This is a genomic window from Nocardioides maradonensis, from assembly GCF_054777115.1.
Genome location: NZ_BAAHAZ010000003.1, coordinates 164,406 through 218,816, shown reverse-complemented (window position 1 = coordinate 218,816; position 54,411 = coordinate 164,406). Strand labels below are relative to the sequence as shown.

Annotated in this window: 57 protein-coding genes, 1 tRNA gene and 1 other RNA gene (2 of these 59 running past the window's edge); 34 read left to right on the top strand and 25 right to left on the bottom strand. The window is 70.1% G+C overall.

Annotation, left to right across the window (positions count from 1 at the left end; genetic code table 11):
• The 5 genes in view from ACYVAQ_RS04645 to ACYVAQ_RS04625 are tightly spaced (at most 26 nt apart) and all read left to right on the top strand, a layout consistent with a single transcriptional unit that may run on beyond the window.
• On the top strand, positions 1-195 hold the 3' portion of the coding sequence (locus tag ACYVAQ_RS04645; protein ID WP_460787414.1) for an NAD(P)-dependent oxidoreductase. 717 nt of this gene lie to the left of the window's left edge; only the last 195 of its 912 coding nucleotides appear in the window; its start codon lies beyond the left edge, outside the window; the stop codon is at positions 193-195.
• A gap of 26 nt (positions 196-221) precedes the next feature.
• Positions 222-1,685, top strand: a complete 1,464-nt coding sequence (locus tag ACYVAQ_RS04640) for an APC family permease (RefSeq protein WP_460787302.1) — start codon at positions 222-224, stop codon at positions 1,683-1,685.
• Entirely contained in the window at positions 1,678-2,481 is an 804-nt protein-coding gene (locus ACYVAQ_RS04635; protein WP_460787301.1) for an SDR family oxidoreductase, read from the top strand. Before ACYVAQ_RS04640 ends, ACYVAQ_RS04635 begins: the two co-directional genes overlap by 8 nt.
• A gap of 11 nt (positions 2,482-2,492) precedes the next feature.
• Positions 2,493-3,248, top strand: a complete 756-nt coding sequence (locus ACYVAQ_RS04630) for a glucose 1-dehydrogenase (RefSeq protein ID WP_460787299.1) — start codon at positions 2,493-2,495, stop codon at positions 3,246-3,248.
• Positions 3,245-4,090: a fumarylacetoacetate hydrolase family protein gene (locus ACYVAQ_RS04625; protein ID WP_460787298.1), complete on the top strand. Its 846-nt coding sequence runs from the start codon at positions 3,245-3,247 to the stop codon at positions 4,088-4,090. Before ACYVAQ_RS04630 ends, ACYVAQ_RS04625 begins: the two co-directional genes overlap by 4 nt.
• A 63-nt stretch (positions 4,091-4,153) precedes the next feature.
• Here the strand turns inward: ACYVAQ_RS04625 and ACYVAQ_RS04620 are convergent, their stop codons facing one another.
• On the bottom strand, positions 4,154-4,507 hold the full coding sequence (locus ACYVAQ_RS04620; protein ID WP_460787297.1) for a cupin domain-containing protein: 354 nt from the start codon (positions 4,505-4,507) through the stop codon (positions 4,154-4,156).
• A gap of 32 nt (positions 4,508-4,539) precedes the next feature.
• A complete protein-coding gene (locus tag ACYVAQ_RS04615; protein ID WP_460787296.1) occupies positions 4,540-5,613 on the bottom strand; it encodes an alpha/beta hydrolase family protein in 1,074 nt (357 codons plus the stop codon).
• A gap of 275 nt (positions 5,614-5,888) precedes the next feature.
• On the opposite strand from ACYVAQ_RS04615, the gene ACYVAQ_RS04610 reads away from it, so the two are divergent.
• The 9 genes from ACYVAQ_RS04610 to ACYVAQ_RS04570 all read left to right on the top strand — a co-directional run bounded on the left by ACYVAQ_RS04610 (position 5,889) and on the right by ACYVAQ_RS04570 (position 14,990).
• Complete coding sequence (locus ACYVAQ_RS04610) at positions 5,889-7,070, top strand: sugar ABC transporter substrate-binding protein (protein ID WP_460787295.1); 1,182 nt, start codon at positions 5,889-5,891, stop codon at positions 7,068-7,070.
• The gene (locus tag ACYVAQ_RS04605; RefSeq protein WP_460787294.1) at positions 7,067-8,638 is read left to right on the top strand and encodes a sugar ABC transporter ATP-binding protein; all 1,572 of its coding nucleotides are present in this window, start codon (positions 7,067-7,069) and stop codon (positions 8,636-8,638) included. Before ACYVAQ_RS04610 ends, ACYVAQ_RS04605 begins: the two co-directional genes overlap by 4 nt.
• Entirely contained in the window at positions 8,635-9,675 is a 1,041-nt protein-coding gene (locus ACYVAQ_RS04600; RefSeq protein ID WP_460787293.1) for an ABC transporter permease, read from the top strand. The genes ACYVAQ_RS04605 and ACYVAQ_RS04600 overlap by 4 nt, the downstream gene beginning before the upstream one ends.
• A gap of 111 nt (positions 9,676-9,786) precedes the next feature.
• A complete protein-coding gene (locus ACYVAQ_RS04595; protein WP_460787292.1) occupies positions 9,787-10,659 on the top strand; it encodes an FAD binding domain-containing protein in 873 nt (290 codons plus the stop codon).
• A complete protein-coding gene (locus tag ACYVAQ_RS04590) occupies positions 10,656-11,159 on the top strand; it encodes a (2Fe-2S)-binding protein (RefSeq protein WP_460787291.1) in 504 nt (167 codons plus the stop codon). The genes ACYVAQ_RS04595 and ACYVAQ_RS04590 overlap by 4 nt, the downstream gene beginning before the upstream one ends.
• A gap of 1 nt (position 11,160) precedes the next feature.
• Positions 11,161-11,595 carry a pyridoxamine 5'-phosphate oxidase family protein gene (locus ACYVAQ_RS04585; protein WP_460787290.1) on the top strand — a complete coding sequence of 145 codons (435 nt, stop codon included), beginning with the start codon at positions 11,161-11,163 and terminating at the stop codon, positions 11,593-11,595.
• 555 nt (positions 11,596-12,150) lie between these two features.
• Positions 12,151-12,687, top strand: a complete 537-nt coding sequence (locus ACYVAQ_RS04580; protein WP_460787289.1) for a hypothetical protein — start codon at positions 12,151-12,153, stop codon at positions 12,685-12,687.
• A gap of 10 nt (positions 12,688-12,697) precedes the next feature.
• The gene (locus ACYVAQ_RS04575) at positions 12,698-14,617 is read left to right on the top strand and encodes a zinc-ribbon domain-containing protein (RefSeq protein WP_460787288.1); all 1,920 of its coding nucleotides are present in this window, start codon (positions 12,698-12,700) and stop codon (positions 14,615-14,617) included.
• Positions 14,610-14,990 carry a DUF5677 domain-containing protein gene (locus ACYVAQ_RS04570; RefSeq protein ID WP_460787286.1) on the top strand — a complete coding sequence of 127 codons (381 nt, stop codon included), beginning with the start codon at positions 14,610-14,612 and terminating at the stop codon, positions 14,988-14,990. The genes ACYVAQ_RS04575 and ACYVAQ_RS04570 overlap by 8 nt, the downstream gene beginning before the upstream one ends.
• On the opposite strand, the gene ACYVAQ_RS04565 is transcribed toward ACYVAQ_RS04570, so the two are convergent.
• The 7 genes from ACYVAQ_RS04565 to ACYVAQ_RS04535 are packed head-to-tail and all read right to left on the bottom strand — an operon-like array spanning position 14,991 to position 20,155.
• Positions 14,991-15,995 (bottom strand): ImmA/IrrE family metallo-endopeptidase, encoded by a 1,005-nt coding sequence (locus tag ACYVAQ_RS04565; protein ID WP_460787285.1) that lies wholly within the window; start codon positions 15,993-15,995, stop codon positions 14,991-14,993.
• Positions 15,992-16,681 (bottom strand): helix-turn-helix domain-containing protein, encoded by a 690-nt coding sequence (locus ACYVAQ_RS04560; protein WP_460787284.1) that lies wholly within the window; start codon positions 16,679-16,681, stop codon positions 15,992-15,994. The genes ACYVAQ_RS04565 and ACYVAQ_RS04560 overlap by 4 nt, the downstream gene beginning before the upstream one ends.
• Positions 16,674-17,261 (bottom strand): RNA polymerase sigma factor, encoded by a 588-nt coding sequence (locus ACYVAQ_RS04555; RefSeq protein WP_460787283.1) that lies wholly within the window; start codon positions 17,259-17,261, stop codon positions 16,674-16,676. Before ACYVAQ_RS04555 ends, ACYVAQ_RS04560 begins: the two co-directional genes overlap by 8 nt.
• Positions 17,262-17,286: 25 nt before the next feature.
• Positions 17,287-18,891: a hypothetical protein gene (locus tag ACYVAQ_RS04550; protein ID WP_460787282.1), complete on the bottom strand. Its 1,605-nt coding sequence runs from the start codon at positions 18,889-18,891 to the stop codon at positions 17,287-17,289.
• Complete coding sequence (locus ACYVAQ_RS04545) at positions 18,891-19,403, bottom strand: hypothetical protein (RefSeq protein ID WP_460787281.1); 513 nt, start codon at positions 19,401-19,403, stop codon at positions 18,891-18,893. The genes ACYVAQ_RS04550 and ACYVAQ_RS04545 overlap by 1 nt, the downstream gene beginning before the upstream one ends.
• Positions 19,396-19,815, bottom strand: a complete 420-nt coding sequence (locus tag ACYVAQ_RS04540) for a hypothetical protein (protein ID WP_460787280.1) — start codon at positions 19,813-19,815, stop codon at positions 19,396-19,398. The genes ACYVAQ_RS04545 and ACYVAQ_RS04540 overlap by 8 nt, the downstream gene beginning before the upstream one ends.
• A gap of 4 nt (positions 19,816-19,819) precedes the next feature.
• On the bottom strand, positions 19,820-20,155 hold the full coding sequence (locus tag ACYVAQ_RS04535; protein WP_460787279.1) for a ubiquitin family protein: 336 nt from the start codon (positions 20,153-20,155) through the stop codon (positions 19,820-19,822).
• A gap of 424 nt (positions 20,156-20,579) precedes the next feature.
• Here ACYVAQ_RS04535 and ACYVAQ_RS04530 point away from each other — a divergent pair, with 424 nt between their 5' ends.
• Positions 20,580-21,779 carry an IS110 family RNA-guided transposase gene (locus ACYVAQ_RS04530; protein ID WP_460787278.1) on the top strand — a complete coding sequence of 400 codons (1,200 nt, stop codon included), beginning with the start codon at positions 20,580-20,582 and terminating at the stop codon, positions 21,777-21,779.
• A 47-nt stretch (positions 21,780-21,826) separates the two neighbouring features.
• On the opposite strand, the gene ACYVAQ_RS04525 is transcribed toward ACYVAQ_RS04530, so the two are convergent.
• Positions 21,827-22,048: a helix-turn-helix domain-containing protein gene (locus ACYVAQ_RS04525; protein ID WP_460787277.1), complete on the bottom strand. Its 222-nt coding sequence runs from the start codon at positions 22,046-22,048 to the stop codon at positions 21,827-21,829.
• 30 nt (positions 22,049-22,078) lie between these two features.
• Here ACYVAQ_RS04525 and mobF point away from each other — a divergent pair, with 30 nt between their 5' ends.
• Positions 22,079-25,693 (top strand): MobF family relaxase, encoded by a 3,615-nt coding sequence (mobF, locus tag ACYVAQ_RS04520; protein ID WP_460787276.1) that lies wholly within the window; start codon positions 22,079-22,081, stop codon positions 25,691-25,693.
• Here the strand turns inward: mobF and ACYVAQ_RS04515 are convergent.
• Positions 25,617-26,570, bottom strand: a complete 954-nt coding sequence (locus ACYVAQ_RS04515; protein ID WP_460787275.1) for a hypothetical protein — start codon at positions 26,568-26,570, stop codon at positions 25,617-25,619. The genes mobF and ACYVAQ_RS04515 overlap by 77 nt on opposite strands.
• Before the next feature lie 101 nt (positions 26,571-26,671).
• On the opposite strand from ACYVAQ_RS04515, the gene ACYVAQ_RS04510 reads away from it, so the two are divergent.
• Positions 26,672-27,445 (top strand): helix-turn-helix domain-containing protein, encoded by a 774-nt coding sequence (locus ACYVAQ_RS04510; RefSeq protein WP_460787274.1) that lies wholly within the window; start codon positions 26,672-26,674, stop codon positions 27,443-27,445.
• Between the two features lie 25 nt (positions 27,446-27,470).
• A complete protein-coding gene (locus ACYVAQ_RS04505; RefSeq protein ID WP_460787273.1) occupies positions 27,471-28,187 on the top strand; it encodes an NYN domain-containing protein in 717 nt (238 codons plus the stop codon).
• A 195-nt stretch (positions 28,188-28,382) separates the two neighbouring features.
• Here the strand turns inward: ACYVAQ_RS04505 and ACYVAQ_RS04500 are convergent.
• Positions 28,383-28,467 (bottom strand) — tRNA-Ser (locus ACYVAQ_RS04500).
• Between the two features lie 40 nt (positions 28,468-28,507).
• Positions 28,508-29,431, bottom strand: coding sequence for an SDR family oxidoreductase (locus tag ACYVAQ_RS04495; protein ID WP_460787272.1), 924 nt, complete (start codon positions 29,429-29,431; stop codon positions 28,508-28,510).
• Positions 29,432-29,495: 64 nt separating this feature from the next.
• On the opposite strand from ACYVAQ_RS04495, the gene ACYVAQ_RS04490 reads away from it, so the two are divergent.
• Positions 29,496-30,047 (top strand): TetR family transcriptional regulator, encoded by a 552-nt coding sequence (locus ACYVAQ_RS04490; RefSeq protein WP_460787271.1) that lies wholly within the window; start codon positions 29,496-29,498, stop codon positions 30,045-30,047.
• A 106-nt stretch (positions 30,048-30,153) separates the two neighbouring features.
• Here the strand turns inward: ACYVAQ_RS04490 and ffs are convergent.
• Positions 30,154-30,244, bottom strand: an RNA gene (gene ffs / locus ACYVAQ_RS04485) — signal recognition particle sRNA small type.
• A 71-nt stretch (positions 30,245-30,315) separates the two neighbouring features.
• Here ffs and ACYVAQ_RS04480 point away from each other — a divergent pair.
• The 7 genes from ACYVAQ_RS04480 (at position 30,316) to ACYVAQ_RS04450 (ending at position 36,757) form a co-directional block, all read left to right on the top strand.
• A complete protein-coding gene (locus tag ACYVAQ_RS04480) occupies positions 30,316-31,488 on the top strand; it encodes a cation:proton antiporter (protein WP_460787270.1) in 1,173 nt (390 codons plus the stop codon).
• Positions 31,485-32,543, top strand: coding sequence for a DUF2252 family protein (locus ACYVAQ_RS04475; RefSeq protein ID WP_460787269.1), 1,059 nt, complete (start codon positions 31,485-31,487; stop codon positions 32,541-32,543). The genes ACYVAQ_RS04480 and ACYVAQ_RS04475 overlap by 4 nt, the downstream gene beginning before the upstream one ends.
• A gap of 34 nt (positions 32,544-32,577) precedes the next feature.
• On the top strand, positions 32,578-34,587 hold the full coding sequence (locus ACYVAQ_RS04470) for a DNA polymerase III subunit gamma and tau (RefSeq protein ID WP_460787268.1): 2,010 nt from the start codon (positions 32,578-32,580) through the stop codon (positions 34,585-34,587).
• A 15-nt stretch (positions 34,588-34,602) separates the two neighbouring features.
• Entirely contained in the window at positions 34,603-34,977 is a 375-nt protein-coding gene (locus ACYVAQ_RS04465) for a YbaB/EbfC family nucleoid-associated protein (protein ID WP_460787267.1), read from the top strand.
• Positions 34,978-34,990: 13 nt separating this feature from the next.
• Positions 34,991-35,596, top strand: a complete 606-nt coding sequence (recR, locus tag ACYVAQ_RS04460) for a recombination mediator RecR (protein WP_460787266.1) — start codon at positions 34,991-34,993, stop codon at positions 35,594-35,596.
• Complete coding sequence (locus tag ACYVAQ_RS04455) at positions 35,593-36,219, top strand: DUF5063 domain-containing protein (protein ID WP_460787265.1); 627 nt, start codon at positions 35,593-35,595, stop codon at positions 36,217-36,219. Before recR ends, ACYVAQ_RS04455 begins: the two co-directional genes overlap by 4 nt.
• 64 nt (positions 36,220-36,283) lie before the next feature.
• Complete coding sequence (locus ACYVAQ_RS04450) at positions 36,284-36,757, top strand: hypothetical protein (protein WP_460787264.1); 474 nt, start codon at positions 36,284-36,286, stop codon at positions 36,755-36,757.
• 7 nt (positions 36,758-36,764) lie between these two features.
• On the opposite strand, the gene ACYVAQ_RS04445 is transcribed toward ACYVAQ_RS04450, so the two are convergent.
• Both ACYVAQ_RS04445 and ACYVAQ_RS04440 read right to left on the bottom strand, forming a co-directional pair.
• Positions 36,765-37,373: an ankyrin repeat domain-containing protein gene (locus ACYVAQ_RS04445; RefSeq protein WP_460787263.1), complete on the bottom strand. Its 609-nt coding sequence runs from the start codon at positions 37,371-37,373 to the stop codon at positions 36,765-36,767.
• A 131-nt stretch (positions 37,374-37,504) separates the two neighbouring features.
• The gene (locus ACYVAQ_RS04440) at positions 37,505-38,458 is read right to left on the bottom strand and encodes an SMP-30/gluconolactonase/LRE family protein (RefSeq protein ID WP_460787262.1); all 954 of its coding nucleotides are present in this window, start codon (positions 38,456-38,458) and stop codon (positions 37,505-37,507) included.
• A gap of 111 nt (positions 38,459-38,569) precedes the next feature.
• On the opposite strand from ACYVAQ_RS04440, the gene ACYVAQ_RS04435 reads away from it, so the two are divergent.
• The 4 genes from ACYVAQ_RS04435 to ACYVAQ_RS04420 all read left to right on the top strand — a co-directional run bounded on the left by ACYVAQ_RS04435 (position 38,570) and on the right by ACYVAQ_RS04420 (position 42,833).
• Positions 38,570-39,778 carry a sensor histidine kinase gene (locus ACYVAQ_RS04435; RefSeq protein WP_460787261.1) on the top strand — a complete coding sequence of 403 codons (1,209 nt, stop codon included), beginning with the start codon at positions 38,570-38,572 and terminating at the stop codon, positions 39,776-39,778.
• Entirely contained in the window at positions 39,775-40,401 is a 627-nt protein-coding gene (locus ACYVAQ_RS04430; protein ID WP_460787260.1) for a response regulator, read from the top strand. Before ACYVAQ_RS04435 ends, ACYVAQ_RS04430 begins: the two co-directional genes overlap by 4 nt.
• 96 nt (positions 40,402-40,497) lie before the next feature.
• Positions 40,498-41,790: an aspartate kinase gene (locus tag ACYVAQ_RS04425; RefSeq protein WP_460787259.1), complete on the top strand. Its 1,293-nt coding sequence runs from the start codon at positions 40,498-40,500 to the stop codon at positions 41,788-41,790.
• Positions 41,791-41,792: 2 nt separating this feature from the next.
• Positions 41,793-42,833 (top strand): aspartate-semialdehyde dehydrogenase, encoded by a 1,041-nt coding sequence (locus tag ACYVAQ_RS04420; RefSeq protein ID WP_460787258.1) that lies wholly within the window; start codon positions 41,793-41,795, stop codon positions 42,831-42,833.
• Between the two features lie 63 nt (positions 42,834-42,896).
• Here ACYVAQ_RS04420 and ACYVAQ_RS04415 read toward each other — a convergent pair whose 3' ends face one another.
• From ACYVAQ_RS04415 to ACYVAQ_RS04395, 5 genes are all read right to left on the bottom strand, one after another.
• Positions 42,897-43,451 (bottom strand): hypothetical protein, encoded by a 555-nt coding sequence (locus ACYVAQ_RS04415; protein ID WP_460787257.1) that lies wholly within the window; start codon positions 43,449-43,451, stop codon positions 42,897-42,899.
• A 205-nt stretch (positions 43,452-43,656) separates the two neighbouring features.
• Positions 43,657-44,730: a hypothetical protein gene (locus tag ACYVAQ_RS04410; RefSeq protein WP_460787256.1), complete on the bottom strand. Its 1,074-nt coding sequence runs from the start codon at positions 44,728-44,730 to the stop codon at positions 43,657-43,659.
• 65 nt (positions 44,731-44,795) lie between these two features.
• On the bottom strand, positions 44,796-45,146 hold the full coding sequence (locus tag ACYVAQ_RS04405; protein WP_460787255.1) for a UBP-type zinc finger domain-containing protein: 351 nt from the start codon (positions 45,144-45,146) through the stop codon (positions 44,796-44,798).
• Positions 45,147-45,171: 25 nt separating this feature from the next.
• Positions 45,172-46,050, bottom strand: a complete 879-nt coding sequence (locus ACYVAQ_RS04400; RefSeq protein WP_460787254.1) for a diacylglycerol kinase catalytic domain-containing protein — start codon at positions 46,048-46,050, stop codon at positions 45,172-45,174.
• Positions 46,047-47,036 (bottom strand): SPFH domain-containing protein, encoded by a 990-nt coding sequence (locus ACYVAQ_RS04395; RefSeq protein WP_460787253.1) that lies wholly within the window; start codon positions 47,034-47,036, stop codon positions 46,047-46,049. Before ACYVAQ_RS04395 ends, ACYVAQ_RS04400 begins: the two co-directional genes overlap by 4 nt.
• Before the next feature lie 81 nt (positions 47,037-47,117).
• Here ACYVAQ_RS04395 and ACYVAQ_RS04390 point away from each other — a divergent pair, with 81 nt between their 5' ends.
• Positions 47,118-47,795 (top strand): NUDIX hydrolase, encoded by a 678-nt coding sequence (locus tag ACYVAQ_RS04390; protein WP_460787252.1) that lies wholly within the window; start codon positions 47,118-47,120, stop codon positions 47,793-47,795.
• Between the two features lie 21 nt (positions 47,796-47,816).
• Here ACYVAQ_RS04390 and ACYVAQ_RS04385 read toward each other — a convergent pair whose 3' ends face one another.
• Entirely contained in the window at positions 47,817-48,206 is a 390-nt protein-coding gene (locus ACYVAQ_RS04385) for a MarR family transcriptional regulator (RefSeq protein WP_460787251.1), read from the bottom strand.
• An 86-nt stretch (positions 48,207-48,292) separates the two neighbouring features.
• Between ACYVAQ_RS04385 and ACYVAQ_RS04380 the strand changes: the two genes are divergently transcribed.
• The 3 genes from ACYVAQ_RS04380 to ACYVAQ_RS04370 all read left to right on the top strand — a co-directional run bounded on the left by ACYVAQ_RS04380 (position 48,293) and on the right by ACYVAQ_RS04370 (position 50,480).
• Positions 48,293-49,759, top strand: a complete 1,467-nt coding sequence (locus ACYVAQ_RS04380; protein ID WP_460787250.1) for an MFS transporter — start codon at positions 48,293-48,295, stop codon at positions 49,757-49,759.
• A gap of 119 nt (positions 49,760-49,878) precedes the next feature.
• Positions 49,879-50,304 (top strand): hypothetical protein, encoded by a 426-nt coding sequence (locus tag ACYVAQ_RS04375; protein WP_460787249.1) that lies wholly within the window; start codon positions 49,879-49,881, stop codon positions 50,302-50,304.
• A 38-nt stretch (positions 50,305-50,342) separates the two neighbouring features.
• Positions 50,343-50,480, top strand: a complete 138-nt coding sequence (locus ACYVAQ_RS04370) for a hypothetical protein (protein WP_460787248.1) — start codon at positions 50,343-50,345, stop codon at positions 50,478-50,480.
• A 256-nt stretch (positions 50,481-50,736) separates the two neighbouring features.
• Here ACYVAQ_RS04370 and ACYVAQ_RS04365 read toward each other — a convergent pair whose 3' ends face one another.
• The 3 genes in view from ACYVAQ_RS04365 to ACYVAQ_RS04355 are tightly spaced (at most 2 nt apart) and all read right to left on the bottom strand, a layout consistent with a single transcriptional unit that may run on beyond the window.
• The gene (locus ACYVAQ_RS04365; RefSeq protein ID WP_460787247.1) at positions 50,737-51,939 is read right to left on the bottom strand and encodes a saccharopine dehydrogenase family protein; all 1,203 of its coding nucleotides are present in this window, start codon (positions 51,937-51,939) and stop codon (positions 50,737-50,739) included.
• Positions 51,932-52,867 (bottom strand): NAD-dependent epimerase/dehydratase family protein, encoded by a 936-nt coding sequence (locus ACYVAQ_RS04360; RefSeq protein ID WP_460787246.1) that lies wholly within the window; start codon positions 52,865-52,867, stop codon positions 51,932-51,934. Before ACYVAQ_RS04360 ends, ACYVAQ_RS04365 begins: the two co-directional genes overlap by 8 nt.
• A 2-nt stretch (positions 52,868-52,869) precedes the next feature.
• Positions 52,870-54,411: the 3' portion of a succinic semialdehyde dehydrogenase gene (locus ACYVAQ_RS04355; protein WP_460787245.1), read on the bottom strand. 30 nt of this gene lie beyond the right edge of the window; only the last 1,542 of its 1,572 coding nucleotides appear in the window; its start codon lies beyond the right edge, outside the window — the gene reads right to left on this strand; its stop codon occupies positions 52,870-52,872.

Genomic DNA, 54,411 nt, shown 5'->3' with positions numbered 1-54,411 from the left:
GAGTTCGCCAGCAGCGAGGCGACCATCGACATCTACCTCGGCGCGATGCGTCAGTGGCAGTCGACCATGCAGGCCGCAGGCCAGCGGGGAACCATCATGGCCGCCGCTGTCAGCAACCTTCAGACCGCCGTGGATCGGGGCCACGGTGCTGACGGATTCATCGCCCAGGTGCTCACGGCATCCGACCCGGCCTGACGGCCACCCCTCCCAGGAGTACCCACATGACTTCATCGAAAGCCCCCGCCATCACCGAGACGGCCGGTGAGCTCAAGGGCGAGCTGACCGCTCCGAAGATCGCCGTCATGGTCGTCGCGGCAGCCGCCCCGATGTCCTGCGTCGTCGGCATCATCCCGCTCAGCTTCGCCCTCGGCAGCGGCGCCTCGACGCCCGCCGCCTTCCTCATCGCCGGACTCGTCCTGCTGCTCTTCTCGGTCGGCTACGCGGCGATGAGCCGCCGGATGAGCAGCGCGAGCGGCTTCTACCAGTACATCGCGAAGGGCCTGGGCAAGCCGCCCGCGGTCGGGGCTGCGCTGGTCGCGGTCGTTGCCTACAACGCCGTCGCGATGACCTGCGTCGCGGGTGTCGGCTATTTCGGCTCGATCCTGTTCGACCAGTGGTTCGGCTGGAACGTCAACTGGTCGATCATCTCGTTGGTGTGCGTCGTCCTGGTGGGAGCACTTGGCTACCGCGAGATCGACGTGGCCGCCCGGGTGCTGGTCGTCCTGCTGGCAATCGAGGTCTCGATCATCCTCATCCTCGACGTGGCGATCGTGGCCCACAAGGGCCTGCACGCCTTCCCGATGACGATCCTCGCTCCGCAGCACGTGTTCAGTACCGGGTCCTTCGCGCTCGGCATGATGTTCGCCCTGCTGTCCTACATCGGCTTCGAGTCGGCGGCGCTGTACGGCGAGGAATCGCCCGACCCGCGTCGCACGGTGCCGCGCGCGACGTACCTCTCGGTCATCGCAATCACGGTGTTCTACTTCCTCTCCACCTGGATCGCGGTCGGCGCGATCGGGCCGGACCAGGTCCAGACAGTTGCCAACACCCAGCTCGTGGACACCTTCTTCAACCTCAGCGACACCTACGCCAACTCTGCGGTCACCAAGGCCATGGACGTCACCTACATGACGAGCATGCTGGCCGCGACCCTCGCGCTGCACAACGCGGCCAACCGGTACCTGTTCACCGCCGGCCGGGAGCGCCTCCTGCCGTCGTGGGTCGGCGCATCGCACCCGCGCTTCGGCACGCCCTCGCGGGCGCGCCTCGTGCACTCCGTCGTCGCTCTCGTGGTGGTCGTCATCGCCGTCTCCTCCGGGCTGGACCCGTATCTCGACGTCGTGACCACCATGACGGGTCTCGGTGTGCTCGGTGTGGTCCTGCTCCAGGTGGCGGCCGCGGCGGCGATCGGCCTGTACTTCTGGCGGACCGGTGAGCGGCTGGTGTGGACGCTGGCCTCGACGGCTGCGGCGTTCGTGTGCCTGTCGGCGTTCGTGTACCTGATCCTCAAGAACTTCAGCACCCTCACCGGCCTGTCGTCCACCTTCATCAACTCGCTGCCCTGGGTGCTGCTCTCCATCGCAGTCGGCGGCACGATCTACGGCGTGTGGCTGCGCCGCAGTCGCCCCGACGTGTACGCCGGGATCGCCACCTCCGAGGTGAGCGGGGAGCCCGTCGATGCGTGATGACCTGTTGGTGGGCTCGCTCGCCGGCACCGTCGTGATCGTGACCGGGGGCGCGTCCGAGCATGGCATCGGACGCGCCACCGCGCGGTTGCTGGTCGCGCGTGGGGCGAACGTCCTCGTCGGTGACCTCCTCGACGCGAAGGCGAGCGTCGAGGACGACCTCGGACCGTCGGCGTCGTACCACCGCCTCGACGTGAGCTCGCCCGAGCAGTGGTCATCGATCGTGGACACCGCGGTGCAGCGGTACGGCGCGGTGAACGCGCTCGTGTCCTGCGCGGGTATCGCCACCGACGGCTCCATCGAGTCCACCACGCTGGAGGACTACGCCAAGGTCGTCGCCGTGGACCAGACCGGGGTATGGCTCGGGATTCGCGCCGTCGCGGCCGCCATGCGTGCGGCGGGCGGCGGATCGATCGTCAACGTCTCCTCGGTCTCCGGAGCCGTCGGGCAGCCCTTGCTCGGCGCCTACAGCGCAGCGAAGTGGGCGGTACGCGGCATCACCCGGCAGGCGGCCAGCGAGCTGGCCGACGACGGGATCCGCGTCAACACCGTCATGCCGGGCTTCATCGACACGATGATGGGCGGCCAAGGCTCGGGCCAGCGGGAGAGCATCCGGGCGAACAAAGGGCACTCCGGCGCCTCCGTGCTCCTGGGCCGGATCGGCGAGCCAGAGGAGGTCGCTCGTCTCATCGGCTTCCTCGTCTCCGACGAGAGCAGCTACTGCACCGGAGCCGACTTCGTCATCGACGGCGGTCTGCTCGCCGGACCGCTCGCCGAGGCCGCGGACTGGGCCTGACGATGGGAAGGATGGACGGGCGCACCGTCATCGTCACCGGGGCCGCTCAGGGAATCGGCCGCGGTATCGCCGAGGTCCTCGCTCGCGAGGGCGCGCACGTCGTCGTCGCCGACGTGTGCGCCGACACCGATACGGCAGCAGCGATCGCGGCGGCTGGCGGGCAGGCGTCGTACGTCGAGCTCGACGTCACCGACGAGTCCTGTTGGCAACGCGTCGTGGATGATGTCCAACGGCGCCTCGGCGGTCCGCATGTGCTGGTCAACAACGCCGGCCTCGCTCTGCAGCGGAATGTCGTGGACACGACCCTCGAGGAGTGGCGACGGGTACAAGCCGTCAACCTCGAAGGGGTCTTCCTCGGGCTCAAGCACGGCATCCCGGCGATCGCCGCGGCCGGAGGAGGGTCGATCGTCAACATCTCCTCCGTCGAGGGGATCGTGGCCGATCCCGACATGGCGGCGTACGACGCCAGCAAGGGCGGCGTACGGCTGCTCACCAAGTCGGCCGCGCTGCACTGCGGCCGTGAACGCAACCGGGTGCGGGTGAACTCCGTCCATCCCTCCTTCGTGCGGGGACCGCTGACTGATGCCTACCTCGCGCAGCAGCCCGACCCCCAGGCGGCGTACGACGCGCTGGTCGCCGCGCACCCGATCGGCTTCCTGGGCGAGCCCGAGGACATCGGTTACGGCGTGTTGTATCTCGCCTCGGACGAGTCGCGTTGGGTGACCGGGACCGAGCTCGTGATCGATGGCGGCTGGACGGCGACGTGAGGATCGCCAACGTTGACGGGCGCCTGACGATCCGGCTGACCGACGGCGACGTCGATGTCGAGTCGGCCAGTGTCGGACGCTTCGGTGCCGATCCGCAGTCGGTGTTCGCACGCTGGGAGGAGTTCTGCGACTGGGCGCGCGGACCTGCCGTCGGCGCCGAGGTCACTCCGCCTGCCGCCCCCGAGCGGCTCGGGCCGCCGGTCCCCGCGCCCGGCCAGGTCTTCGCGATCGGCCTCAACTATCGCGATCACGCGGCCGAGTCGGGACTCCCGGTGCCAGAGGCGCCGCCGACGTTCACGAAGTTCCGGTCCTCGTTGAACGGGCCGACCGGGGAGATCGCCCTGCCTGGCGGGAACGTCGACTGGGAGGTCGAGCTGGTCGCCGTCATCGGGCGCGAGGCTCGCAACGTCCCCGTCGACCGCGGGTGGGACTACGTCGCCGGCCTCACCGTCGGTCAGGATCTGTCCGAACGCGTCGTCCAGATGGCGGGTGCACTCCCGCAGTTCAGCCTCGCCAAGTCCCACCCCGGCTTCGGTCCGATGGGGCCGGTGCTGGTCACGACCGACGAGCTGGCCGACCCCGACGACCTCGAGCTGGGCTGCTCGCTCAACGGCGAGCCGGTCCAGCAGAGTCGCACGAGCGAGCTCGTCTTCTCGGTACCCGAGCTGGTCGCGTACCTGTCCGCCACTGTCACCCTGCAGCCGGGCGACGTCATCTTCACGGGCACGCCGGCGGGTGTCGGCCAGGGCCGGTCTCCGCAACAGTTCCTGCGCCCAGGGGACGAGCTGGTGACCTGGGTCGCCGGCATCGGTCGGATGCGGCACGTCTTCGTCAGTCACTGACCCACGACGCACGACGAGGCCTCCCGGGCAGCGCCCGGGAGGCCTCGTGTCGTCGGCGGAGTGTCAGTCGGCGAGGACCCAGAACTCCCGGAACCTGGTGTGGAACGTCCACGTCGAGAGGTGCCCGGCAGGAAGGAAGGCCACATCGCCGGCCTTCAGGTCGGCCCGCGAGCCGTTGTCGAGCTCGATCGTCGCCTCACCCTCGAGGACATAGATGATCTCGTTGGTCTCGAGCTCGTACGTCGTTTTCGAGGCCTCGCACTCGAAGATGCCGGCGCCACGCGCGCCGTTCTCGAAGTCCTCGTGAAGCGTGAAGCCACGGCCGGCAGGATCGCCGGCGAGGATTGTGACGCCCTCGGGCTGCCAGGACTCCAGGTTGACGTCGGCCGCGGTGGCGGACTTGATCTCGTTCAGCATCGGTCTCTCCGTTCGGGTAGTGGTCTCGTCGCTCAGGCGCCGAGCTGGTCGGCCAGCCAGTCGGCCATCCGTAGCCGCGGCGCTGGGCCGAGGTTGTGGCAGCAGTGATCGCCGGTCGGCTCGATGTCCAGGACGAGGGGGGCGTTGGCGAGGAGCCGTCGGGTCTCGTCGATCTCGGTGATCGGGATCTCGTCCAGGGCTCCGTGCTGGACGTAGGTCGGGCAGGTGATGTCGCCGAGGATTGGGCGCACGTCCAGGGCGTCACGCACTCGGATCCGGGCCTCCTCCAGGTCGGCCGCCTTGGTGACGTACTTCCAGCTCTGCTTGGTCATCGGGGTCTCGAAGTCCCACTCGTCCATCTGGATGAAGCCACCCCACGAGACACACGCCCGGAACCGCTGGTCGCAGGCCGCGGCCCGCAAGGCGTAGTGCCCCCCGAGGCTGCGGCCGAGGACACCGACGCGATCGGAGTCGATGGTGTCCAGCGTGATCAGGTGGTCGAGCACCCGGCTCGTGTAGCGGTCGTAGTCACCGGACAGGGCCACGTCCTCGAACATCTCCCCCTGACCGGGCCCGTCGAAGGTGAACGTTGCCATGCCGCGTTCGAGGAGCAGGTTCTCGAACAGGTAGCTCTCCTCCTTCGTCGACTCCAGGCCGCCGAGCAGCACCGCGCAGGGGACCGCCGCACCTGGTGCAGTGCCCCGGGGGAGCCGCAGGTACCCGACGATGGTGGTCGCGTCGATGGGCAGGTCGACCCGCTCGGCCGGCGGGTCGAGGAGGGGCGCGGCGCGGTGGTAGAGCTCGGCCTTGCGCTTCTGGCCACGCGGGCGCCGTTCGTCGAACCACAGGAACTGCGCGTACTGGGCGGACATCGACCCGACCCACAGCCAGTACCCGGCGGTCATGTCGTGACCGGCGGCCAGCGCCGCGTCGGCGAGCTTCTCGTAGTGGTCGGCCCGCCCCATCCAGAAGTCGAACCAGTTGACCTCGGGATCGCGGTCGCGGGCGGCCAGCAGGTCGGCGTACGGAAGGCCGTCCATCAGCAGGCGGCCCCAGTTGAGCATCTCCTGCTCGGCGGTCGGGGTGGTGGGTGCGGTCGCTGTCATCTCTACTCCATCGATGGGCTTTGAGCTGCGTCACATCCTGCTCACCGCGGCCTCCGACCCGGTCTACATGATCCGCGAACAATCGGCTCGGCTTGTGCACGAGCGCAGCAATTGAGCTCCCCCGACGGTGGGTGAGCACCCGGCGACTCATCAGGAAGCTGCAAACTCCGCGAGCGCATTGTCGGGATCGGTGTAACGCGACACGTGTGACCCAGCCCATATTTCCCGATCAAGCCGTCCTCGTGCTTCGGGGACCCGGGAGAGAAGAGTCTCGAATGACGATCCTGAACAAGCGCGGACGACGGTGGGGCGCGGCTGCTGCGGCCCTCCTCCTCTCGACGGCACTCGCTGCCTGCAGCACCGAGACCTCGAGCAGCGGAGGTACCGGCGGCCCCGCGACGAGCCAGGAGAAGGCGAACGCGGAAGCCGCCCAGAAGAAGCTCGACGCCCTGTACGCCGGCGCGTCGTACAAGGAGCCGCCGTCGACCGGACCCGCGGCGCAGCGAGGCAAGAACGTGTTCATGGTCAACGTCGGCGTCCAGGCACCCACGGGATCGGCTGTCGCCCAGGCGGCGCGTCAGGCTGCGGCGATCCTCGGCTGGCACCTGACCATCTTCGACGGCAAGTTCCAGCCGAACCTGTACCAGGAAGGCATCCGACAGGCCATCGCCGCCCATGCAGACGTGATCTGGAACTTCGCCATCGACTGCCCCGTCGCGCGCACCGCGTTCCAGGAGGCAAAGAACGCCGGCATCCCTGTCGTCTCCGAGGAAGCCGCGGATTGCAGCGATGTCGACCCGAGTGCGCCGAGTCTGTTCACCGAGAACCTCAAGTACTCCGAGGGAAGCTTCATCGACTGGTCGAAGGCTCTGGGAGCGGCTCAGGCCGATTGGATCATCGCCAAGACCGAGGGCAAGGCCAAGGTCATCGAGATCGCGGTACCGGACCTGATCACCACCAAGGCCCTGCACGAAGGCTTCGTCGCGGAGATGAATACGTGCGACACCTGCCAGATCGTCCAGACGGTCCAGACCTCGGCCGCTGTGCTCGGGCCGGACCTTCAGACGAAGGTCGAGCAGACGCTGCTGCGGAACCCGACCGCCAACGCTGTGGAGTTCTCGTACGACGACCTGCTCACCGGTGGAGGCGCGGCCGCGATCCGCGGCTCGGGTCGGTCCAAGGATCTCTTGGTCATCGGCGGCACCGGTTTCAAGGCCAACAACGACCTGATCCGCGAGGGCCAGGGCCAGGACGCCGGCTACGGGATCGACTACACCTACGAGGCCTGGGCGGCTGCCGACCTGCTCAACCGCTACCTCGCCGGCGAGCCCGGAGTGCCTGGTGGCGTCGGCATCCAGGTCTACGACCGCGATCATGGCTTGCCCGCCGACACCTTCGCCGCGCCGATCACAGACTTCAAGACCGTCTACACGAAGATCTGGCAGGCGGGCTCGTGAACGATCTGGCCGTGGCGACCGGCGGCGCGGGTTCCTTCGACCTCGCGCCGCCGGCGCTCGCCACGGACGGCATCTGCAAGACCTATGGCGCCACCAAGGCGCTGGACGATGTCTCGCTCACGGTGTCGACGGGGGCCATCCACGGACTCATGGGCGGCAACGGGTCGGGCAAGTCCACCTTCATCAAGATGCTGGCCGGAGTCGTCGTACCCGAGGCCGGCCGGTTGGCGATCGGTGGGGACTGGGCCGACGCCCGCACCCACACGACGGCCAAGGCCAAGGCCGCGGGTCTGCACTTCGTGCACCAGCAGAACTCCACCTTCCCCGATCTGACTGTGGCCGAGAACCTCGCCCTCGGGCGTGGATTCGAGCGGACCCGGGCCGGGTCCATCGCCTGGCGCGCCCAGCGGGCTCGCGCCCGCGCCGTCCTGCAGCGGTTCGAGGTCGACGTCGATCCGGACACGCCGATGGTCCGGCTCAGTGCCGCCGCGCAGATGATGGTGGCCATCGTCCGTGCACTCCAGGACCAGGACGACACCCAGGAGCGCGGCATCCTCGTCCTCGACGAGCCGACGGCGAGCCTGCCGAAGCACGAGGTCGACATCCTGCTCTCCGGTCTGCGTCGCTATGCGGCGGCCGGCCAGACGATCGTCTACGTGTCGCACCGGCTGGAGGAGGTCATCGCGATCGCCGACGAGGTGACGGTGCTGCGCAACGGTCGCGTCGCGTCGCGTCTGGTGGGCGGGCGGATCAACCACGAGTCGCTGGTCGCCGGGATCACCGGCAGCGCGACGAGCGCGACAGACCGTGCCGACGTCCCTGACGGTGCGGCACCGACGACCACCGGTGCTCCGGTCGTCACCTTCGGCAGGCCGGGCCTGCGGGCGGGCCAGGTCGCCGTGCGGCCGGGCGAGATCGTCGCCGTCGCGGGGCTGCTCGGGTCGGGCCGGTCGCGCCTGCTGAAGCAGCTGTTCGGGGTGACCGCGCGTGACGGGCTCGAAGCGCAGCTGGCCGGCACCGAGCTGCCGGGCGGATCGGTGCGCCACGCCATGGCGCGCGGGGTCGCGTTCGTGCCCGAGAATCGGCTGGCGGAAGCGGCCTTCCCCGAGCTCAGCATCGCCGAGAACCTCTCGATCACCTGTCTCTCGGAGCACGCGACCGTGGGCTGGATCAGGCCCTCTCGAGAGCACGGTGCGGCTCGCCGGCTCATCGGCGAGTTCGGCGTACGTGCGCCGAGCGAGTCAGCTCCGCTGACTGCGCTGTCCGGCGGCAACCAGCAGAAGGTCATCCTCGCGCGATGGTTGCAGAGACGTCCGGAGCTGTTGTTGCTCGACGAGCCCACGCAAGGCGTGGACGTCGGCGCTCGCACCGAGATCCACCAGCTCGTCCGCGCTGCCGCGGCGGCCGGTACTGCCGTCCTCGTGGTGTCCTCGGACTTCGCCGAGCTGGCGGCCCTCTGTCATCGCGCCGTCGTCGTCAGCAAGGGATCGGTCGTCAACCAGATCGCCGGACCTCTCGACGAGGACGCCCTCAACGATGTCGTGTACGCACAGGAGAAGTCAGCATGAACCAGACCATCGAATCCACCGTGGCGTCCGGCACCGAGGGCGGACAGCCCGCCGCTGACGCCCGCCACGTCGGACGCCGCCTCCAGCGGCGACTTGTCGCCTTTCTCGAGTCCTACGCGCTGCTGCTGGTTCTCGGCGTCATCGCGCTCTTCTTCTGTTTCTGGTCGCGCACGTCGTCGACCTTCCCGACTGTGGAGAACATCCGCATCCTGGTTGCGAGCCAGGCGGTGATCGGCGTGATCTCGCTCGGCGCGCTGCTGCCACTGCTCTGCACCGAGTTCGACCTCTCGGTGGGCAACGTCGCTGCCCTTTCGGCGGTGCTCGTAGCCGACTTCGTTTCCGGTGGAGGCAACATCGTGCTCGGGGTCGGACTCGCCGTCCTCGTCGGAGGGGTCGTCGGCACGGTCAACGCGCTGATCGTCACACGCGGCCATGTCAGCGGGGTCATCACCACACTCGGTATGTCGACGATCATCGCCGGTGTCATCCTCCAGCAGACCGGCGGCTTGGCACCCGCCAGCGAGATCCCGACCGCCATGACGAACTTCGGCACCGGGTTGGTCGCTGGGATCCCGGTCATCTTCATCACGCTGATCGTGATCGCCGGCATCGTGTACTTCGTGCTGTCGCACACCTCCTTCGGTCGTCAGATGTACGCCGTGGGCTCCAACGTGGAGGCGGCAAAGCTGGTCGGTCTCAGCGTGGACCGGATCCGCGGGATCGCGTTCGTCGCGAGCAGCGTGCTGTGTGCGATCGGTGGACTCCTCTACGTCTCCCGTGCCGGTGGGGCGTCACCGAACGTTGGAGCCACCTTCACGCTTCCCGCGCTGGCAGCTGCGTTCCTCAGCGCGGCCGCGGTTCGGCCCGGACGGTTCAACGTCTGGGGCACGGTCATCGCGATCTTCTTCCTCGCCGTGCTCAACAACGGGCTGAACCTGGCCGGCGTGGCGCCGTACGTCAACGACTACGTCAACGGCGGTGCGCTCATCGTGGGCGTCGCGATGGCGGCGATCCTGTACCGCCGGCGCACGACATGAGCGCGCGCGGCCGCCGCGGCGGCGGACGATTGTCGGCATGTGTCGATCCGGACGGTCGAATTGACGGTTCGGGTAGAGGTCGGCGGTCGACTCGGCGGACAGACTGACGCCGTGAAGCCACCTGCTTTCGACTACCTGCGGGCCTCGACCCTCGACGAGGTCTGGGGCGCGATGGAGCGCGATGACGACGCCAAGATCATCGCCGGCGGGCAGAGCCTGATCCCGCTACTGAGCCTGCGGTTCGCCTCTCCGTCCCTCCTGGTCGACATCACCGGCCTGAGCGAGCTACGCGGCATCCGGGTGGAGGGTGGGACGCTCCGCATCGGGGCGCTGACCCGCCACGCAGAGGTCGAGAAGGACGAGCGCATCGGCACCGAGGTACCTCTCCTGGCGCGGGCGGCGTCCTGGGTCGCCCACCCACAGATCCGCAACCGGGGCACGCTCGGTGGGTCCGTCGCCCACAGCGACTCGGCTGCGGAGTTCCCCGCCGCCCTCCTCGCGCTCGGTGCGACGATGCTGGTTTGGTCCCGGTCCGGTGAGCGGCGGATCGCTGCGGCTGACTTCTTCGATTCCTACTTCACGACAGCACTCGAGCAGGGCGAGCTGCTGGCGGCGGTGGAGATCCCGATCGGGGCCGCAAGCAGCTGGGGTTTCGAGGAGTTCGCGCGACGTCGCGGGGACTACGCCATCGGCGGTGCCGCGGTGTACGCCGAGCGGGCGGCCGACGGCACCTGCAGCGTCGTACGCGCCGGGCTGATCGCGGCGAGCTCGGGCCCGACCCTCGCGCCGGGCCTCGACCGGATCCTGGTCGGCCAAGTCGTCGACCGGCGCCTGATCGAGCAGGCCGCTGCCCAGGTGATGGAGCGGATTACGCCCGGCGAGAACGTCCACGGCACGGCTGAGTACCGGCGTGAGGTGATCGGCGAGATGCTCCGCCGCGCGCTTTCGGCCGCATTCGATCCAGAAGGAGAGGTCGCGGCATGAAGACGCGAACCGTCGTCAACGGCGAGGCCTACGAGAGAGACGTCGAGCCGCGGGTCCTGCTGTCCGACTTCATCCGACACGACCTGGGTCTGACCGGAACCAACGTGGGGTGCGAGCACGGGGTGTGCGGCAGCTGCACGATCCTGCTCGACGGTGAACCGGTCCGCTCCTGCACCACGCTCGCGGTCCAGGCCGACGGTCGCCGGATCACGACGGTGGAGGGCCTCGCCAATGGCGAGGAGCTGCACGGACTCCAGAAGGCGTTCACGGCGTGCCACGGTCTGCAGTGCGGGTTCTGCACGCCCGGCTTCCTGATGACGCTGCTGCCGGTCTACAACGAGGCCAAGCGGCTCTCTGCTGAGGAGATCCGCGAAGTCATCTCGGGCAACCTGTGCCGCTGCACCGGCTACCAGCAGATCGTCGAGTCGGTCCAGATGGCACTCGACGAGGCCGCTTCGCTGGCCGAGGAGAGCCCTGACGGCGAAGGCGAGGCGACCTGAGATGGACGGAGACGCGGCTGTCCGACTGCGGCGTCGGCAGCTATTCCTTGCCGAACCGCACGTAGCCGCCCTTTCCGTCGCGAACGATGGTCGCGGACCACTGATGCTGCCGATCTGGTACGGGTACGAGCCGGGTGGCCGGCCCTGGATCGTCACGTCGCCGGCCTCACGCAAGATGGCCGCGATCCGGGCTGCGGGCCGCTTCTCCCTGCTCGTCGACACGGTCGGCGCCACGTTGCGCTATGTATCGGTCGAGGGCCCGGTCACCTCGATCGAGCCATCGACCCCTGCACAGGTCGAAGAGCTCGCCGCGCGCTATCTCGACGGCCCCAGCCTTGCCCGCTACCTCGACGCGGCCTCGGCGTACGGCGATCAGGTGACAGTGTGGCTCGAGCCCGAACACTGGCTTGGAGCGGAGGTCTCGCTGGCCCCTTAGCTTTTTCTGGGCCAGCCGGGTGATGGCTGCGGCACCACGAGCGCGGTTCGCGGACAGGGATGCAGCAAACGGACCTACGACCGCGACCAGGCGTGACGAGAAGTGATGAGTGATTGCGGTTGCTTCACGGACTTCCTGGACCTCCTCAAGCCATGACTCGCTGTATCGGGCGCGCGATGCGCTCGGAGCGAGTGAGTCGAAACCGCTACACGGGCGGGCGTGGGCACCTACTGTCTCGGCATGCCAACGAGTCGGTGCCCACGCCCTGCACGCCTTGTCGCTTCGCTCGTCGTGGCCATCGTCGCCGTTGGTGTCCTCGCTGTCGGCGCCCTCGGCGCGCAGCCCGCTGCGGCTCCACGGATCACAGCGCCGTCGCTGAGCGCGCCGTCAACGGCGATCGAAGGGACACGGTTCGCGGTCACTGCCAGGATTCCGGCCGCGTCGCGGGCCCGCCGAGTCACGCTCCAGTTCCACAGCAAGGGGCAGTACGACTACCAATCGATCACCACGTGGACGACCAAGACGTCGGCAGCCGTCAACGGTCGGAGCAAGATCGTGTTCCATTTGCTCGCGGACACCGCCCGTGAGGTGTGGTTCCGGGTAGTCGCCTCCTATCGCGGATCGGGATCCCTGCGGTCGACCGGGGTACGGGTGAACTACCGGCACTGGTACCCGCTCTCGGCCTTCTCCAGCTACTACCACGCAGGTTCGGCTGTGGACTACGTCGGATTCCAGATGGCCGGGCAGTCCTGGAACGGCTGGTACGTCCTGTCCACCTCGGGCGAGTCGCGCTACACCCTCGGCAGCGGCTGCAACCGACTCCGGGCGACGATCGGTGTCCTCGACAACTCCAGCGACGGAGCGACAGCGCGAGTGACCCTGGCAACGATCGCACCAGGCGGTGCCGCCACGACCATCTACACATCGCCCGATCTCGCCGCCGGTCAGACCGCGACGGTCGACCAGTCCCTGGCCAATCCCTACCGGTTCTCGATCAGCGGTCAAGACACGACACCGCCCGTGGCCGAGGGAACGCAGCCCGTCGCTCACTCTGCTGTCGGTGACCCCGAGTTCCTCTGCCACTTCGACTGAGCTGGCGTGTGTGAGCCGCATTGAACGCGGCGGTATGCAGCACCTCGAGATCGCGCGGAACGCGGCAGCTGAGTGCGCTTCTGGTGAGAAGATCCGACACGTGACGGATCTGGCGCGTGTCATCCCGCTGAGACCCAAGAAGGAAACCCCAACGAGCCTGAATGCAGGGCAGGAGTGCTCCGAACCGGTCTGTTCGAACCCCGCGGCATTTAAGACCCGCACGAAGCCGACTTGGTGCGACGGCCACATCACCGCGATCCTCCGTCGCGGTGGCCTGGAGCCGCTGGAGCCCTTCAAGGGGCCGACGGCGTGGCGGCTGACGAGGTGCACGTCGTGTGGGTGCGAGGCGCACTACCGCTTCGAGTACACCCTCGACCAGAACGCCATCAACCAGAAGACGTGCCGCGCCTGTCACTGGCGTTCGTGGGCAGCGGGAGCGCGCGGACTGCAGGGCATCTATGCGAAGACGCAGCACGTGTCGGAAGAGGTCGCCAGGGACCACGCACCGAAGAACGGCTATGAGTACTTGGAGCCGCTGACACGCCCCTCTCTGCCGGACGACCCTCACCGTGTGCGTTGCCTGCGGTGCGGCCGGATCAGCGCACAGCGGCTCGGGGACATCGGGTTCGGATGCCAGTGCCTGACCAACCCTCGGCGGGAGCGCCAGACCACCAAGCACCCGGGGTCGAAGAAGAAGGACCTGCTCAAGGACTCCGGGCTGCCGGTCCTGGACTGGTGGGACCACGACCGGAACGATCAGGTCGCCTGGAACACGGTCACTGTGAGGGCTCGGCGCGAGACGCACTGGAAGTGTCCCGAGTGCGAGCTGGGGTTCGTCGAGAAGATCTACGAGATGGCGGCGAGCCCGTCATGTCCCGACTGCAGGGCGGTGCGTCAAGCCGCATGGCAGGCAGAACACGACCGGTACAAGCGGACGCCGGTGTCCGAGGTTCCGGAGTTGCTCGCCGCATGGGCAGACGAGGCGCACCCGGCGACGGTCATGGTGGCCGGGTCCATGGCTCTGCGGCGGTTCCGCTGCCCAGAAGGACATCACCCGAGGATCACGCCGCTGTCGTTCCTCCGGTCGGGTTGTCCCTCGTGCCGAGGCAACGCAACGAGGACGCAGCGACTGGATGCCGTGGCCGCCGATCCGGAGGCGCACGCGATGAACCGGGAGATTGCTGCGCAGTTTCATCCGACGCGCAACGGGAAGGTCCGGCTGGAGACGATTTCGCCGGAGTCGAAGCGGGTCCTGTGGTGGATCGATGCGGAGTGCGGCCACGTCTGGCGCGCATCTCCCCGAGAGCGCGAGAAGGGGCAGCGCCCCAGGTGTCCAGAGTGCCGCTCAATCCTCGACTCGCTGGCCTACCACTTCCCGGAGATCGGGGCGGAGTGGTCTGGGTCCAACCCGCTCACAGCCTGGCAGGTCCGGCCGAGTGGGCAGACCGCCTTCGTGCCCGAGTGGATCTGCGCCAACAATCCGGCCCATGTGTGGCAGGCGCCGCTGGGGTCGCGCACTGCCGGCGCGGGGTGTCCGGAGTGCCGGGAGGCGGGGAAGTCGAAGGTGGAACTTGACCACCATGCCGCGGCCGAGACCATCTTCGGGTCCGCAGCTTCTGGGCGGCCGGTTACCAGTGAGGCGTTCAAACGCCGGGCACGGTGGCTCGTCGACATCGTCGTCGATCTACCGGACGGGCGAAAGATCGCCATCGAGTACGACGGCGCCTACTGGCACGCCGGCAAGTCCGAGATCGACATCGCGAAGTCGGTCGATCTGCTCGCGGCCGGGTATCTCGTCGCCAGGCTCCGTGAGCACCCGTTGCCGCCGCTTGGCGTAGCGGACCCTAGGTATGCCGAGTTCGTCGTGCACGCGACCGCCCCCGATGCGCACGAAGTGATCGCGAAGGTGAAGGACTGGGCGGATGCCTGACAATGCCGAGTGCCGTGAGATGTTCGCGGAGATGGTCGAGCGGTTCCGTGAGGCACCCGTGCCCAGTCCTCTGCCGAACTCGGAGGCGTCAGGCGCGTTCCTGGCCGCGGAAGAGGCCGTCGCCGTGATGTACGGCTGGACGAACCGAGTCATGCGCACCGGAGAGGCTGTCTTGCGCATGGACGCCGACGGATTCGCCGCGGAGGCGTCCCCACTGCTGCGCTCGAAGCTGGAGCACGTTATCGCTCTGAATTGGATCAAGGAGCAGCCCGACGATGCGTTACGGCAGATCCGGCAACCCAGCTACGCCGGCAGGCGGCGGTATGACGCTGCTCGTGCCTCGGTGGCGGCTGTACGCGTGCAGCCGGTTTGATCATCGACAGTTGCTGCAGACCCCGTCTTCGAGGTCGCCCGTAGGAGCGTTGCAGAAGCAGTTGCTGCACGGCTGCTGCGCGCTTGCCCGTCGGGCGCAGTCGCAGTCGCCGCACCTGGGGCAGTACTGCCGCTTGCACGTGTCACACGGCCAACCGAACGCTTTGCCGAAGTAGCCGCAGGCACAGCGGATGGTCAGCCGCGGCGCGTTCGACTTCTCGGGAGGTTCCTGACCTCCGTGAAATCGGTCGACGTTCCACAGGTCGGTGACGCTGAAGATGGCGTAGATGCGCTTCTCCGTGGCGACTGCGTTGACGTAGTACTCCTGGCGCCGCCCCCACGTGTCGACCCAGTACTGCCGGCTGGTCTTGCCTGAGCCAGGCTCGAGCTTGAGCAGTGGGTGTCCGTCAGGCACGTGTGTTCCGTTCCACGGATACACCTTGAGGTCTTCACCGCGAAGCGCCGATTGGATGACGGTCCCGGCAACCCGGTCGATGAGTACGACTGCACCCGAAGAGAGCCGCGAGCTCAGGGCGATGGCGCAGGCGGGACCGCTGGCGGCCGAGCGCGTGACGAGGGTCTTCAGGTTCTCCCCGGTCGGCGGGCCCGTTCCGACGACCTCGTCGATGAGGGCTTCCGGTACGACAAGTGCGGCGGCGATCTGCTCGCACAGCCGCTCGAGTTCGACCTCGTAGTTGTCACAGTCAGCAAGCCAGATGAGGGCCTCGTCGTCGTTCTCGACCAGGATGTGCGCAACCTCGTGGAGAAGGGTGAAGTTCTCCTTCTTCGACTCTGGGGTCGGCGCGTACATGACGGTGTTCTGATCCGCGAACGACATGCCGTCGCACCAGCCGCCGGCACCGCGCTGGGAGGTCAGGGCAGGCTCGGCGACAACTTCGTAGTCGAGGTCCTTGATGCCGGCGATCGGGTCCAACGCGATGTTGGCGCGTTGGTCGGCCGGGAGTGCGGCGACGATGCGCAGCGCGTGGACGTGCCGAGTGGTCATTCGGTGACCTCGAAGGCCGAGGAGGTTCGGAAGTGCCTGAGGACGGCCAGCAGGGTCTGCGGTGTCACCGAGGTGGCGTTCCGCTTGCCTGCGGAAGCGAGCAGGCGCTTCGAGCGTTCGGTGATGGCTTCGACCGGAAGGTTCGCCTCGGTCGCCCATTCGTCGAAGAACGCGGCGATCGTGGCGTCTGTGAACAGGCCGTCGAGGGTCTGTGCGGCAGGTGCTGGAGCAGTCGAAAGGATGGCATCTGAGGTAACGGCCAGCTCCTCTGCGATGGCGTTGATGGTTGCCGGTGGCGGGTTGAGCAGGTTTCGTTCCCAAGCCGAGACGGTCTTCACCGAGACGTCCCAGCCGCGGGTCGTGAGTCGTCGCGCAAGGTCGCCGATGTTGAAGCCGGCGGCTTTCCGCAACGAGGCGAGGCGACGGCCGTCGAGGGTGACGGCCGGGTCCTCCACCAGGCCGAGCATCAGCGCAATCGGATCGTCGGGCCGTACGGGTGCCACAGGGGGTGCGTGGTCGCCGGTCACGACTAGGACGGCAATCGCGTCAGAGAGGCCCGGGAGCCAGTCTTGGATTGCGGTGAGCAGCTCGTGCTCGTTGTCGGTGAGTCCTTCCATGGCGCTCGTTCGTCCGGCTGCGAAGTCGAGCAGCGCCTGCTCGAAGGCGCCTGTGGGTTGATCATCCATCCTCGGTCACCTCCTTCCTCAGCTTCTTCAGAATCGTCTTGAGCCTCTCACCGACTGCTTGGCCAGTAGTTCCGACGGCTTCGCCGATCTGCCTGTTGGTCCACTCGTCCCAGAACTTGAGTTTGATGATCAGGAGCTGCTTCTCATCGAGCTTCGCTAGCGCCGGCTTCAACTTTGTCAGGTGCCGCCGTTCTTGGAGGTCGGTGACCACGGCGTCGCCGAGCGGGTCCGCGTCGGTGGAGCGGTCGGCGTCGGTCGAGGGTTCGCGCAGGTCGCGGTTCCTCACCTCCTTGCGCGCAACGTCGGTGCAACTGTTGCGAACGGCCCGGCGCAGGTAGGGCCCCCAGTCTTCGCCCTTGTCCCGCAGCTTCCCGGCGTCGGCTTGCTTGGAGAGGCGGAGGAACACGTCCATGACCGCGTTCTCGGCGAGGTCGTCGTGCTTGCCGGAGAAGTACCGCTTCGCGACCCGGTCGAGGCCCTCGTGATGCCGCGCGTACTGGGCAGCAACGTCTGACCGAGTGCAGATGCGCGCATCTGCGGCGGGACCCTCGGGGTCCTCCTCAGCGAGCTCGTTGGTCATAGGACAAGTATCTGCGACTACCCCATCAGAACCGTGACACTTTCGGCCCCGCGGGTGCTGCTCCGGGATCGGCGGGAGACGCGTGGGCGTACAGAGCCCTGTGCCAGCGTCGCCGCACGCCGGACTGGCAGACGCACGTCCCTGTGCTATCGGCAGGGACGACGCGCACGGCGCCGGCGGGCAGACCGCCGACGTCGAGGTCGACCCGTCGATGGAGGGTGGGAAGGCCGAGCATGGCCTTCACCAGCTCCGCGGTGATCAGGACGCCGGCGAACCAGGAGACCTGCGGGGACGCAACCGCGACGACCTCGGTGCCCTGCTCGGACCCCTGTGGACGGACCTCGGCTTCGGCGTACGCCTGGCGTACAAGATCGCTCAGCGGAGCGCCGACAAGGCTGTCGCTGCGGTGCGCACAAACCTTCCCTGCGGCGACGGCAACCGCGACGTCGGAGGCGTCGAGCACCGCGCCCTCCTGGAGCAGGGCCAGGATGCGGGAGACCGCGATGCCGGTGACCTGGGCGTAGACGCCTGCCTGGGTCAGAGGCGGGTCTGCGCGGACGAAGTCGCAGAACGGGCAGGCGTACCCGTCGCCGAACATCTCCCACTGCACGTGCAGCGCGGTGCCGGAGACTCCGGCGGACAGGGTCCGCTGACCGAGCACGTCGGCAACGTCGAGGCGTCCGGTGATCGTGTCGACCGAGGAGACCACGATTCCATGCCAGCCCGGGGAGTCCTTCGTCATGTTCCAGGTGGCGACGTCCTGGTCGACCGCAGTGGCGGCAAGTCCGAGGGACTGGAGCCGTGAGGTCATCCCGGTGGCCTTGGCTCCCGTCTCACCTCCCAGCAGGGCCGGGTAGCGGTACGGGTTTCGGTTCGGGTCGAACACGTCCTTGTCGACGGTCGTGATGGTGGCCTCGGGCATTGTCTCCCCGGGCTGGTGGAGCTGGGGCGAGCAGACGGTGGCCAGCAGCGCCAGCGCACTGGTGCCGACCGATCCCACGCCAAGGAACGCCACGTCCAGCGCGGTCGACGGGGCCGCCAGAGAGGTTTGCACCTGCTCAGGGTCAACGGTGTGCAGACCGTGGTCGATCAGGTTGGTCTCGATGCGCTCCTCGACCGGGACGCCGGGGAACCCGAGGTTTCCGAGAACCTTGAAGAGCACCTGGCTGACGGCCAAGCAGGCAGCGGCGTGAACGCCGAGAGCGTGACTGCTGACGCTTTCAAGGGCGGCTGGGGAGTTGCTGATGACCACGTTCCAGTCGCCACCTCCGACGTACAGCTCGAGGCCCGGCGTGGAGGTCCCGAAGCCGACGGCGACCTGTCGCCTCGGCGTGTTGGAGGCGGTGGGACGCACGGCGGAGAGCCGTTCCAGGAGGTCGTTCCAGGAGTTGGCCTGCCACCAGTTGGGCGGCAGCTCGCCGTCGGACTCGATGGTGAGGGTCGGGACCAGCCTGGCGATCATGGTCACGAAGGCGGCTACTGCGATGCGGGCGGCCGGACTGGCCGCGGCGTCGACCGTGATCATGACTTCGGTCTCGTCGAGCCGCTGGAGTACTGCTGCGGCCACGCCGTTGCTGTCCGTGTCGGCTGCGGGTGCCCCGAGGAGCCGCAGACGCGGGTCTTCGTGCATCACTGGTCCTCCGCGATGATCCAGCGGTCGCGCTCGGGTCCCGCCGGGAGCTCGGTCCACGCGCCGCCGGTGAACAGGTAGACGGCGCACGTGTCGAGGCCGCGGCGCAGCCCGAGGCCGAAGAACGGGACGACGATCGAGATGCCGCCCTCGAAGGTGATGACCGGGTTGGCGTCGTCGGCAGCCGAGTGGAACGCGTCGCCCGGGTGGGAGTGGATGCGGGCCAGGTAGATCTCGTCCGGGCCGAGCGCCAGAGCCAGGTCCATCTGTCCTTCGCGGGGCACCTCGACGTTGACGTGGCCGTAGGCGTCGCGACGAGCGTTCTGCCGCGGGATGACCAGGCTGAGCTGGTTCCCGGACTTGATCATCGCCGTGCCCTCGAGCCCGTGGGTGCCGCGGTCCTCGAAGAAGGTGCGGGCTTCCTCGAGGAGGGCGGCAGGCAGCGTAAGTGGCGTCGCCGGCGGGATGGCCGTGGGGCGAGCCTTGTGCTGGGACGTGAGGTTGTTACGCATGTACGCCTGCCTTTCGGAGAAGGAAATCGAGCAAGGTGTCGAGCCGCATGCTGTAGCGGTGGCTGTCCCACCGTTCGGCGAAGTGGCTCTCGTGGGAGTAGTAGCCGCGCGTGCCGCTGACGCAGACGAACGGGACGTTCAGGCTCGGGTGGATGCCGAGCGCGAACCCTGGGATCCACTTCTCCAGCGGCAAGATGGCACCCTCGTCGTCGACGAGGGTGACGTCGAAGGGCTCGGAGTCGTACCGGGACCCGTCGAGCCGCATCGTCCAGGCTCCGTCGCCGCGCACGATCTTCATCACGACATCGGTGCCGACCCGGCGGAGGTCGCCTGCGGCGGGGCCGAGCTTGGCGCGCGCCTGGCGGACCTCCTCGTCGAGGAGGTCCGCCAGGACAGCCGGGTGCAGTGCCACGGGACTACAGGCCGAGGTCGCTGGAGCCGTCGACCTGGGGCTTGCGGTTGATCAACACCAGAACGTCGCCGTCGACGATCCCGAGGTCTCCGAAGGTCGCGGTCGGATCGAGCTCGTTACCCGAGATGCGGGGCAGGGTCAGCGAGTAGTCGCCAGCGGTCAGCCACTGCTTGGAGACGAAGAGCCTGACCGCGTTGTCCCGGACCTTGGCGATCGTGTCGGACGGCTTGACCGTGACGTCGTCGGACTGGCCGGCCAGCGACCGGACCGTGACCTTGAAGGGGTGGTCGTTGCCGGGGTGCGGCTTGGACTGCGCGGTGCTCTCGGTGTGAGTACTCACGATGGGCTCCTTTCTGTTCGTGCCCGTTTGACCTGTAGACGACGGTCGAGAGCACCGTGAAAGGGTCCGCGGCAAGAATCCTTTTGCGTTCCGCCCGGGGCGTCGGCGAACGATGCTGGACGCCGGTTTGGAAGGACGTGGATTCGACGGTCCGACCGAAATTTGAATGCGCCGCTCTGGGAGCCGCGTCACTCTGGGCTACTAGAGGATTCCCGTAGGACCGGCGTCCGGCCAGACTCGGTCCAGGTGTCCGGTGGGTTCGCTCTCTTTTGGGCTGCCCACCCGCCCGTGCGGGTGTGGCTCGAATCCGGTTTGCAGCCCCCCGGGCACCGCTGACGAGGCGTGGCTCAAGAGGGGACTGCCCAGCTCGTAGTAGCAATGCCCACCTCGCCGTCCCAACCGGAACGAGCGCAGGGAGCAGCACATGGAACAGGTCGTCATCGGGGTCGATCCCCACAAGCTGTCCGCGACGATCGAAGTCGTCGACCAGCAGGAGCAACTCCTGGGATCTGGCCGATTCACCACCGATCAGTCCGGCTACGCAGCGATGCGTGCCTACGCCAAGGCCTGGCCGGATCGCGTCTGGGCAGTCGAGGGAGCCAACGGTGCCGGGCGTCCACTCGCTCAGCGCCTCCTCGAAGCCGGCGAGCACGTCGTGGACGTACCAGCCAAGCTCGCCGCCCGGGCCCGGCTCTTCGACACCGGCCACAACCGCAAGACCGACGCCCACGACGCGCACGCGGTCGCCGTCGTAGCGGTGCGCACGACGAACCTGCGGGTACTGAAGGTCGACGGCGAACTCGAGGCAATGCGGATGCTGGCCGACCGACGCGAAGCGCTCACACGACGTCGGGTTCAGACCGTGTGCCGGCTCCAGGCGTTGCTCGCAGAACTCCTGCCTGGGCAGGCGAAACGCGACATCACCACCGGTCAGGCCAAGGCCATGCTGGCCACCGTCCGTCCGAGAGACATCGCCGGAAAGACCCGCCGACGCATCGCCGCAGAAGAGCTCACCGAGCTGATCGCGGTCGAAACGAAGATCAAGAAGGCCACCGCCGAACTCAAGGCGATGGTCCTGACCCGCGAGTCGCGGCTGATGGACATCCACGGCATCGGCGCCGTCGTGGCCGCCAGGATCCTGGCCGACGTCGGCGACGTTGCCCGGTTCGCTGACCGCAACCGCTTCGCGTCCTGGACCGGGACCGCGCCGCTGGACGCCTCCTCGGGTGAGCAGAACCGCCACCGCCTCTCGCGAGCCGGGAACAGGCGGGTCAACCACATGATCCACATCGCTGCGGTCACCCAGCTGCGTCTCGACACCGAGGGCCGTGCCTACTACCGGCGCAAGCGAGCAGCCGGCAAGAAGCCGCAAGAGGCGCTGCGCTGCCTCAAACGACGCATCTCCGACGTCATCTACAAACAGCTCGTCGCCGACGCGGCACGAATCGATGGGGCGGACCCGGGAGGGCAATGCGGGGCGTCTCAAGAATCCAGCGCGGTCGACCTGCCCCCGCACATCGACACTTCGGATCAGCCACTCCCGGACCCGCGAGACCGACGCTACGCCGCCCTGTCGCGACCTCGAAAGGGCCAACCGGCTCGGGCCCTTCGAAGCGCCGGTTGACAACAGAGGGGAGCCGGAAAGCTCTGCCCCCATCGGTGCACCTGCGGTCAGTAGTGACGCCAGGTATTGACGGGGTGGGCGTCGATCAGTCGGTCCAGAGACTCGGCCTTGATCCGGATGACACGGCGCCCGAGTCGGACGGCGTCGAGATCGCCGGCGGCGATGTAGCGGCGGACCGTTTTGACCGAGAGTCCGAGGATCTCGGCGGCCTCAGTCAGGGACACGAGTCGGCGTACGACGGTCTGCTGGGTCGTTGTGGTGACGGGCATGTGGACGCTCCTGGGTAGGCGGCGGCCCTCGTGGTCGCCCTCATCCATTCATGGCCGAGATCTGTCCGCGAGTGGCCACCCATCTTTCGAGTCCCTTCTCTTCTCCTCACCTCCCCGTCAGCCCTGGCCACCACCGCCTTCACAAGCCTCACTGTCCACCTTCTCCTCGCGACTCATCCCTCACTTCCACAGACACACCTCTTTCACGGGCCAACTTGGGTGGCCACTCGGGGCGAGTTCTCGGCCCTGAGGGATGTGACGATGTCGTTGAAGAAACTCGCCGCGGGGTCGGGCTATGCGTACCTGACCGAGCAGGTGGCGGCCCACGACTCCACCGAACTCGGGAACCTCCCGCTCGCGGACTACTACGCGCTCAAGGGCGAGGCCCCCGGGCGCTGGACCGGTGCCGGTCTGGCAGGGATCAAGGGCATCGAGGCCGGTCATTTCGTGACTGCGGAGCAGATGAAGAACCTGTTCGGCGACGGCTGCGACCCGATCACCGGTGCAGCGCTCGGACGGCCGTACGGCAAGAAATCGGTCGCCGGTTTCGACCTGACCTTCTCCCCGGTGAAGTCGGTCTCAGCCTTGTGGGCGGTAGCGCCGCCGGAGGTCGCGGCGGTGATCCTGGCGTCGCACGACGCCGCCGTCGCCGATGCGCTCGTGTTCTTGGAGAGCCACGGCCTGTTCACGCGGGAGGGCAGCGGTGGCGGGCGGCAGGTCGAGACCCGTGGCCTGATCGCTGCCGCGTTCACCCACCGTGACTCCCGGGCCGGCGACCCCGATCTGCACACCCACGTCGCGGTGGCGAACAAGGTCCAGACCCATCAGGGCAGGTGGCTGTCGATTTACGGCACGGTCCTGCACCGCCATGTTGTGGCGACCTCCGAGGCCTACAACTCCGCTCTGGAGAAGCACCTCCAGGACAAGCTCGGCGTCCGGTTCATCGACGTCCCCCGCGCTGAAGGGAAGCGGCCGGTCAGGGAGGTCGACGGCGTCGACCCTGCCTTGATCAGGCTGTGGTCGCGACGGCGCGGCGACATCGAGGTCCGGCTGGCCGACCTGGCCGAGGTATTCACTCACGAGCACGGGCGACCGCCCACCAGCAAGGAGTCGATGGCGCTCGCGCAGCGCGCCAACCTGGAGACGCGAGAGGCCAAGCACGAGCCGCGATCCGAGCACGAGCAGCGCTCGGCCTGGCGGGCCCAGGCCGAGCAGGAGCTCGGCGTGCGCGGCCTGGAGCTGATGGTCTTCGACGCTACCCACCCGATTCTCCAGCGCACGCCGTTGCCGCGGCCGACCGCCGAGTGGATCGATGAGACAGCGACCGGGGTGATCGCCGAACTCGAGTCGCACCGTGCGACCTGGCAGTCCTGGCACCTGTACGCAGAGGTGCAGCGCGAGGTCCGGCGCGTCGAGGTCTCGCCTGAGCACGTCCCAGTGCTGGTGAGGCTGCTCGCCGACGAGGTCACGGCCCGGACGATCAACCTGACCCCCGAGTTCGACTCCATCGCCGAACCAGCAGTGTTGCGGCGCAGCGACGGCACCAGCGTGTTCCGCCATACCGGCGCGGACCACTTCACCACCGAAGCCATCCTCGCCGCCGAGCAGCGCATCGTCGCCGCCGCTGGTCGCGAGGCCAATCTCGGCCTGGACCGCATCGATGTCGAGCTGGCCGTCATGGGCGCCGAAGCCACCACCGACATCACCCTCAACGACGGTCAGCATGACCTGGTGTCGGCGCTGGCCACCGACCCTCGCCAGGTCACCCTCGCCCTAGCGCCAGCCGGGTCAGGAAAGACGACCGCCACCAAGGTTCTCAAGGAGACCTGGACCAGCCTGGGTCACGACGTGGTCGGGTTCGCCCCTTCCGCCGCGGCCGCCGCGGTCCTGCGTGAGGCGACCGGGATGCCGACCGAGACGCTGGCCAAGCTCGACCACCTCATCAGCACCGGCCACCCGCCCGCAAGCATCCGTGCGGGGACGATGGTCGTGATCGACGAGGCGGGGATGGCCGACACACCCAGGCTGGACCGGATCGTCGTCTTCTGTGTCGAGCAGGGAGCGCTGGTGCGGTTGATCGGTGACGACCAGCAACTCGCCTCAGTCGGCGCGGGCGGCGTACTCCGCGACATCGCCACCACCCATGGCGCCCAGCGGCTGGACGAGGTCGTCCGGTTCACCGACTTCGCCGAAGCGAAGGCGACGATGGACCTGCGCGCAGGTGACACGGCGCCGCTCGGGTTCTACCTGGACCACGACCGCATCCACCCCGGCGACGAGGCCGCCTGCCTGGTCGATGTCCTGGCTGCCTGGCAGGCCGAGCGAGCAGCCGGCAGGGACTGCCTGATGCTGGCACCGACCCGCGACCTCGTCGGTCGGCTCAACCGCGCAGCCCGTCAAGCAAGACTGGACGGCACGGCGGATGGCCTTGACGTCACGCTCTCTGACGGCAACCGTGCGTCGGCCGGCGACATCATCCTGACCCGACGCAACGACCGCCGCCTCGGCGTCAGTCCCACAGACTGGGTCAAGAACGGGGACCGCTGGATCATCACCCGGGTTGGCTCTGACGGAAGTCTTCGGGCTCGCCACGCCCGTTCAGGTCTGAGGGTCTTGCTTCCCGGTGAGTACGTCGCAGCCCATGTCGAGCTCGGCTACGCCAGCACTGTTCACACCGCCCAAGGCCATACGGCCGACGTCATGCACGGCATCCTGACGGGCGCAGAGGACCGACAACTTCTGTACACGATGCTCACCCGGGGCCGCGCCGAGAACCATCTGCACCTCATCACCGACCCAGCCGAGACCAAGGACGAGGAGCAGTTTCTCCCGGGCATCGCCGAGCAGCTCACCGCCATCGAGACCCTCGAGCGGATCATTCACCGCGACGGCGCCGCCGTCTCCGCCACCACGGAACGTGACAACCACACCGACCCCGCGGTCCAACTGCACGACGCCGTCCGCAGATACTCGGGCTCGTTGGAGCTCGCTGCCACCAAGGCCCTCGGCGCTGCCGCGGACGACGCGTTCGAAGCCGCCGGTCCCGGACCACTGCCCTGGCTCGCCGGGATCCCGGCCGAGCTTCGCGCAAACCTGACCTGGAGCACCTACCTCACGGCACGGGCAGAACGCGTCCGCCAGCTGGCCGAGCGTCTGCGAGAGAACGAGCCGCCACCCGTGCTCGATCGGTACGCCGAGGTCCTCACGAACCAGCTTCGCGAGGACATCGCCGTCTGGCGGGCCGCGAACGGCGTACCTGCCGACGATCCGGGCCTCCTCGGGCCGCGCGTCCACGACCTTGCCGCCGACCGCTACGCGCGCCATCTGCAACGCCAGGTCGACGACCGCTATCCACCCCGGGTGCGCCGCTGGGAGACCGCCATCGCAGAAGCGATCGACAACCCCGACCACCGCGATCAGCACACCCTCGGGCTGGCGCGCGAGCTCGACCGCCTCGAGCACAAAGGAGTCAACGCGACGCAGGTACTCCACCGGGCCGCGCACCTGCGTCGCCCACTGCCAGAGGACCACAAGGTCGAGGCGCTCGCCTACCGGGTGCACGCGCTGGTCAAGCGCGACGCTGCACCGTTGCCCGAGCCCAGTCGCCCAGCAGGACCTCGAGTGGAGCGGTCCTTCGGGCTTTGACGAACTCGTCAAACTCCCATTCACGGATCGCCAGCTCCCGCTCCTCCCGCACCGAGAGCACAGGCTGCGGATGCTGTGCCGTCCATTCCGCGAACCTGGCCGGATCCTCCCGCGCCTCGGCGAACGCCCGGAGCCGGTCGATCGCCTTCGCCGCGTGGGTGCGCAGCGAGCGTGCCGACAACGCGGCGTCACGGGCCACGACCTCGACCACACTAGGAGAGGTCAGGCCCATCCGCCCTCGGTGCGCTGCCGCGTCCTGACGGTCAGCCTCCTCGGCCAAGATCCACAGCAACCAATAGTCGAACCCGCTGATCGCGTACGCCCGATACGCGGAGCGGAACAGCTCGACGACCACCGGGCCCGCGTCGACCAGTGGCTCGATCATCGGCAACTGCTCCAAGGCGTCGGTACTTTCCGTGGCGCGCGTCATCGTTCGGTCACGACGCTCAGCGAGATCACCCACTCCGACGTCGGCGGAGACCTCCCGACGGACCAGAGCGAGGATCGTCGCAGCCGTCTTCTCCGTCCTGAGTCGATGCGCCTGCGACGCCTCGATCCAGAGCTGCCCCGCCACCAGCCCATCCATGTCGGAGTGGAGATCGGCCAGCTTCCGGGCGACCTTCTCCGCACCTGGCAGGAGCACCCATGCCAGCGCGGTCACCGCTGCTGGCTGTGTGGCCGTCAGCGAAGCCAGCGCCCCGAGGACCTGGTTCGCCGCAGACCTTGAGGCCGCCGAGGTCCATCGAGGAAGCTCGATCAGATCGGGGACGACAGCCAGGTCACGATCGGCGCTGCACCAACGTGGCCATGCGGCGCGGGCAGCCATCAGCATGGCCGACTCCGGATCGGCCAGACCCAAGCACTCTGCAACGGACATGACGACCTCTTTCGCGACAGGAGCGGTACTTCCGTCCCTCAGGTGCGCAGGCGTCGCTCAGACACGCGGCGTGGCAGAGCCGAAGGCGTATGTTTTCGTGGGTGGAGGGGCGCGAGCTGCTCGCCGCTGTCCGCGCAGCCAGTGGGTTGACGCAGGAGGCTCTGGCGCGCCGCGCCGGCACCAGCCAAGCCACGCTCTCGGCGTACGAGCGCGGTGTGAAGTCCCCGACCCTCGCCGTCGCGGACAGGATCCTGCACGCGCTCGGTTACGAGCTCGACGCGGTTCCCAGGATCACCTTCACCGACCACGACCTCGGCGTTGGTGACCGAATCTTCTTCGTGCCCGACCGGCTCTGGCGGCTCTCGCCCGTCGAAGCGTTCACCTCGATCCCCGGCATGAGGCGCACGCGCAAGAAGAACGGGCTGATGGCGAGTCGCGCCGAGCGGACCGGGGCCTACGTCGCGCTCCTCGAGCACGGGACTCCCGAGGAGCTGCTCGCGCACCTGGACGGTGTCCTGCTCGTCGACGTGTGGCCGGACATCGCACCCCACCTCCACGACGCCATCCGCGAGGCCTGGACCCCACTGATCTGGGACACCCTCAACGGCGGCGACGACAAGCTCCTGATCGACGGACTGCGGACCGTGCTGGGTGAAGAGCACCGGTACGTCGGCCGCGCCTCCCGTCTGCGCGCGGTCCAGCGCATGGTCGACCTCGGCGTCCCCTACGAGGCCATCGCCAAGGTGCTTGCAGACAGACGAGAACAGCTGGCCGGCGCCGATCAGGCTCCGCTCGACGCCTACCGCAGGCGCCGGCGGATCAAGGCGATCGAGCGCAAGATCGCCGAGGGCCGCTCCTCGCCACCAGATCCGTGAGCCGGACTTCTGCGAGGATCGGCTGATGGTCAGTCCGGCGAACTCGCGGCCGAAGGCGTCGGTCTACGTCGACGGCTTCAATCTCTATCGTCGGCTCCTCGCCGGGCATCCGGAGCACAAGTGGCTCGATCTCGAGGCGCTGATGGACCGGGTGCTCCCCGACTACGACGTCGTCCGGGTCTCCTACTTCACCGCGGTGATCAAGGCCCTACCGGGCAAGGATCCCCGCTCGCCACAGCGGCAGCAGGCATACCTCCGCGCGCTGCGAACACTGCCCCGCGTTGAGATCTTCATGGGCAAGTTCCGCATCGATCCCCGGATCATGCCGCTCCATCCGACCGAGTACGACGGCTCGGGAAACCCAGTGCAGGTGAGGGTCAAGAAGACCGAGGAGAAGGGCTCCGACGTCGCGCTGGCGAGCCGCCTGCTCATCGACGCCATGAAGGGGGCGTGCGACGTCTACGTCGCGTGTACCAACGACTCCGACCTGGTGATGCCGCTGCGTCTCGTGCAGGAGGAGTTGGGCCAGCACGTGGGCCTGCTGTCTCCGATGCAACCGAAGCGTGCGAGCAACGAGCTCAAGCAGACGAACCCCGTATGGCACCGACAAATCACCCATGCAGACCTGGAGGCATCCCAGTTGCCCGACGAGCTGCGCGATGGGACCGGAACCATCCGCCGTCCCGCGCTGTGGGCGAAAAGTTCCGAAGGCCCCGCCGAAGCGGAGCCTTCTAACCAGTAGCCGAAGCTGACTGGGGGTGTGTCCTCAGCCTAGCGCGGCGACACACGACACGCCGTATTTCGGTCGCAGACAGTGCGCGGGAACGCCTTCGCGCGGCCGTTCAGAGTCGCTCATCTGGCACGTATCTGGCACGCGGCCAAAAAAGAAGCCGCCTCTGACTGACATTTCTGCTGGTCAGAGGCGGTTTTCTTGCGGCGGATCTGGGGGGATTCGAACCCCCGAGGGCTTGCACCCAACCCGCTTTCCAAGCGAGCGCCATAGGCCACTAGGCGACAGATCCGTGGAGGAGGTTACCGGTCGCCCACCGGCCGCTGAAATCCTCAGGCGCTGTGGGGAGCGGCCTCGGCGTACACCCCGGCCCGGATGTCCTCGAGCAGCGTCGCCCCGGTGGGCTCCCAGCCGAAGCGCGCGCGGGTGAGCGCGTTGGAGGCCGGTACGTCGGCGCCGAGGAATATCGCGATCCACCCGAAGTGGTCCGCGGCGTCGGCCGGATCGATCGACGCGACCGGGAGATCGAGCACGGCGGCGTGCGCCTCGGCCATCTCCTTGATCGGGACGCCCTCCTCGGCGGCGACGTGCACCCGGGTGCCGGGCTCGGCCGACTCGACGGCGAGGCGGACCAGCCGGGCCGCATCGGTGCGGTGGACCGCCGGCCAGCGGTTGGTGCCGTCGCCGATGTAGCCACTCACGCCGGTGCGGCGCGCGACGGCTGCGATCGTCGCGGAGAAGCCCTGGTCGCCCGGGCCGTGGACGGTCGGTGCGAAGCGCAGTGCGATCGAGCGGACACCACGCTCCGCGAAGTCGAGGGCGAGCGCCTCGCTGCCGCCGCGGGGTGCGTCGGGGCCGACGTTCGTCGTGGCGTCGTCCTCGGTCAGCGGGCGCCCCATCGGGGTGGCGACGCCGGACGCCAGCGCCAGCGGGCGGTCGGATCCGGCGAGCGTCTCGCCGAGTGCCTGGACGACGGCCCGCTCGATCCGGCCGGACTCGGCGAAGTTCGCGAAGTCGTGGACGAAGCCGAGGTGGATGACGCCGTCGGAGGCAGTCGCGGCCGCGCGGACCGTGTCGAGGTCGGTGAGCGACCCCCGGACGACGGCGGCGCCCTTGGCCTCGAGGGCGTGGGCCGAAGCGTCGGACCGGGCGAGGCCGGTGACCGCGTGGCCGTGGGCGAGCAGCTCGTCGGTGACGGCCGAGCCGATCCAGCCGGAGGCGCCGGTGAGGAAGAGGTGCATCGGGATCTCCTTCATGTCAGTTACTGACATCAACCGTAGCAGTTCATGTCAGTGACTGTCATGGCCTAGGCTGCCGCCCATGGGACGGTGGACGCCGGGGGCGGAGGGTCGGCTGGTGGACGCCGCCTTGGACCTGTACGCCGAGCACGGGTTCGACCGCACGACGGTGGCCGAGATCGCCGACCGTGCGGGCGTCACCGAGCGGACCTTCTTCCGCTACTTCGCCGACAAGCGCGAGGTCCTCTTCGCCGGAGGTCAGCTGGAGGCGCGGATGACCGACGCCATCGCCGCCGCCGAGCCCGTCCTGTCGCCGCTCGACGCCGCGGTGGAAGGCCTGGCGGTCGCGGTCGAGGAGATCGACCCGGGCTTCGCGCGGCGGCGCAACGCCGTCATCGCGGCGCACCCGGCGCTGCAGGAGCGCGAGCTGCTCAAGCTCCACGCGCTCAGCGGTGCGGCCGCGGCCGCGCTGGTGCGGCGCGGCACCGACCCGCTCCGGGCGGCGCTCGCCGCGGAGGGCGCGGTCGCGGTGTTCAAGGTCGCCTTCGGGCAGTGGGTCGCTGCCGACGTACCGGGGGACCTGCCGGCGACCCTGCGGTCCGTCCACGCGGAGCTGCGCACCGTCCTGGAGTAGCGGGTCTCGATACGCCGGACGCGGGTGCTCGCAGGCTCGCTCCCGCGCGGCTACTCGACCTCCTGCCGTGGTCCGCGGCTTCGCAGGCTCAGCCGCGGCGGCATGAAAAGGCCCCCCGCACACCCGACAGAGCTCGCTTACCCTTGCTGCCTTCCGGCCCTGGGGGAGTTCGGCAAGATGTCGCCGCACGGGGGGTTGTGACAACGATAGACGAACGGGTGGGGCGCGCCCCAACCCGGCCGCCCCTCCTGAGGAGCAGAATGCGCCCGTGACGTTCGTCGAGCTCGCGGTCATCGGCGCGGCAGCACTGCTCGGGCCCCTCCTGGCCTACCCGCGGGGCTGGCACCTCCCCGTCGTCCTCGGCGAGCTGGTCGCGGGGGTCGTCCTCGGCCGCACCGGCTTCGGCTACCTCGACGCCGGCAACGAGACCTTCTCCTTCCTCGCCGACATCGGCTTCGCGCTGGTGATGTTCGTGGCCGGCACCCACGTGCCGGTCCGCGACCCGGCGATCCGGCCCGCGCTGAAGGGCGGTCTGGTCCGTGCACTGGCGGTGGCGGCGGTCGCCGTGGCGCTCGGGGTCGGCATCGCCATGGTCTCCGGCATCCACCACGGCCCCCTGTACGCCGTCCTCCTCACCTCGTCCTCGGCGGCGCTCGTGCTGCCGATCGTCGACTCGCTCGGCCTGGGCGGCCCGCGGGTGATCGGGCTGCTGCCGCAGGTCGCGATCGCCGACACCGCCTGCATCGTGGCGCTGCCGCTGGCGATCGACCCGTCCCACGCGCTGCGGGCGGCCGGCGGCGCCGCCCTCGTCATCGCCGCCGCGGCCGTGGTGTTCGTGGTCCTGCTCAAGCTCGAGCGGTCCGGGGTGCGCGACCGGGTCCACGAGGTCTCCGAGGACCGGCTCTTCGCCACCGAGCTCCGCATCCAGCTCGCGATCCTCTTCTCGCTGGCGGCGCTCGCCACGCGCACCCACGTCTCGATCATGCTGGCCGGCTTCGCGTTCGGCCTCGCGGTCGCCGCGGTGGGTGAGCCGCGTCGGCTGGCCAAGCAGCTGTTCGCCCTCACCGAGGGCTTCCTCGGCCCGGTGTTCTTCGTGTGGCTCGGCGCGGAGCTGAACCTGCGCGAGCTCGGCGCCCACCCGTCGATGATCGTGCTCGGCGTCGCCCTCGGCGTCGGCGCGGCCCTCGCCCACCTGGTGCCGCTCGTGCTCAAGCAGCCGCCCTCGCTGGACCTGCTCTCCGCCGCCCAGCTCGGCGTCCCGGTCGCGGCCGCGACGGTCGGCAGCCAGCTGGGCGTGCTGCGGCCGGGGGAGCCGTCCGCGCTGATGCTCGGCGCCCTCGTGACGATCGCCCTCGCGGTCGTCGGCGGTGGGCTCGCGGCGCGGGCGGGCCTGGTCGCCGACGTACCGAAACCCGTCGACCCGGTCGGAGGAACCCCATGACCAGCGCCCGCCGATTGACGACCGACTACGACCGCTGGCTCGCCGACCAGATCCCGGTCCTCACACCGGAGGTGACCCGCAAGCACGCCGAGATGCGGGCCGACCGCTTCCGCTTCCTGCGCGGCACCTACTACCTGTGGCTGGCGCGGGTCGCGGAGCGCGTGCCGGAGGTGCTCGACGCCGCACGGGTGCCGATCGTCGGCGACCTGCACGTCGAGAACTTCGGCACCTGGCGCGACAAGGAGCAGGTACGCCGGTGGGGCGTCAACGACCTCGACGAGCTGTCCTGGGGCCCGTGGCTGCTGGACCCGCTGCGCCTCGCCGTCTCCGCGCGGCTGGCTCCCCGGATCGCGCTGGGTGACAAGGCGGTGAGCGACACCGTGCTGGCGGCGTACGCCGGGAGCGGGCCGGGCAAGGCGGTGAAGCTGACCGGCAAGCGGGGTGCGCACCTGCGCGCGCTGGTGCCCGAGTTCGCGCACCCGAAGAAGTTCTACCGGCACCTGCGCAACGGCACGCCCGTCACCGACGTACCCGCGCCGGTGGTGGCCGCGGCCGAGCGGATCGCCGAGCCCGGCTGGGCGCCGCAGTGGTACGACCGCGAGGCCGGCACCGGGTCGCTCGGGCACCTGCGCCGGGTCGGGGTGGGGGATGCCGCCGACGGCACCACCCACGCCCGCGAGGCCAAGCAGCTCGGCCCGGGCACAGCCGTGTGGGCGGCCCGGCTCGGGTCCACGATGCCCACGCCGGACCCGACCCTGTTCCTGCTGGTCATGGGCGCGATCAGCGGTCCGGGCGCGATCGCCCGCGTCGGCGACTGGCACATCCGCGACCTGGCCCCCGACGTCGTCCGCATCGAGCTGTCCGGTCTGCGGGCCGACGACAGCCGGACGCTGCTCACCTCGATGGCGGAGGCGGCCGGAACCGTCCACGCGGTCGACCCCACCGCCTCCAGAGTGGCCCGCGACGAGGCCCGGGAGCTCGATCCCGGCACGTTCCGGAAGTACGTCGACGCGATGGTCGACGCCCTCGAGCAGGACTTCACCGACTACCGGTAGGGACAGTCGGAGCGGCCGACTAGTGTCTGTGCCGATGGATGCCCCGCTCGCGCTCTACCGCCGCTACCGCCCCGAGACCTTCGCCGAGGTCATCGGGCAGGAGCACGTGACCGAGCCGCTCCGGGCGGCATTGGCGGCCAACCGGGTCAACCACGCCTACCTGTTCTCCGGGCCTCGCGGGTGCGGCAAGACCACCTCCGCCCGGATCCTCGCGCGGGCGCTGAACTGCGAGAAGGCGCCGATCGCCGACCCGTGCGGCGAGTGCGAGTCGTGCCGCGACCTCGCGCGCGGCGGGCCGGGCTCGATCGACGTCATCGAGATCGACGCAGCCTCGCACGGTGGTGTCGACGACGCCCGCGACCTGCGCGAGAAGGCGTTCTTCGCGCCGGTGAAGAGCCGCTACAAGGTCTACATCATCGACGAGGCGCACATGGTCACCACGCAGGGCTTCAACGCCCTGCTCAAGCTGGTCGAGGAGCCGCCGCCGCACCTGCGGTTCATCTTCGCCACGACCGAGCCGGAGAAGGTCATCCCGACCATCCGGTCGCGCACGCACCACTACCCGTTCCGGCTGATCCCGCCGCGGCTGCTGTCGTCGTACCTCTCCGAGCTGTGCGAGCGCGAGGGCGTGGCGATCGAGCCCGCTGCGCTGCCGCTCGTGGTGCGCGCGGGCGCCGGCTCGGCGCGGGACACGCTCTCGGTCCTCGACCAGCTGCTCGGCGGCGCGGGACCCGACGGGGTGACCTACCAGCTGGCGAGCGGGCTGCTCGGCTACACGCCCGACACCCTGCTCGACGACGTGGTCGACGCGTTCGCCGCGGGCGACGGCGCGGCCGTCTTCGGCGTCGTGGACAAGGTCGTCGAGACCGGCCAGGACCCGCGCCGCTTCACCGAGGACCTGCTGCGCCGGCTGCGTGACCTCGTGATCGTGGCGGCGGTGCCGGACGCGCCTGCGACGGGCCTCATCGACGTCGCCCAGGACCAGGGGGAGCGGCTCGTCGCGCAGGCCGGCCGGTTCGGCCGCGCCGACCTGGTGCGCGCCGCCGACCTGGTCGCGACCGGTCTCACCGACATGCGCGGCGCCACGGCCCCGCGGCTGCTGCTCGAGCTGATCTGCGCCCGCGTCCTGCTGCCCGGCGCCGACCACACCACCGAGGGCGTGATGGCCCGGATCGACCGGCTCGAGCGCCGCGTCTCCATCGGCGGTACGCCGACGCCCGCTCCCGCTCCCGCAGCGGAGCCCGTCCCGGCGCAGGACCGGCCCGAGCCCGTCCAGCGGTCGGCTCCCGAGCGGCAGGAGCAGCCGGCGGCACCGGCGCCGGCACCCCCGGTGCCCCCCGCACCGCCGGTGGCCGAGGAGGTCGCGCAGCAGCCGCCGCGCGAGCCGGAGCCGGTCGCTCCCGCCCAGCCCGCGGCCCCCGCATCCTCGGGCGGCCTGACCCTGGTCGACATCCGCCGCCTCTGGCCCGACGTCATCGATCGGGCGAAGTCCGCGCGCCGGCTGACCTGGATCCACCTCAGCCAGAACTCCCAGGTCGTCGGCTTCGACAACGGCACGATCACCCTGGGCTTCACCAACGCGGGCGCCCGCAACAGCTTCGAGGGCGGCTCGGCCGACATCGTGCGGCAGCTGGTCATCGACGTGATCGGTGCCGACGTCCGCATCGAGACGGTGGTCGACCCCGGCGCCGACCCCAACGCCAACGCGCCCGGTGGGGGGTTCCAGGTGACCCGGCCGGTGGCTCCGCCCGAGCCGGCCCCGCCCGCCCAGCGGGCCCCGGCCGCCCCGGAGGCCCCGCCGGCCGCGACCGACGCCGAGCCGCCGCCGTGGGCGACCGAGCCCGAGCCTCCCGAGCGGCCCTCCGGTGCCGAGCAGGCCCGCCGCGCGCTGGTCGAGGAGGTCCAGGCCCAGGAGCAGGCGCCGCGGATCGACCCGGACGAGGCAGCCAGCCTCGACGACGCCGACGTCGAGGCGGAGTCCGGCGCCGACCTGCTGGCCCGCGAGCTCGGCGCCACGATGATCGAAGAGATTCCCCACTCCTGAGCATGAGGTGACCCGATGACCAACAACCCCTTCGACGCGCTCGGCGGAGCCGGCGGCTTCGACATGGGCGCCCTGCTCCAGCAGGCCCAGCAGATGAAGGAGGACCTCGCCACGGCGCAGCAGGCGCTGGCCGATGCGGAGTTCCAGGGCACCGCGGGTGCGGTGACCGTGACCGTGAGCGGCACCGGCGACCTCAAGGCCGTGCAGATCCAGCCCGGTCAGTTCGACGGCGCGAACGCCGAGGACGTGACCGACCTCGGCGACCTGGTGGTCGCCGCCTTCCGCGACGCGAAGGCCAAGGCCGACGCGACCTCGGAGGAGAGCATCGGCATGATCACCGGCGGCCTCAGCCGCACCATCCCGGGCATGCCCGGCCAGCTCGGCTTCTGAGCGAGACGCGACCATGTATGAAGGCGTCGTCCAGGACCTGATCGACGAGCTCGGTCGGCTCCCCGGCGTCGGTCCCAAGGGTGCGCAGCGCATCGCGTTCCACCTGCTGCAGGCCGACCCCGCCGACGTACGACGCCTCGCCGAGGTCCTCATCGAGGTCAAGGACAAGGTCAAGTTCTGCTCGATCTGCTTCAACGTGGCCGAGGACGACCAGTGTCGGATCTGCCGCGACCCGCGCCGCGACCCGACGGTGCTGTGCGTGGTCGAGGAGTACAAGGACGTCGTGGCGATCGAGCGGACCCGTGAGTTCCGCGGCCGCTACCACGTGCTGGGCGGGGCGATCTCGCCGATCGACGGGATCGGGCCCGAGCAGCTGCACATCCGTGAGCTGCTGACCCGGCTCGGCAGCGGCAACGGTGCTGAGGTCAACGAGGTCATCCTCGCGACCGACCCGAACCTGGAGGGGGAGGCGACGGCGACGTACCTCACCCGGATGCTGGGCCCCCTGGGCTTGCGCGTGACCCGTTTGGCGAGTGGACTGCCGGTGGGTGGAGATCTGGAGTACGCCGACGAGGTCACCCTCGGCCGGGCGTTCGTAGGAAGGCAGGCAGCACAATGACCGAGCATCTCGACAAGCTCGATGGGGGCCAGCTCCCCGGCCAGGCCGCCCTCGAGGCGCTCCTCGCCGCCGAGTCCGAGAACGTGCAGTTCGCGACCGAGATCGCGGCCAGCGTGGCGACCTTCGTCGACGGCGTCCGGCTGATCGCCGGCCAGGCGCCCGGCGGCCAGGCGGTGTCGCTGCTGCTGCTCGAGATCAGCCAGATCTCGCTGACCGGTGCGCGCCTCGGCGCGACCGCGGACTTCGAGCCGCGCGAGGAGTTCCAGCCCGACGTGGGCCCCGACTCCGACCTCGACGGCCTGCGGATGCGGCTCGCCGAGCTGCTCGGCGATCTCGACACCTACAGCTTCGTCTTCGACCCCTACAACCCGGAGGTCGTCGAGAGCCAGCTCTCCGACGACATCACCAGCATCGCGGCCGACCTCGACAACGGCCTGCGCCACTACCGCAACGGCGACGTCGCCGAGGCGCTGTGGTGGTGGCAGTACTCCTACGTCAACAACTGGGGCAACCTCGCCGGCGCCGCGCTCAACGCGCTGCTGATGGTGGTCGCCCACGACCGCCTCGACGTGGACGTGATCGACGAGCACGAGCAGCTCGAAGCCGCTGCGGCGCTCGACTGACGGTTCTGGTCGATGCGAGCGCATTGGACTGACAGACGCGCGCGGCGGGCCTAGGGTCGGCGGCATGACCACCCGGTTGGCGGCCGTCGCCGCAGCGCTGCTCCTCCTCGTCGGCCTCGGCACCGCGGGCGCGAGCGCGAGCCCCAGTGTGCTGATGATCTGGACGAACCCGCACCCGATCGCGAACCTGACCGACGCCAACCACTACCTGGCCGGCACCGGTCTCGGCTTCCGCCGGGCGATGGCCCGCTACGGCCACCGCATCGCCACCGACGCCAGCGTGCCGGGCTCGCACTTCTACGTCGAGCGCTACGACAGTCGTGGCTTCGCGAGCACCCTGGCGTCGTACGGCGACGACTACGGACCGGTCTGGGCGAAGGTCGACGGCGTCTGGAAGATCATCACCCGATGGGACCGCGGCCAGGACGTCATGTGCTGGGCGCTGAAGAAGTACGGCGTCCCCGACCAGGTCCTCGACGCCCAGCCGGCCAAGTGCCAGACCACGACCGGCGCGCTGGTGGCCTACCACCACGCCTGAGCCGGGATCAGCGACCGCCGGCCGCTCGCAGCAGGTCGGCGATCACGGCGTACCCGTGGCTCTCGGCGTGCTGGAGCGGGGTGACGCCGTGGCCGTCGGCGATGTTCGGGTCCGCGCCGGCGTCGAGCAGGATCCGCACCACCTGCTGGTGGGCCCGGCCGCCGTCACCGAGGATGATCGCCTCCAGCAGCGCGGTCCACCCGAGGTCGTTGACGTGGTCGATGTCGACGCCGGTCAGCACGACGCGGCGCACGTAGTCGACGTGGCCGCGCTCGCTCGCGGGGATCGGGGAGAGGCCGCCGAACCGGTTGCGGATCGTCAGGTCGGGGTGCGCGGGCAGCAGGGCCTCGAGCATCGCGACGCTGCCGGTCACCCCGGTGACGAGCCAGGGCGTGTCGTGCCGGTCGTCCAGCGCGTCGGCGCTCGCGCCGGCGGCGACCAGGACCTGCGCGACGTCCACCCGGTCGTGGGTGGCCGCCAGCAGCAGAGCGGTGCGCCGGTGCTCGCCGCGGGCCTCGAGGTCGGCGCCGGACTCCAGCGCGTGGCGGACGAGCTCGACGTCGCCGTGCTCAGCGCCCCGCAGCAGCGCGGCGTCGGGGTGCGGGAGGGTGGGCATGGGCTCGATGGTCCTCTCCGGACGGTCGGCGGGTGCGGCGGGGTTCGGGACGGGATGCGACGCGCACGTGGGGGCGCTCCCGCACGCGCCCACGAGGAGCACGAGCGGGAGCAGCGCCGGGAGGAGACGCCTCATCGGGTCGGGTCGGTGACGACCTCGAACGGGCCCGACGCGACGGCCTCGTCGAACTTGCTGTCGACGTACAGGATCCGGCCGTGCAGCGTCTTGGCGGTGGTCAGGACCCGGTCGGGGGAGCTGGCCCGCTGGCCGAGGGTGACGAGCGTGCTGCCGTCGGCGGAGACCCGCAGGGTGGCGATCATCCTGCTGAAGTTGCGCACCACGGTGAGCCGGTCGCCCTGGCGGACCAGGCCGTCGGCGTTGACCAGGTCGGTGTCGGTCGCGATCTCGGAGACGGCGCCGGTGGCCATGTCGAAGCGCCACATCCGGCCCACGTTGCCCTGCGCGACGACCAGGCCGGTGCGGTCGGCGGAGAGCACGATGCCGCCCAGGTTGAAGCCCGGCTCGCGCCGGATGATGCCGGTGGCGTCGGCCCACAGCGTCGCCCTCCAGGCTCCGTCCTCGAGCGCGACGCGGAAGACCTGCGGGGCGTTGGAGTTCGTGAAGTACGCCGCCCCGTCCCGCCCGATCGCGACGTCGTTGAGGAACGCGTCCGGGGTGCCGGGCACGCGCAGCGCGGCGAGCAGCGCGCCGCCCTTGCTGTAGACCCAGAGGTCCGGGCGGCCGGTGCCGATGCCGTTCGGGCCGCCGGCGACGTACACGTTCCCGTCGGCGTCCACGGTGATGCCGCGGGCGGTGTAGCGGCCGTCGGTGCCGTTGCCGGCGATCCACTGCTCGGTCTGCGCGGAGTCGACCGAGCCGCGGTGGATCTCGCCGCCGGTGACCTCGCTGACGTAGAACAGGCCGCGCCGCTCGTCGGCGCCGATGCCCTCGAACTTCGAGGCGTCGCCCCGGAGGGAGTACGTCGACGGCCGGCCGCCGGCCTCGGCCGACGCGGTGCCCTGGCCGGCGACCCCGACGAGGGAGGCGAGGAGGAGGGAGTTGACGAGGATGCTGGTTGGCTTCATGTCCTCCAGCCTGCGGCGGGACCGGGGCACGGGACGTCGGGCAGCCGGCCACCGCTCGATAGCCGATGGGATGATGCCCGGCGCCGGCGTACCTCCCTAGGCTGACCGATCATGTCCTCCCCGACCAGGCCAGATGGCGTCCGCGGCATCCTCGCGCCCGCCACGGCGCTGGACCGCTGGCTGCTCGTGGTCCTCGTCGTCCTGGTCGCCGCCTGCGGGGTCCGGTACGTCGACCGGCACGGGCTCGGGCTCGCCGGGGCTGTCGTGCTCGCGGGCGGCGCGCTGCTCGCGGTCGCCTACGCCACCCGCGGCCTGCTCGCGGGCCGCTCGTGGTGGCCGACGGCCTGGGTGCTCGCGATGGTGGCGGTGTGGTCCGCACTCACGGTCGCGGCGCCGTCCTTCGCCTGGTGTGCGGTGCCGGTCGCGTTCGCGGTGCTGCGGGTGCTGCCGTTCCCGTGGGCGGTGGGCGTGGTGGTCGCGATGACGGTCCTGCTCACCGCGGCGTGGCAGCGGATCACGGACGCCTTCGACCCGGTGCAGGTGGCCGGGCCGATCGGGGTCGCGCTCGTGACCGTGCTCGCCTACCGCGCGCTGGACCGCGAGTCGCGCGCCCGCCAGGACCTGCTCGACCGGCTCGTGGAGGCCCAGGCCGACCTCGCCGAGGAGCAGCACCAGACCGGGATGCTGGCCGAGCGCACCCGGCTCTCCCGCGAGATCCACGACTCCGTCGGCCAGGGCCTGTCCAGCATCAACCTGCTGCTGCAGGCCGCCGAGCAGGGCTGGGACGCCCACCCCGACGCCGCGCGCGAGCACGTCCGGACCGCGGCCGCGACCGCCCGTGACGGCCTCGACGAGGTACGCCGGGTGGTCCGCGACCTGGCCCCCGCCGACCTCGCCTCCGACGACAGCGGTGCCGAGCTCGGCGCCGCGCTTCACCGTGCCGCCGCGCAGGCCCTCCCCGGCCGGCAGGTCGAGGTCCGCGTGGAGGGCTCGCCCGCCGGCGTACCTCCCGAGGTGGCGACGGCGCTGGTCCGCACCGCCCGTGGCGCGCTCGCGAACGTCCGCGAGCACGCGGGTGCCGGGCGGGTCGCGGTGACGCTGACCCACCTCGGTGACGAGGTGCTGCTCGACGTGCGCGACGACGGACGTGGATTCGACCCGGCGAAGGTGCGGCCGAACGGCGCCCGCGGGCGCGGCCTGGCCGGCATCACCCAGCGCGTCGCGGAGCTCGGCGGCTCGGCGACGGTGGAGAGTGCACCCGGGGACGGCACGACCGTGTCGGTCCGCATCCCGCTCGCACCCGCGGAGGAGGCCCGGTGATCCGGCTCGTGCTCGTCGACGACCACCCGGTCGTCCGCGCGGGCCTGCGTGCCCTCGTCGACAGCCAGGACGACCTGACCGTGGTGGCCGAGGCCGACGGCATGGACGCGGCGCTCGACGTGGTCGCCCGCGAGCGGCCCGACGTGGTGCTGATGGACCTCAGCCTGGGCGAGAGCCGGCCCGGCGGGGCCGAGGTCACCGCCGCCGTGCGCGCGCTCCCGGAGCCGCCCGAGGTCCTGGTCCTCACGACGTACGACGCCGAGGCCGACATCCTCCGCGCCCTGGACGCCGGGGCGCGGGGCTACCTGCTCAAGGACGCCCCTCCCGCCGAGCTGTACGCCGGGATCCGCGCCACCGCCCGCGGCGAGACGGTCCTCGCGCCGAGCGTGGCCGCCACGCTGGTCCGGCGTACCCTCCCCGGCGCGACGGCCGTCACCGAGCGCGAGGTCGAGGTCCTCGAGCTGCTCAGCCGCGGCCTGGGCAACAAGGAGATGGCCCGCGAGCTGTTCGTCTCCGAGGCCACGGTCAAGTCCCACCTCTCGCACATCTACACCAAGCTGGGCGTCGACACCCGGGCCGGAGCGGTGGCGGCCGCGATCGAGCGGCGGATCATCCGCCGCTGAGCCGGGTGTCCGCGCCTGGACGGCCGGGAAATCGGGTGGCGTGCCGCCCGTAGAATGAGCGGGATTCCGACCCCGCACCTCCAGGAGTGAGCCCTCGTGGGCATTGTCGTGCAGAAGTACGGCGGCTCGTCGGTCGCCGACGCGGCCGGCGTCAAGCGCGTCGCGCAGCGCATCGTCAACACCAAGAAGCTCGGCCACCAGGTGGTGGTCGTGGTCTCGGCGATGGGCGACACGACCGACGAGCTGATCGATCTGGCCAACGAGGTCTCCCCGCTGCCTCCCGCGCGCGAGCTGGACATGCTGCTGACCGCGGGCGAGCGGATCTCGATGGCCGTGCTGGCCATGGCGATCCACGACCTGGGTCACGAGGCGCGGTCGTTCACCGGCTCGCAGGCCGGCGTGATCACCGACGCCGAGCACGGCAAGGCGAAGATCATCGACGTCACGCCGGGCCGGATCGAGCAGGCGCTGGCCGAGGGCGCGATCGCGATCGTCGCCGGCTTCCAGGGCGTCTCGCAGACGACCAAGGACATCACCACGCTGGGCCGGGGCGGTTCCGACACCACCGCGGTGGCGCTCGCCGTCGCGCTCAAGGCCGAGGTCTGCGAGATCTACTCCGACGTCGACGGCATCTTCACCGCCGACCCGCGGATCGAGCCCACGGCCCGCAAGGTGCCCCGGATCTCCTACGAGGAGACCCTGGAGATGGCCGCGCAGGGCGCCAAGATCCTGCACCTGCGGTGCGTCGAGTACGCCCGCCGCTACGACATGCCGATCCACGTCCGGTCCTCCTTCTCCGAGAAGGAGGGGACCTGGGTCGTGAAGGCCGAAGATCTCGCCAAGACACAGGAGAACGCTGTGGAGTCCATGGAATCCGCGATCATCACCGGAGTCGCCCACGACCGGAGCCAGGCGAAGATCACCGTCGTCGGCGTACCGGACAAGCCGGGCGAGGCCGCGGCGATCTTCCGTGCCGTCGCCGACGCCGCCATCAACCTGGACATGATCGTCCAGAACGTCTCGGCGGCCGCCACGAACCTCACCGACATTTCGTTCACGCTGCCGCGCGGCGAGGGCCAGACCGCGATGACGGCGCTGGACAAGCTCAAGGCCAGCGTGGGCTTCGAGGCCCTGCTGTACGACGACAGCGTCGGCAAGGTCTCCATCGTCGGCGCCGGCATGAGCTCGGCCCCCGGCATCAGCGCCCGCTTCTTCGAGGCCCTCTCCGAGGCCGGCGTGAACATCCAGATGATCTCCACCTCGGAGATCCGGGTCTCGGTCGTGGTGGCCGAGAGCCAGGTCCAGGAGGCGGTCAACGCCGCGCACGCCGCGTTCAACCTGGGCTCCGACGAGATCGAGGCCGTCGTGTACGGCGGAACGGGACGCTGACCATGGGCGTGAACATCGGCATCGTCGGCGCCACCGGCCAGGTCGGTGTCGCCATGCGGCAGATCCTCGAGGAGCGCGACTTCCCCGCCGACCAGGTGCGCTTCTTCGCGTCCGCGCGCTCGGCCGGCAAGGTGCTGCCGTTCCAGGGCGAGGATGTCATCGTCGAGGACGTCGCCACCGCGGACCCCACGGGGCTGGACATCGCCCTGTTCTCGGCCGGTGCGACCACGTCCCGCGCCCAGGCGCAGCGCTTCGTCGACGCCGGCGTGATCGTCGTCGACAACTCCTCGGCGTTCCGCAAGGACCCGGAGATCCCGCTGGTCGTCTCCGAGGTCAACCCCGGCGCCATGGCCGGCGTGATCGAGGCCGGTCGCGGCATCATCGCGAACCCGAACTGCACCACCATGGCGGCCATGCCGATCCTCAAGGTGCTGCACGACGCGGCGGGCCTGGAGCGCCTGGTCGTGTCGACGTACCAGGCCGTCTCGGGCTCGGGCGTCGCCGGCGTCGAGGCCCTCGCCTCCAGCGTCGAGGCCATCGAGGACCCGCGTCCGCTCGCGTACGACGGTTCGGCCGTGCCCTTCGGCGAGCCCGCGCCCTACGTCGAGACCATCGCCTACAACGTCCTGCCGCTCGCCGGCTCGATCGTCGACGACGGCCTCAACGAGACCGACGAGGAGCAGAAGCTCCGCAACGAGTCCCGCAAGATCCTCGACATCCCCGACCTCAAGGTCTCCGGCATCTGCGTCCGGGTGCCGGTCTTCAGCGGCCACTCGCTCGCGGTGAACGCCGAGTTCGCCTCCCCGATCACCCCGGAGAAGGCCCGCGAGCTGCTGGCCGACGCCCCGGGCGTCCAGCTCGAGGAGATCCCGACCCCGCGCAAGGCGGCCGGCAAGGACCCGTCGTACGTCGGCCGGATCCGCGCCGACGAAGGCGTGGACGGCGACCGCGGGCTGGCGATGTTCATCAGCAACGACAACCTGCGCAAGGGCGCCGCGCTCAACACGGTCCAGATCGCCGAGCTGATCGCCGCGTCCCGCTGACGACACACGAAACGCCCCGCACCTGGTGGTGCGGGGCGTTTCGCTTGTCCGGAGGGTGCTCCGTCAGAGGTGTGCGGACGTCGTCTTCGCGGTGTGGTCGCGGGCGACGGTGTTGTTCCGGTAGTTCAGCTCCATGTACGTCGCGGCCTTGTAGTACGTCGCCCTCGGCAGGCACGACTTCGAGATGCTGAAGGACCAGGTGTCGGTGTCGAGGTTCGTCGAGACCGACGGCGTACCGCAATTGGTGCGCGTCACCGAGTTGCCCGAGTACCACGTGCCCCAGTCGGCCTTGGAGATCCAGCCGATCTGGCTGCCGGCGCCGTTGTAGATGCGGAACTCCATGTCCTCGCCGGTTCCGACGGTGCCGCTGCTGCTGGAGATGTGGCTGATGGTGACCGTGCCGTAGATCCGGGTGCTGGAGACCCGGATCGTGGTCTTGTAGAGGTCGATGCTCTTGGCGGGCATGGTCGACGGCGGCGCGCCGTAGGTGTAGTCGGTCGTGTAGTCGTTGGCCGGGTCGCTCACCGAGCCGGTCACGGCGGTGGCGTGGGCGGCGGTGGCGGTGCCGGCGGCGACGACGGCCGCGGCACCCAGGCTCAGCGCGACGCGCTGGGTCATCTTCTTCATCATCGGATCTCTCTGGTCGCGGCGCCGGGCAGGTTTGCCCGGGCGGGGGCCTCCCGACAGGAGGCGGGCGTACGGGGGAGTCGTTCCCGCCCCGGAGCGGCCCAAACCGCGGACCCCCTCTGCCCGAAAGAAGCGTCGTGGCCCGCCGAGATCACGATCTCGGCGGGCCACGAGGCTTCTTTCGGCTGTGCTGCGGCTACTCGGGTCCGGGGTCGACGAAGGTCTCGGTCACCCAGACCGATGCGAGGTAGGCCACGACGCTGAGGATCGGGATGACGACGATCATGGGCCAGCTGGTGATCACCTTGATCAGGAACAGCAGGGACACGACCGCCACCAGGCCCACGGCGAGGAAGCTGCTGCTGCCGGGGTCGGGGATGACGAAGGCCTTGAGCAGCGCGCTGCCCAGGTAGACGCAGAGCACGAAGGTGATCAGCAGCAGCACGAAGCCGGGGCCGCCGCCGCACGACGAGGTGCCGCGGACCGCCTCGCACCCGCGCAGCGACAGCCAGGTGAGCAGGACCATGGCGCCGCCGACGACGAGGCCGGTGACGGCGGCGGCGCGGTACGGCGGCAGCAGGGGTACGGCGTCCGCGTCGGCCTGCTCGACCGGCTTCTTCAGCACGGCGGCGACCCGGCCCACGACCGTCAGCGCCTTGGTCGCGGCAGTGGGCTCCTTCGCGGAGGCCTTCTTCGGCAGCAGGGTCGCGCCCGGGGTCGCGGGGGTCGGCCGCGGCGCGGCCTTCGTCGCGGCCGGCTCGGCGGCCGTGGCCGGGACGGGCTCGTCCTCGATCGGGCCGGCCATGTGGGCCGTCGTCGCGGGCGCGGCCGTCGCCGGCTCGGGGACGACCGGCTCCGGGTCGGGCTCGGGGACGACGGGGACCGGGTCCGGCTCCGGGACGGCGGGCACCGGGTCGGGCTCGGGGACCACCGGGACGGGGTCCGGCTCGGGCTCGGGGACCGGCGTCGGCTCGGGGGCGGGCTCGGGCACGACGGGGACCGGGTCCGGCTCCGGGACGGCGGGCACCGGGTCGGGCTCGGGGACCGGCGTCGGCTCGGGGGTCGGCTCGGTCCCGGTGACCGTGGGCAGGACTGCGGTCGGCTCGGGCTCGCGTGCGGCCTCGACCTCGGCGGTCGGCGGTGCGACGACCGCCTCGTCGGTGGCTGCCCCCTCGGCGGGCGCGGGCTCGTCCGCGGCCGCCTTCTTCTTGCGTCCGAACAGCTTGGGTGCTTCCAAGCTGACCCGGAGCTTGTCCTGCTCGTCCGACATGGGGTGCAGTCTGTCACGCCGTACGCCCAGTTCAGGGGCGTAGTCGGCGATTGACCGGATCCTCGTCAGTGGATCTTCGACATCCAATCGGCGGGTACCCGCCCGGCCGGGCCCGGCACCGGCTGGTCCTGCGGGTGGTGCTGCGGGTCGGCCAGCCGGGGGCCGTCGGCGTACTGCTCGGACGCGTAGTCCCAGAACCAGTCCTCGCCGGGCTCGAAGCTCTGGATGATCGGATGGCCGCTCTCGGCTGCGTGGTGCGAGGCGTGCTGCGACGGCGAGCTGTCGCAGCAGCCCACGTGGCCGCACGCGGCGCAGCGCCGCAGGTGGACCCACCAGCCCGCGGCCGCCTCGCACTCGACGCAGCCCGTGCCGCTCGGTGCGGCCTCGGGATCGATGGGAGCGATGGGGTCGGTCATGATCGGCAGCGTAGTTCGGCGCCGGTCAGGGCTGCGCCAGCTGCAGGCTCCGCCGGGCGCAGCCGATCCGGACGTCCTGGCCCCAGGTGACCGCGATCCGGTCGTTCTCCAACCCGTCCGCGAACAGCACCAGCTGGTCGCTCGTGCAGGTGACGACCAGCTCGTCGGTCACCAGACCCTCGGTGGTGTCGGCGTCGAGACCGGGACCGGGCCAGGGCTCGCGGGCGAACCAGGCCAGCGCTCGCTCGTCGGGACGGGGGAGCGGCAGGTCGCTGTGCCGCTCCCGCCGGATGCTCGCCGCCCAACCGGTCGCGCCGGTCCCGGTGGCCGCGATCAGGCCCGACGAGGACTGCGGCACGCTCCGGTCGGCACCCTGGATCGTGTAGCGCGCGCTCTGGTGGCTCGGGTGCCCGAAGAAGATCTCGTTGAGCGCGCACAGCTCCTGTCCGTCGTCGGTGACGGCCCGCGCCATGGTGAGCGAGCGGAACGCGGGCCGACCGACGAGCGCCCGCGCCGCGACCGCGGGCGTCATCGGCACCAGCACGCCCGCATTGGCGCGCGGGTCGGGGTTGACGCCGAAGACGGGCTGGCTGCCGACGTACTTGGCCACGTTGGCGACGAGGCCGTCCTGACCGACCACGACCACCACGTCCTCGGGGGTGAAGGCGAAGGTGGGCAGGTCCGGCCGGCTCACGCTCGCGCGCCGCCAGTCCGCCGGGACGGCCGCCGTCATGGTGCGGACGGCGTCCGCGAGCAGTTCGTGCGCCTCGTCGACCTGAGCCAGCGTGCGACCACGGGTGCGGAGGAAGAACTCGACCTGGCCGCGTGTCCCGTGCCGGGCGAGCATCTGGTCCAGCTCGCTCGGCCGGGTCACGACGACGGCCCGCGGAGCCAGGGTGCTCACCCCAGCCTCCCCAGCAGCCCGGTGAGCACGTCGGGGGTCACCGTCAATTGACCGATCTCCGGCAGCTGCCCGCCGAGCTCGCGCAGCGCCAGGGCGAGCAGCTTGGCCGCGTCGATGTCGGCCACGGCCGCGAGCCTGCCGGCCTCGGCGGTCGCCTCCGCCTCGCCGACCGTGGTGGTCCGGTACGCCTCCGCGTCGGCCAGGACGCGGGTCCGGTCGGCCTCGGCGGCGACCGCCACCTCCTGCGCGGCCGCCGTCTCCTCGGCGCGCCGCCGGTCGTTGGCGCCCTGCTGGGCGACCAGCGTCTCCTCGCGTCGGGCGAGCTCGATCCGGTTGGCCAGCTCGTTCTCCGCGATGGCGCGCTCGCGCTCGACGGCGAGCGCCCGTCGTTCGTACGTCGCCCGGTCCGCCTCGCCCTGCACCGACTCGCGGGTCGGGGTCTGCAGCGCCCGCTGGACCTCGGGGTCGGCGACGACGCCGGTGATCCGGACGCCGATGACGGCGATGCCGACCTCGGCCAGTCGGGCGTCGCCGACGAGCCCGGCCGTGACGCCGTCCCGCACGACCACGGGTCCCCGCACGATCGCCTCGGTCAGGTCGAGGTCGGCGAGCAGGTCGATCGCGTACTGCTGGGCCAGCTCGGTCAGCATCCCGCCGACCTGGTCCAGGGGCCGGTTGCGCAGCTGGCCGGTGGCGGGGTCGATGCCGAAGTCGATCCGGCCGATCGCCGTACCGGGCTCGGCGACGCGGAAGGTCACCGTCGCCTGCACGGTGACCTCCTGGAAGTCACGCGTGCGGCCGCGGAAGGTGAACGCGAGCTCGCGGTCGTCGATCGGCACCTCGCTCAGCACGCAGCCGAGCGGGCGGAACCAGAAGGCCAGGCCGGCGCCCTCACGAGCCGCGCGGCCGTTCCTGAGCTGGCGCACGTAGGTGGTCGGCGTCCCCCGGTAGTGGAACCAGGGGCCGAACCGCTTGATGTCTCCCATGACGTCCTCGTATTTATCGTCGGTATGACGAAAATAGATCGGACGTGACTTCTCGTCAAGTAGACGATTAAAGTGGGAGGCGTGAGGTACACCGCAGCCCCGGCCGTCGACCTGGTCGTGCTCACGGTCCGCGACGGCGCCCTGCACGCCCTCGTGGTCGAGCGGGCGATCCGCCCGTTCCGTGGGGCACGGGCGTTGCCGGGCGGCTTCGTGCTCGCCGACGAGGACCTCGTCGACGCGGCCCGGCGCGAGCTCGTCGAGGAGACCGGGATCGAGGTCGCGCACCTCGAGCAGCTGGCGACGTACGGCGCCCCCGACCGTGACCCGCGCGGCCGCGTCGTCTCCATCGCCTACCTGGCGCTGCTCCCGGACCCGGGTCCGATCGCGGCCGGGTCGGACGCGGCCGCGGCGTACTGGCACCCGGTCGACGACCTGCTCGCCGAGGGCCTCGCCTTCGACCACGTCGCGATCCTGCGCGACGGGGTCGAGCGCGCGCGCAGCAAGCTGGAGTACACCCCGCTCGCCGCGGCGTTCGTGACCGAGCCGTTCGCGGTCTCCGACCTGCGCGAGGTCTACGAGGCGGTGTGGGGTCAGGCGGTGGACCCGCGCAACTTCCACCGCAAGGTCACCTCGGTCGCCGGGCTGCTCGAACCGACGGGCGAGGTGCGCAGCGGTGATCGTGGGCGGCCGGCCGCGCTCTACCGTCGTGGGCCGGCCGACCTGCTCCTGCCGCCGCTGATGCGGGCCGAGCTCCGCTGAGCCGCAATCGGTGGCTTCGGGCTAGGAGGTGGGCCGGTCCCAGGTGCTGCGCAGGACCTCGCGGTGGGTCGGCAGCGCCTCGCGGTGGGTCACCGCGCCCTTGCCGGTGAGGCAGACGAAGACCGAACGGCGGTCCTGCTCGCAGGCGTCGCGGGTCACGAAGCCGTCCTTCTCCAGCCGCGCGACCGCGCGGGAGAGGGCGCTCTGGCTGAGGTGGATGTCCTGGGCGAGGTCGTGCATCCGGTAGCTGCCGCAATTGGCGTCGACCAGCCGGTCGAGCACCTCGAACTCGCTGAGACCGATGCCGTGGCGGTCGTTGAGCGCCTTCTCGAGGGCGCAGCTCACGACGGCGTGCCGGTCCAGGAGCGTCCGCCACTCGCCCACGAGCGTGGAGTCGGACGTCGCTGCCATGCCCGCACTCTAGCCTGGCGACGACTTTGATGCAAACGCATTATTTGCACTTGCATTGAATGCGCATGCATGGAATGTTGGTCGCCATGACCTCACCTGCGACCCTCCCCGCCGCCTCGGCCACCGCCGGCACCGGCTGGACACCGCGCACCTGGGCGATGCTGATGACCCTCTGCATCGTCCTCGCCCTCGACGGCCTCGACGTCTCGATGATCGGCGTCGCCCTGCCCTCGATCGGCTCCGACCTCCACCTCGAGACCTCGACCCTGCAGTGGCTCGTCAGCGGCTACGTCCTCGGGTACGGCGGTCTCCTGCTCCTCGGCGGCCGCACGGCCGACCTGCTGGGCCGGCGCCGGGTCTTCCTGGTCGCGCTCGGCGTCTTCGCGATCGCCTCGCTCGCCGGAGGCCTGGTCAGCACGGGACCGCTGCTGATCCTCACCCGCTTCGTGAAGGGCCTGGCGGCCGCGTTCACCGCACCCACCGGCCTGTCCATCATCACGACCAGCTTCGCCGAGGGGCCGGCCCGCAACCGTGCGCTGTCGATCTACACGGTCTTCGGCGCCGGCGGCTACTCGTGCGGCCTGCTGTTCGGTGGCCTGATGACGGGTGTCGGCTGGCGCTGGACCTTCCTGCTCCCCGTCCCGATCGCGCTCGTCGCCCTGGCGGCCGGCTGGTTCCTCATCCCGCGGGACCGTCCGGCCGAGGGCGGCCACGACCTCGCCGGTGCCGTCCTGTCAGTCTCGCCGATGCTGCTCCTCGTCTACACGGTCGTGAGCGCGCCGGCCGCGGGCTGGACCTCGGTCCGCACCCTCGGCTCGTTCGTCCTGGTGGCCGTCCTGTTCGCCGCGTTCCTCGCGGTGGAGCGCCGGGTCGCCCACCCGCTGGTGCGGCTCGGGATCCTGCGGACGCCCACCCTGATCCGCGCGAGCGCCGCGATCGTCGCGATGGCGGGCTCCTACTTCAGCTGGCAGTTCATCGTGACCCTGTTCCTGCAGGACAGCCTGGGCTGGGGCCCGCTGCACCTCGCCCTGGCGCTGCTGCCGGTGGGCGTCATGGTGACCGTGTCGGCGTTCTTCTCGAATCGCCTCGTCGACCGGGTCGGTCCGGGACCGGTCATCGCGGTGACGCTGACGACCATGGCCGTGGGCTACCTGCTGTTCCTGCGGGTCGACACCACGCCGGCGTACCTCACCACGATCCTGCCCGCCGTCGTCCTCATCGCGATCGGCTGGATCGGGTTCCCCGCGGTCAACATCCTGGCCACCAACGGGATCGACGACGACGAGCAGGGCCTCGCCGCCGGCGTGCTGCAGACCTCGATGCAGGTCGGTGCTGCGATCGTGCTGGCCGTCACGACCGCGCTCATCGCGTCGACGCCGGCCGGCGCCGGGCCGCAGGCCGTGCTCGACGGGTACCGCCCCGGACTGGTCTTCGCCTTCGCGGTCGCCGCGGTGGGTGCGGTCGTCACGATCGCCGGCCTGGCCCTGTCCCGGCGTACGACGGACGCGGCGGCCCTGCCGGTCGACGTCGTCGAGGAGGAGTACGCCGCCTGACCGTCCGCCGAAGCTGATCCCGCTGACCTGCACGCAGGTCGGCGGGATCAGCCGTCCCGCTGGCATCGGTGGGACAACCTCCGTACAGTCGGTCCGATGAGTCCCGAATCGACCGCCGCATGAGGCTTCCGGTGCCCCACGCCCACCGCGTGCCCCGGTGGATCACCTGGTTCGCGCTCTGCGTCGCCGCCGGGTTCCTCGGCTGGATCGTGTACCTGTCGACGGACATCAAGGCGCGCGTGACGACGCACCACTACGACATCGCGTGGCTGGGGTTCGACGGTCTCGAGTGGTCGATGGTCGCGCTCGCGGCCCTCGCCGCGTGGCGGCACCACCGGTCGACCGCCATCTTCACCGGCATCTGTGCGGTCATGTTCGCGGTCGACGGCTGGTTCGACGTGTGGACCTCCCCGCGCGGGAGCGTCGGGGGCGCCGCGCTCCTCGCGCTCTGTCTCGAGCTGCCCCTGGTGGCGATCTTCGCCTTCGCGACCGTCCACGCCGAACGCGCCCAGAGCCGGGTCGCGGTGGGCACGCCGGCGCGCTGACCGCAGCCGTCAGGCCTCAGCGACCCCGCACCCCACCGGTGCCCGCATGCTCGAGCGGGCCGGCCAAGCTCCCTTTCGTCTCCTTCACCGTGGTCGACGGCAACCTCGTCACCGGCCAGAACCCGGGGTCGGCGAAGGAGACCGCGAAGGAGGTCGTCGGGGCACTCCGCGGGTAGCGGCACGCGGCCCGCCCGAAAACTGAGAACCCCCTCCGCACTGCGTTTCCGCAGTTCGGAGGGGGTCTTTGTCGCGTCGGACTGACAGGATTTGAACCTGCGGCCTCCTCGTCCCGAACGAGTTGAGAACCCGGGTCCATGCCTGAGCCATGCCGTCCCAAGGCCCATGCGGGCCATCCGGTGCACATTGGGCGTGATTCTGGGGTGTGCGCGATCTGTGCCAGTAGTGACGTCATGCAGTTCCAGCAGTCGGTCGTCAGCTGTGGCTGCCTACACCTGATTCGATCACCTCGAAGGTGATGCCGCCCTCGCGCAGTCGGCGGGTGAGGTGCTCGCCCATCGCCGTAGCGGTGGTGACCTGGCCGGCCGTCGGCGGGTTGTCGTCGAAGGCCAGGGAGAGTGCGGACTCGGCGAGCATCTTGGCGGTCTCGGTGTAGCCGGGGTCGCCGCCGCTGACGCGGGTGTGGACGGTCGTGCCACCGCCCTGGCCGACGAAGTCGACCGTGAACCGGGTTCGGTTGCGTCGTTCCAGGGACGGTCCCTCACCCTGGGGGATGCGTCGGCCGATCGCCCGGCGCAGCGCCGGGACCTGGACCGCGCCCAGCGCGGCGGCGAAGCCGAGGACGGCGCCGGCGACGGTGGAGAGGCGGCGGGCGCCGGCGTAGTGCGAGTAGGTGAAGTCCGGGCCGTAGTCGGTGCGGGAGAGCGCGGACCGCTTCACGACTTCCGGGTCGATCGTCGGCAGCGGGATCAGCCACGTGTCGAGAACGCGGTCGCGTCGCGGCAGACCGACCGTGGCGCGGGCAGATCGACCGTGCGGCCGTGCCTCGCGGCGCGTGCGCTCGGACGCGGCCTGCTGCATGGCGCGCAACCGGGAGAGCTGGCCCAACCCCGAGTGCAGGGTGCCGCCGGAGATGGTGGCGTTGGTGCGGACGACGCCGCGCATCCTGACCGGCACGTCCGGGGGCAGTTGCTGCGCGGTGAAGAGGCTGCCGAGATCGTGTGGGATGGAGTCGAAGCCGCACGCGTGGACGAGGCGGGCGCCGGTCCGTACGGCGGTCTCGTGGTGCTCGAGGTACATCCGGTCGACGAACTCGGGCTCCCCGGTGAGGTCGACGTAGTCCGTTCCGGCTGCGGCGCAGGCGGCCACCACCGGTCCACCGTGCTCCAGGTACGGCCCGACGGTCGTGATGACGACCCGGGTGGATTCCGCGACCGCGGCGAGCGTCGAGGCGTCGGTGGAGTCTGCATGCAGGAGGGCGATGTCCTCCAGCGCCGGGTTGATCTCGCTCAGCCGGGCGCGGACCGCTTCGAGCTTGGCCGGGTTCCGGCCGGCGAGGGCCAGTCGAGCGCCGGACGGCAGGTGGCCAGCGAGGTACTCGGCGGTCAGGCCCCCGGTGAAGCCCGTGGCACCGAGGAGGACGAGGTCGTAGGGGCGCTGGGTGGTGCGATCAGGCATGGTCACTCCGGTCGTCGAGGATGGTCGCGATTCCCTCGCGGTAGCTGGTGATCTCGAAGTCGGGGAAGCGGGTGGCGAACTTCGTGGTGTCGAAGATGTTGTCCTGGCGGTAGCGGGGCATCAGCTCGTTGGCCTCCTTCACCGAGGGGTTGAGCAGGCCGAGGACCTTGAAGGCAGCCTCCGGGACGGTGCGGTACGAGATGTCCCGGCCCACGACGTCCGCCGCCACATCGATCATCTCGGCGTAGGTGAGCCGGTCGGGGTCGATCGGCAGGTGCCAGGTCTGGCCGTAGGCCTCGGGGGTGTTGCCGATCAGGCCCATGGCACGGCTGGCGTCCGGGGTCCAGATGAGGCTCCGCTTGGTGTGGGCGTTGATCGGGACGGTCGGGCGCTTGCCCTCCTTGATCCGATCGAAGACAGCGGTGTTGGTGAGGCTCTGGGTCTTGCCGGGGCCGTAGAACTCCGGTGCCCGGCAGATCACGGCCTCGATGGCGCCGCCGCGAATCTCGCCGAGCAGCATGTCCGCGATCTCCGCGCGCACGGTCGCCTTGCGGCCGACCGGCTGGAACGGGGTGTCCTCGACCTGCGGGGTGTCGGTGCGCGGGTACATGTAGGTGTTGTCGAAGAACACCAGCTTGGCGCCGTGCTTCTGGCAGGCGGCGACGGTGTTGGCCATCATCGTCGGGAACTGCTGCTCCCACAGCCCGGAGTCCATCGGGAGGCCGACGGTCAGGTAGGCGATGTCGGTGCCCTCGACGGCGGCGGCGGTCGCGTCGGCGTCGAGCAGGTCGGCTGGGTGGATCTCGTCGGTCTCGTGGACCTGCCGCGGGTTGCGGCTGACCAGGCGGATGTCCTGGGTGACGTTGTCGTGGAGGTAGCGGGTGAGCTCTTCGGCGATCTGGCCGTTGGCGCCCAGTACGGTCTGCATGGTCACTTCACTCCGGGAAGTCGCTTGGCGATGCGCAGCACGCGGGTGGCGATGCGCGCGTAGGTCTTGGGGTTCATGCCGTCGGGCGCGCCGACCGGGATCAGGCGCTCGATGGCGATGGTCTGGGACTCGGTGTACTTGAGGATCCCGTGCTCGCCGTGGCGCCGGCCGAGTCCGGAAGCCTTCATGCCGCCCATCGGCGCGTCCATGGAGCCCCACGCGGCGGCGTACGCGTCGTTGACGTTGACGGTGCCCGCCTCGAGGCGAGCAGCGACGCGGTAGCCGCGGGCCTCGTCGGAGGTCCAGACGCTGAAGTTCAGGCCGTACTCGCTGTCGTTGGCCTTGGCGATGGCCTCCTCCTCGTCAGCGACGCGGTAGAGCGAGACCAGCGGCCCGAACGTCTCGTGGGCGTAGACCTCCATCGACTCGTCCACGTCGGTCAGGATCGTCGGCTCGTAGAAGTAGGGCCCGAGGTCAGGGCGGGCCTTGCCGCCCGCGAGCACGGTCGCGCCCTTGGCCACGGCGTCGTCGACGTGCCGGACGACGGTGTCGAGCTGCTTCTGGGACACCAGGGAGCCCATGTCCCCCGAGTAGTCGATGGCGGGCGACAGCTTCATCGCCTTGGTCGCCTTCACGAACCGGGTGGTGAACTCGCCCCAGATGACCTCGGGGACGTAGATCCGCTCCATCGAGATGCACAGTTGCCCGGTGTTGGAGAAGCAGGCGCGTACGGCGCCACCGACCGCCTTGTCCAGGTCGGCGTCGTCGAGCACGAGCAGTGCGTTCTTGCCGCCGAGCTCCATCGAGCAGTCGATGAGCTGCTCGCCGGCCTGGGCGGCGACGGTGCGGCCGACGGCCGTGGATCCGGTGAACATGAGGAAGTCGGAGCTCTCGATGATCGGCTTGCCCAGCTCGGCACCCGAACCGGTCACGACCTGCACCAGGCCGGGCGGCATGCCGGCCTCCTCGAGCAGCTCGACGGCCCACAGGGCGGCGTAGGGCGTCTGCGCGTCGGGCTTGGTGAGCACGGCGTTGCCGGCGACGATCGCCGGCAGGGCGTCGCTGATGCCGAGGGTGAGCGGGTAGTTCCAAGGCGAGATGACGCCGACGAGGCCCTTGGGGTGGTGCAGCTCCCACACCTTGGTCAGGGCCAGCTGCGCGCCCTGGCGGCGCTTCGGCTCGAGGTACTTCGCGGCGGTGTGTGCGTAGTAGCGGGCGTTCATCGTGACGTCGAGGATCTCCTCGAACGCGTGGCGCCGGGCCTTGCCGTTCTCGAGCTGCATCAGGTCGAGCACCTCGTCCTGGCGGTCGAGCACCAGGTCGTGGAAGCGCAGCAGGACGGCGGCGCGTTCCTCGACCGGGCGCGCGGCCCAGGCCTTCTGCGCGGCCCGGGCGCGCTTCGCCGCGGCGGCGACGTCCGCCGGCGAGCAGTGCGGCACCTGCCCGAGCACTCCGCCGGTCATGGCGTTGGTGACGACCTGGCGGTCGTCGGGGTCGGCCGCCTGGACGCGTGCTGAGAGAGACGTCAGCCGGGAGGCGTCGAT

Excerpts from the sequence above, each read along its gene's own strand:
- ACYVAQ_RS04640 (WP_460787302.1), top strand. The coding sequence starts at position 222 with ATGACTTCATCGAAAGCCCCCGCCATCACCGAGACGGCCGGTGAGCTC.
- ACYVAQ_RS04635 (WP_460787301.1), top strand. The coding sequence starts at position 1,678 with ATGCGTGATGACCTGTTGGTGGGCTCGCTCGCCGGCACCGTCGTGATC.
- ACYVAQ_RS04630 (WP_460787299.1), top strand. The coding sequence starts at position 2,493 with ATGGACGGGCGCACCGTCATCGTCACCGGGGCCGCTCAGGGAATCGGC.
- ACYVAQ_RS04620 (WP_460787297.1), bottom strand. The coding sequence starts at position 4,507 with ATGCTGAACGAGATCAAGTCCGCCACCGCGGCCGACGTCAACCTGGAG.
- ACYVAQ_RS04615 (WP_460787296.1), bottom strand. The coding sequence starts at position 5,613 with ATGACAGCGACCGCACCCACCACCCCGACCGCCGAGCAGGAGATGCTC.
- ACYVAQ_RS04610 (WP_460787295.1), top strand. The coding sequence starts at position 5,889 with ATGACGATCCTGAACAAGCGCGGACGACGGTGGGGCGCGGCTGCTGCG.
- ACYVAQ_RS04600 (WP_460787293.1), top strand. The coding sequence starts at position 8,635 with ATGAACCAGACCATCGAATCCACCGTGGCGTCCGGCACCGAGGGCGGA.
- ACYVAQ_RS04590 (WP_460787291.1), top strand. The coding sequence starts at position 10,656 with ATGAAGACGCGAACCGTCGTCAACGGCGAGGCCTACGAGAGAGACGTC.
- ACYVAQ_RS04585 (WP_460787290.1), top strand. The coding sequence starts at position 11,161 with ATGGACGGAGACGCGGCTGTCCGACTGCGGCGTCGGCAGCTATTCCTT.
- ACYVAQ_RS04570 (WP_460787286.1), top strand. The coding sequence starts at position 14,610 with ATGCCTGACAATGCCGAGTGCCGTGAGATGTTCGCGGAGATGGTCGAG.
- ACYVAQ_RS04565 (WP_460787285.1), bottom strand. The coding sequence starts at position 15,995 with ATGACCACTCGGCACGTCCACGCGCTGCGCATCGTCGCCGCACTCCCG.
- ACYVAQ_RS04560 (WP_460787284.1), bottom strand. The coding sequence starts at position 16,681 with ATGGATGATCAACCCACAGGCGCCTTCGAGCAGGCGCTGCTCGACTTC.
- ACYVAQ_RS04555 (WP_460787283.1), bottom strand. The coding sequence starts at position 17,261 with ATGACCAACGAGCTCGCTGAGGAGGACCCCGAGGGTCCCGCCGCAGAT.
- ACYVAQ_RS04550 (WP_460787282.1), bottom strand. The coding sequence starts at position 18,891 with ATGCACGAAGACCCGCGTCTGCGGCTCCTCGGGGCACCCGCAGCCGAC.
- ACYVAQ_RS04545 (WP_460787281.1), bottom strand. The coding sequence starts at position 19,403 with ATGCGTAACAACCTCACGTCCCAGCACAAGGCTCGCCCCACGGCCATC.
- ACYVAQ_RS04530 (WP_460787278.1), top strand. The coding sequence starts at position 20,580 with ATGGAACAGGTCGTCATCGGGGTCGATCCCCACAAGCTGTCCGCGACG.
- ACYVAQ_RS04525 (WP_460787277.1), bottom strand. The coding sequence starts at position 22,048 with ATGCCCGTCACCACAACGACCCAGCAGACCGTCGTACGCCGACTCGTG.
- ACYVAQ_RS04515 (WP_460787275.1), bottom strand. The coding sequence starts at position 26,570 with ATGTCCGTTGCAGAGTGCTTGGGTCTGGCCGATCCGGAGTCGGCCATG.
- ACYVAQ_RS04505 (WP_460787273.1), top strand. The coding sequence starts at position 27,471 with ATGGTCAGTCCGGCGAACTCGCGGCCGAAGGCGTCGGTCTACGTCGAC.
- ACYVAQ_RS04495 (WP_460787272.1), bottom strand. The coding sequence starts at position 29,431 with ATGAAGGAGATCCCGATGCACCTCTTCCTCACCGGCGCCTCCGGCTGG.
- ACYVAQ_RS04490 (WP_460787271.1), top strand. The coding sequence starts at position 29,496 with ATGGGACGGTGGACGCCGGGGGCGGAGGGTCGGCTGGTGGACGCCGCC.
- ACYVAQ_RS04475 (WP_460787269.1), top strand. The coding sequence starts at position 31,485 with ATGACCAGCGCCCGCCGATTGACGACCGACTACGACCGCTGGCTCGCC.
- ACYVAQ_RS04470 (WP_460787268.1), top strand. The coding sequence starts at position 32,578 with ATGGATGCCCCGCTCGCGCTCTACCGCCGCTACCGCCCCGAGACCTTC.
- ACYVAQ_RS04465 (WP_460787267.1), top strand. The coding sequence starts at position 34,603 with ATGACCAACAACCCCTTCGACGCGCTCGGCGGAGCCGGCGGCTTCGAC.
- recR (WP_460787266.1), top strand. The coding sequence starts at position 34,991 with ATGTATGAAGGCGTCGTCCAGGACCTGATCGACGAGCTCGGTCGGCTC.
- ACYVAQ_RS04455 (WP_460787265.1), top strand. The coding sequence starts at position 35,593 with ATGACCGAGCATCTCGACAAGCTCGATGGGGGCCAGCTCCCCGGCCAG.
- ACYVAQ_RS04450 (WP_460787264.1), top strand. The coding sequence starts at position 36,284 with ATGACCACCCGGTTGGCGGCCGTCGCCGCAGCGCTGCTCCTCCTCGTC.
- ACYVAQ_RS04445 (WP_460787263.1), bottom strand. The coding sequence starts at position 37,373 with ATGCCCACCCTCCCGCACCCCGACGCCGCGCTGCTGCGGGGCGCTGAG.
- ACYVAQ_RS04440 (WP_460787262.1), bottom strand. The coding sequence starts at position 38,458 with ATGAAGCCAACCAGCATCCTCGTCAACTCCCTCCTCCTCGCCTCCCTC.
- ACYVAQ_RS04435 (WP_460787261.1), top strand. The coding sequence starts at position 38,570 with ATGTCCTCCCCGACCAGGCCAGATGGCGTCCGCGGCATCCTCGCGCCC.
- ACYVAQ_RS04420 (WP_460787258.1), top strand. The coding sequence starts at position 41,793 with ATGGGCGTGAACATCGGCATCGTCGGCGCCACCGGCCAGGTCGGTGTC.
- ACYVAQ_RS04415 (WP_460787257.1), bottom strand. The coding sequence starts at position 43,451 with ATGACCCAGCGCGTCGCGCTGAGCCTGGGTGCCGCGGCCGTCGTCGCC.
- ACYVAQ_RS04410 (WP_460787256.1), bottom strand. The coding sequence starts at position 44,730 with ATGTCGGACGAGCAGGACAAGCTCCGGGTCAGCTTGGAAGCACCCAAG.
- ACYVAQ_RS04405 (WP_460787255.1), bottom strand. The coding sequence starts at position 45,146 with ATGACCGACCCCATCGCTCCCATCGATCCCGAGGCCGCACCGAGCGGC.
- ACYVAQ_RS04395 (WP_460787253.1), bottom strand. The coding sequence starts at position 47,036 with ATGGGAGACATCAAGCGGTTCGGCCCCTGGTTCCACTACCGGGGGACG.
- ACYVAQ_RS04385 (WP_460787251.1), bottom strand. The coding sequence starts at position 48,206 with ATGGCAGCGACGTCCGACTCCACGCTCGTGGGCGAGTGGCGGACGCTC.
- ACYVAQ_RS04380 (WP_460787250.1), top strand. The coding sequence starts at position 48,293 with ATGACCTCACCTGCGACCCTCCCCGCCGCCTCGGCCACCGCCGGCACC.
- ACYVAQ_RS04375 (WP_460787249.1), top strand. The coding sequence starts at position 49,879 with ATGAGGCTTCCGGTGCCCCACGCCCACCGCGTGCCCCGGTGGATCACC.
- ACYVAQ_RS04365 (WP_460787247.1), bottom strand. The coding sequence starts at position 51,939 with ATGCCTGATCGCACCACCCAGCGCCCCTACGACCTCGTCCTCCTCGGT.
- ACYVAQ_RS04360 (WP_460787246.1), bottom strand. The coding sequence starts at position 52,867 with ATGCAGACCGTACTGGGCGCCAACGGCCAGATCGCCGAAGAGCTCACC.